General features: G+C 37.8%; 43 protein-coding genes and 1 pseudogene. 39 read left to right on the top strand and 5 right to left on the bottom strand.

The annotated features are described in order from the left end of the window. Nucleotides 1-383: 383 nt before the first annotated feature. The 6 genes from QME45_07145 (at nucleotide 384) to QME45_07170 (ending at nucleotide 6,715) form a co-directional block, all read left to right on the top strand. Nucleotides 384-734 carry an Asp23/Gls24 family envelope stress response protein gene (locus tag QME45_07145; GenBank protein ID MDI6618439.1) on the top strand — a complete coding sequence of 117 codons (351 nt, stop codon included), beginning with the start codon at nucleotides 384-386 and terminating at the stop codon, nucleotides 732-734. A 21-nt stretch (nucleotides 735-755) separates the two neighbouring features. Beyond that, entirely contained in the window at nucleotides 756-2,405 is a 1,650-nt protein-coding gene (locus QME45_07150) for a DAK2 domain-containing protein (GenBank protein ID MDI6618440.1), read from the top strand. A 351-nt stretch (nucleotides 2,406-2,756) separates the two neighbouring features. Continuing rightward, entirely contained in the window at nucleotides 2,757-4,808 is a 2,052-nt protein-coding gene (recG, locus tag QME45_07155) for an ATP-dependent DNA helicase RecG (GenBank protein ID MDI6618441.1), read from the top strand. A 292-nt stretch (nucleotides 4,809-5,100) separates the two neighbouring features. Further along, nucleotides 5,101-5,658 carry a 16S rRNA (guanine(966)-N(2))-methyltransferase RsmD gene (rsmD, locus tag QME45_07160; protein MDI6618442.1) on the top strand — a complete coding sequence of 186 codons (558 nt, stop codon included), beginning with the start codon at nucleotides 5,101-5,103 and terminating at the stop codon, nucleotides 5,656-5,658. Between the two features lie 2 nt (nucleotides 5,659-5,660). Further along, complete coding sequence (coaD, locus tag QME45_07165; GenBank protein ID MDI6618443.1) at nucleotides 5,661-6,152, top strand: pantetheine-phosphate adenylyltransferase; 492 nt, start codon at nucleotides 5,661-5,663, stop codon at nucleotides 6,150-6,152. Between the two features lie 5 nt (nucleotides 6,153-6,157). Further along, the gene (locus tag QME45_07170; GenBank protein ID MDI6618444.1) at nucleotides 6,158-6,715 is read left to right on the top strand and encodes an ATPase; all 558 of its coding nucleotides are present in this window, start codon (nucleotides 6,158-6,160) and stop codon (nucleotides 6,713-6,715) included. On the opposite strand, the gene ylbJ is transcribed toward QME45_07170, so the two are convergent. Continuing rightward, the gene (gene ylbJ, locus QME45_07175; GenBank protein ID MDI6618445.1) at nucleotides 6,712-7,998 is read right to left on the bottom strand and encodes a sporulation integral membrane protein YlbJ; all 1,287 of its coding nucleotides are present in this window, start codon (nucleotides 7,996-7,998) and stop codon (nucleotides 6,712-6,714) included. The genes QME45_07170 and ylbJ overlap by 4 nt on opposite strands. Nucleotides 7,999-8,076: 78 nt before the next feature. Then, nucleotides 8,077-9,315: a nucleotidyltransferase gene (locus QME45_07180; protein MDI6618446.1), complete on the bottom strand. Its 1,239-nt coding sequence runs from the start codon at nucleotides 9,313-9,315 to the stop codon at nucleotides 8,077-8,079. Between the two features lie 397 nt (nucleotides 9,316-9,712). On the opposite strand from QME45_07180, the gene pta reads away from it, so the two are divergent. From pta to rnc, 7 genes are all read left to right on the top strand, one after another. After that, nucleotides 9,713-10,711, top strand: coding sequence for a phosphate acetyltransferase (gene pta, locus QME45_07185; protein ID MDI6618447.1), 999 nt, complete (start codon nucleotides 9,713-9,715; stop codon nucleotides 10,709-10,711). A 19-nt stretch (nucleotides 10,712-10,730) separates the two neighbouring features. Further along, on the top strand, nucleotides 10,731-11,930 hold the full coding sequence (locus tag QME45_07190; GenBank protein ID MDI6618448.1) for an acetate kinase: 1,200 nt from the start codon (nucleotides 10,731-10,733) through the stop codon (nucleotides 11,928-11,930). Nucleotides 11,931-12,308: 378 nt separating this feature from the next. Next, complete coding sequence (locus tag QME45_07195) at nucleotides 12,309-12,812, top strand: DUF177 domain-containing protein (GenBank protein ID MDI6618449.1); 504 nt, start codon at nucleotides 12,309-12,311, stop codon at nucleotides 12,810-12,812. Nucleotides 12,813-12,824: 12 nt separating this feature from the next. Next, entirely contained in the window at nucleotides 12,825-13,010 is a 186-nt protein-coding gene (gene rpmF / locus QME45_07200) for a 50S ribosomal protein L32 (GenBank protein MDI6618450.1), read from the top strand. 194 nt (nucleotides 13,011-13,204) lie between these two features. Next, nucleotides 13,205-14,221: a phosphate acyltransferase PlsX gene (plsX, locus tag QME45_07205; protein MDI6618451.1), complete on the top strand. Its 1,017-nt coding sequence runs from the start codon at nucleotides 13,205-13,207 to the stop codon at nucleotides 14,219-14,221. A gap of 332 nt (nucleotides 14,222-14,553) precedes the next feature. Continuing rightward, the gene (gene acpP, locus QME45_07210; GenBank protein ID MDI6618452.1) at nucleotides 14,554-14,790 is read left to right on the top strand and encodes an acyl carrier protein; all 237 of its coding nucleotides are present in this window, start codon (nucleotides 14,554-14,556) and stop codon (nucleotides 14,788-14,790) included. 181 nt (nucleotides 14,791-14,971) lie between these two features. Continuing rightward, on the top strand, nucleotides 14,972-15,691 hold the full coding sequence (gene rnc / locus QME45_07215; GenBank protein MDI6618453.1) for a ribonuclease III: 720 nt from the start codon (nucleotides 14,972-14,974) through the stop codon (nucleotides 15,689-15,691). Nucleotides 15,692-15,787: 96 nt separating this feature from the next. Here rnc and QME45_07220 read toward each other — a convergent pair whose 3' ends face one another. Then, a complete protein-coding gene (locus QME45_07220) occupies nucleotides 15,788-15,997 on the bottom strand; it encodes a helix-turn-helix transcriptional regulator (protein ID MDI6618454.1) in 210 nt (69 codons plus the stop codon). Nucleotides 15,998-16,007: 10 nt separating this feature from the next. Next, entirely contained in the window at nucleotides 16,008-16,487 is a 480-nt protein-coding gene (locus QME45_07225; protein MDI6618455.1) for a DUF2975 domain-containing protein, read from the bottom strand. Nucleotides 16,488-16,722: 235 nt separating this feature from the next. On the opposite strand from QME45_07225, the gene QME45_07230 reads away from it, so the two are divergent. The 26 genes from QME45_07230 to QME45_07355 all read left to right on the top strand — a co-directional run bounded on the left by QME45_07230 (nucleotide 16,723) and on the right by QME45_07355 (nucleotide 44,471). Further along, nucleotides 16,723-17,406 carry a GntR family transcriptional regulator gene (locus tag QME45_07230; GenBank protein MDI6618456.1) on the top strand — a complete coding sequence of 228 codons (684 nt, stop codon included), beginning with the start codon at nucleotides 16,723-16,725 and terminating at the stop codon, nucleotides 17,404-17,406. A 691-nt stretch (nucleotides 17,407-18,097) separates the two neighbouring features. After that, complete coding sequence (locus QME45_07235) at nucleotides 18,098-19,711, top strand: mannitol dehydrogenase family protein (protein ID MDI6618457.1); 1,614 nt, start codon at nucleotides 18,098-18,100, stop codon at nucleotides 19,709-19,711. A gap of 30 nt (nucleotides 19,712-19,741) precedes the next feature. Beyond that, complete coding sequence (gene uxuA / locus QME45_07240; GenBank protein MDI6618458.1) at nucleotides 19,742-20,818, top strand: mannonate dehydratase; 1,077 nt, start codon at nucleotides 19,742-19,744, stop codon at nucleotides 20,816-20,818. Between the two features lie 54 nt (nucleotides 20,819-20,872). Next, the gene (locus QME45_07245) at nucleotides 20,873-22,027 is read left to right on the top strand and encodes a Gfo/Idh/MocA family oxidoreductase (protein ID MDI6618459.1); all 1,155 of its coding nucleotides are present in this window, start codon (nucleotides 20,873-20,875) and stop codon (nucleotides 22,025-22,027) included. 3 nt (nucleotides 22,028-22,030) lie between these two features. Further along, nucleotides 22,031-23,101, top strand: coding sequence for a Gfo/Idh/MocA family oxidoreductase (locus QME45_07250; GenBank protein ID MDI6618460.1), 1,071 nt, complete (start codon nucleotides 22,031-22,033; stop codon nucleotides 23,099-23,101). Between the two features lie 425 nt (nucleotides 23,102-23,526). Then, entirely contained in the window at nucleotides 23,527-27,096 is a 3,570-nt protein-coding gene (gene smc, locus QME45_07255) for a chromosome segregation protein SMC (GenBank protein MDI6618461.1), read from the top strand. Nucleotides 27,097-27,109: 13 nt separating this feature from the next. Continuing rightward, entirely contained in the window at nucleotides 27,110-28,033 is a 924-nt protein-coding gene (gene ftsY, locus QME45_07260; protein MDI6618462.1) for a signal recognition particle-docking protein FtsY, read from the top strand. 287 nt (nucleotides 28,034-28,320) lie between these two features. Then, a complete protein-coding gene (locus tag QME45_07265) occupies nucleotides 28,321-29,610 on the top strand; it encodes an ATP-binding cassette domain-containing protein (protein ID MDI6618463.1) in 1,290 nt (429 codons plus the stop codon). Then, nucleotides 29,607-29,918: a hypothetical protein gene (locus QME45_07270; protein ID MDI6618464.1), complete on the top strand. Its 312-nt coding sequence runs from the start codon at nucleotides 29,607-29,609 to the stop codon at nucleotides 29,916-29,918. The genes QME45_07265 and QME45_07270 overlap by 4 nt, the downstream gene beginning before the upstream one ends. 77 nt (nucleotides 29,919-29,995) lie before the next feature. Next, on the top strand, nucleotides 29,996-31,042 hold the full coding sequence (locus QME45_07275) for a hypothetical protein (protein MDI6618465.1): 1,047 nt from the start codon (nucleotides 29,996-29,998) through the stop codon (nucleotides 31,040-31,042). A gap of 135 nt (nucleotides 31,043-31,177) precedes the next feature. Beyond that, the gene (locus QME45_07280) at nucleotides 31,178-31,519 is read left to right on the top strand and encodes a putative DNA-binding protein (GenBank protein ID MDI6618466.1); all 342 of its coding nucleotides are present in this window, start codon (nucleotides 31,178-31,180) and stop codon (nucleotides 31,517-31,519) included. Nucleotides 31,520-31,531: 12 nt separating this feature from the next. Beyond that, complete coding sequence (gene ffh / locus QME45_07285) at nucleotides 31,532-32,869, top strand: signal recognition particle protein (GenBank protein MDI6618467.1); 1,338 nt, start codon at nucleotides 31,532-31,534, stop codon at nucleotides 32,867-32,869. A 29-nt stretch (nucleotides 32,870-32,898) separates the two neighbouring features. Next, complete coding sequence (rpsP, locus tag QME45_07290) at nucleotides 32,899-33,165, top strand: 30S ribosomal protein S16 (GenBank protein ID MDI6618468.1); 267 nt, start codon at nucleotides 32,899-32,901, stop codon at nucleotides 33,163-33,165. Nucleotides 33,166-33,189: 24 nt separating this feature from the next. After that, the gene (locus QME45_07295) at nucleotides 33,190-33,417 is read left to right on the top strand and encodes a KH domain-containing protein (protein MDI6618469.1); all 228 of its coding nucleotides are present in this window, start codon (nucleotides 33,190-33,192) and stop codon (nucleotides 33,415-33,417) included. 26 nt (nucleotides 33,418-33,443) lie between these two features. Further along, nucleotides 33,444-33,953, top strand: coding sequence for a ribosome maturation factor RimM (gene rimM / locus QME45_07300; protein MDI6618470.1), 510 nt, complete (start codon nucleotides 33,444-33,446; stop codon nucleotides 33,951-33,953). Between the two features lies 1 nt (nucleotide 33,954). Continuing rightward, on the top strand, nucleotides 33,955-34,692 hold the full coding sequence (gene trmD, locus QME45_07305) for a tRNA (guanosine(37)-N1)-methyltransferase TrmD (GenBank protein ID MDI6618471.1): 738 nt from the start codon (nucleotides 33,955-33,957) through the stop codon (nucleotides 34,690-34,692). Nucleotides 34,693-34,790: 98 nt separating this feature from the next. Continuing rightward, complete coding sequence (rplS, locus tag QME45_07310) at nucleotides 34,791-35,141, top strand: 50S ribosomal protein L19 (protein ID MDI6618472.1); 351 nt, start codon at nucleotides 34,791-34,793, stop codon at nucleotides 35,139-35,141. Between the two features lie 131 nt (nucleotides 35,142-35,272). Then, nucleotides 35,273-36,130 carry a ribosome biogenesis GTPase YlqF gene (ylqF, locus tag QME45_07315; GenBank protein MDI6618473.1) on the top strand — a complete coding sequence of 286 codons (858 nt, stop codon included), beginning with the start codon at nucleotides 35,273-35,275 and terminating at the stop codon, nucleotides 36,128-36,130. Beyond that, complete coding sequence (locus QME45_07320; protein ID MDI6618474.1) at nucleotides 36,131-36,907, top strand: ribonuclease HII; 777 nt, start codon at nucleotides 36,131-36,133, stop codon at nucleotides 36,905-36,907. A gap of 39 nt (nucleotides 36,908-36,946) precedes the next feature. Next, a complete protein-coding gene (locus QME45_07325; GenBank protein MDI6618475.1) occupies nucleotides 36,947-37,321 on the top strand; it encodes a YraN family protein in 375 nt (124 codons plus the stop codon). A gap of 56 nt (nucleotides 37,322-37,377) precedes the next feature. After that, entirely contained in the window at nucleotides 37,378-38,910 is a 1,533-nt protein-coding gene (locus QME45_07330; GenBank protein ID MDI6618476.1) for a YifB family Mg chelatase-like AAA ATPase, read from the top strand. 245 nt (nucleotides 38,911-39,155) lie between these two features. After that, a complete protein-coding gene (locus QME45_07335) occupies nucleotides 39,156-40,226 on the top strand; it encodes a Gfo/Idh/MocA family oxidoreductase (GenBank protein ID MDI6618477.1) in 1,071 nt (356 codons plus the stop codon). A gap of 61 nt (nucleotides 40,227-40,287) precedes the next feature. Beyond that, on the top strand, nucleotides 40,288-41,055 hold the full coding sequence (locus QME45_07340) for a glucosamine-6-phosphate deaminase (protein MDI6618478.1): 768 nt from the start codon (nucleotides 40,288-40,290) through the stop codon (nucleotides 41,053-41,055). 97 nt (nucleotides 41,056-41,152) lie between these two features. Further along, nucleotides 41,153-42,334, top strand: coding sequence for an N-acetylglucosamine-6-phosphate deacetylase (gene nagA, locus QME45_07345; GenBank protein ID MDI6618479.1), 1,182 nt, complete (start codon nucleotides 41,153-41,155; stop codon nucleotides 42,332-42,334). 134 nt (nucleotides 42,335-42,468) lie between these two features. Beyond that, entirely contained in the window at nucleotides 42,469-43,350 is an 882-nt protein-coding gene (locus tag QME45_07350; protein ID MDI6618480.1) for a sugar phosphate isomerase/epimerase, read from the top strand. Between the two features lie 41 nt (nucleotides 43,351-43,391). Continuing rightward, nucleotides 43,392-44,471: an AraC family transcriptional regulator gene (locus QME45_07355; protein ID MDI6618481.1), complete on the top strand. Its 1,080-nt coding sequence runs from the start codon at nucleotides 43,392-43,394 to the stop codon at nucleotides 44,469-44,471. 308 nt (nucleotides 44,472-44,779) lie between these two features. Here QME45_07355 and QME45_07360 read toward each other — a convergent pair. Next, nucleotides 44,780-45,793, bottom strand: a pseudogene (locus QME45_07360) (IS256 family transposase).

Consider the following 45,793-nt stretch of genomic DNA (forward strand, 5'->3'; position numbering starts at 1 on the left):
TGTTATGTCAGCTGTAAACTTGCGATTAGGTTTGGTGAGTTTTCGAGAAACTTTATTTGTAAAGTTTAGAATTTCTCGTTTCAAAGAATAGATTTTTGATGTAAAATAGGACATAGGGAATCCTCCTTTTTTTTGTTTAGTAGAATTTTGCTTCTCAACTTTATTTTACACCAAAAGAGAGGAAGATTCCTTATATTTTAAGCATTTTCTAAAATCTGTGGACAACTGTTCTCTCTTAAATCAGGTGGTGTGGATAAATATGCGGAAACTCAAGATATTTATATAATAATAATGATATAATAAATACATATCTTGAATAGTTTGTGCAAATTTGATAATATATTCTAATAGCCTATCAAATGCTCAAAAGGGGAGGTAAATTTATGGCGTGCAAGATAGTAACCAACCTTGGTAATATTGTATTCTCAGATGAAGTGATTGCTAATATTGCAGGCATTTCGACCATGGAATGCTATGGAGTTGTCGGTATGGCATCAAGAAGGGCTACAGACGGCCTTGTTGAACTTTTAAAAAGAGAGAATCTAAGCAAGGGTGTAAAAGTAAGCTGTGAAAACGATGAACTGACAATCGAGCTTTTCATTGTAGTCGAATACGGTACGAAAATATCTGTTATTGCCAGCAATATAATTCAAAAAGTGAAGTATACTCTTGAAAGCCTCACAGGGTTGAAAGTTAAAAAAGTGGTAGTAAACGTGCAAAGCATAAGAGTATAGCTATATAAGGGAGGTTAAAAATTGGAATTGTTGAAAATAGATGGGCAACTGTTGAAAAAAATGATTGTTTCAGCTGCAGGTTGCCTTCAGAATAATAAATCAGCAATCAATGCATTAAATGTTTTTCCTGTACCTGATGGTGATACTGGCACTAATATGTCCATGACGTTGAATTCAGCATTAAAGGAAGTGCAGGAAATAAAGATAGACACCGTTCCGAATGTTGCAAATGCTGCTGCAAACGGATCATTGATGGGTGCAAGAGGCAATTCCGGAGTTATATTATCGCAACTTCTGAGAGGTTTTGCAAGACAAGTAAGGGAAAAAGAATCGATAGATGCCAGGGATTTTTCAAATGCGTTAAAAGAAGGGGCTGATACGGCATATAAGGCTGTTATGAAGCCTACAGAAGGGACTATATTGACTGTTGCAAGAGAAACGGCCGATAAAGCCGTAGAACTGTCAAAGAGCATCAACGAGATAGATTTGTTGATGAATAATCTGGTGGAATATGCTCAATCTGTTCTTGATAAAACACCTGAAATGCTTCCGGTATTGAAAAAAGCCGGAGTAGTGGATTCGGGCGGAATGGGACTTATATATATTTATAAAGGCATACAGAGAGCATTAAGAGGCGAAGATGTAAAGATAAGCGATATTCAGCCGGAAGCACAAGAGGAACATGTCCAGGAAACTGGGGTGCAGCAGGAAATTAAATATGGATATTGCACGGAATTCATAATTAAAAATACCGATTATGATGTGCAGAAGTTCAGGCAGCATATGGTTCCATTCGGGGATTCACAGGTAATTGTAGGAGACTCGGGAATTATAAAAGTTCATATCCACACGAATGATCCGGGGAAGGTTTTGTCTGAAGCGATCAAATTAGGAGAGCTTACCAGGATAAAAATCGATAATATGAGAGAACAGCATAGAAGTATCATAGATTTTAATAATCAGGATGTAAAAGACGACCCAGTTCCATCGGAAGATGATGATACTTCGGATTCTTTAAAAGCAGGCGTCATAACAGTGGCGTCCGGCGAGGGAATCAAAAATATATTTAAGGATTTAGGGGCTTGTAACGTGATTGAAGGCGGACAAACTATGAACCCGAGCACCGAGGATATTTTAAACGCCATTAATGCCATAAAATCAGACGAGATTTATATATTGCCGAATAATGGCAACATAATAATGGCAGCCAAACAGGCGGCAACTTTATCCGATAAAAATGTTTATGTAATACCTTCAAAAACGATACCTCAGGGGATTTCTGCCCTTACGGTGTTCAATCCTGAAAATAAAAGCAAAGAGAATATAGAGATTATGACTTCGACCATGAACTATGTAAAGACCGGACAGGTAACTTATGCTGTAAGGAATACAATATTTGACGATAAGGAAATAAAACAGGGGGATATACTAGGGCTTTTAGATGGCAAGATAAGCTGTACCGGACGAAACATTCTTCAAGTAGCCGAAGACTTGATACAAAATATGGTATCGGATGATGACGAACTTATAACTATTCTTTATGGAAAAGACGCAAGCAAAGATGATGCGGAAAAATTAGCCGATACATTAAAGAATAAATATAAAAACTGTGAAATACAATCCTATAGCGGAGGTCAGCCATTATATTATTTTATAATATCTGTTGAATAAACCGGCATCATGCCGGTTTTTTAATGCACAAAACAATCTCGATAAAAGTGTGTATCAAAACTATTTGAAGAATATTATGGAAAGAGCAATTAGCGGAAAGTCTTTAGAGTCTGTTAACGCATGTTCAGGATTAGCAAAATCAATCTTTTGCGAAGCGAGTTTTGATTCTGCCCTGAACAAGTTTACAGACTCTTAAGGCTGTGAGCTTAGCGATTGAAATAATATTCTTCAAATATAAAATATACCATTATATGACTGCTATAATTTTAAACGCAATACTTTAGTTTAAAAAAAATTTTTTTGATATAGAATATAAGTGAACAAATGTTTGTATGTACGGAGGTATCTTAAATGCTGGAGTTAGAAAAACCTGTACAGACAATTAAAGGTATAGGGCCGAAAACATCGGAGATGATGAACAGGCTAGACATATTTTCTATAAAGGATTTGCTTATGCATTTTCCAAGGAAGTATGAGGACTGGAATTTCACAAAGCCTGTCAGCAGTTTGTCTGATGGGGATGAAACCGCTGTTAGAGGAAGAGTATATCTTATTGATAATAGCAAATATACGTCCGGTGGAAAGCATATTACAAGGGTAGTATTAAAGAACGATACAGGATTCATTTCCGGTGTATGGTTTAATCAAAAATATATAGGCAAAAATTTCAAACCCGGCGAAGAATACATATTTTACGGAAGAGTTTCATGCATATATGGGGATAAACAGATAATAAATCCTGAATATGAAAAAGTATGTCGCGATATGAAGAATAGAATAGTACCCGTTTATTCTTTGACAAAGAATCTATCGCAGAAATTAATAAGGAATGCAATTTTAAATATATTAAATTCAGATGAAAATATCATGGATGAAATAATGCCGTCGGATATACTGAAAAGGTATGGGCTTACGGGCATAAATCAGGCACTATCGAATATACATTTTCCCGGAAGTTTCCATGAATTAAATGAAGCCCAAAAAAGGCTGAAATTTGATGAACTCTTGATATTGCAGCTGGGTCTTATGATGGAAAGGAATAAAATAGAAGGGTACAAGGGTATAAGCTTCAAAATATCAAAGGAGCTTAAGAATTTCATATCGGCTCTCCCGTTTCAGCTTACGAATGCCCAGAAAAGAGTAGTGAATGAAATATTGAATGATATGAAAAGCGACAAGCAGATGAACAGGCTTGTACAGGGTGATGTAGGTTCGGGAAAGACAGTTGTTGCCCAAATAGCGCTTTTCAATGCCGTTAAAAACGGATATCAGGCGGCGTTTATGGCTCCCACCGAGATACTGGCAATGCAGCATTTTGAATCGCTGGTATCTCTCTTTGCGGGGTACGATATCTGCATAAAACTGTTGTCCGGCAGCCAAAGCAAGAATAAGAAAGATGAGATTAAATATGAATTAAAAGCAGGGAAAATAGATATTATAGTTGGGACACATGCTCTCATCGAAAATGATGTAGAATTTAGAAATTTAGGGTTAGTCATAACCGATGAACAGCATAGATTTGGAGTAAGGCAGAGGGCTCTTTTGAATCAGAAGGGTGATAAGCCTGATATATTGGTTATGACGGCTACTCCCATTCCAAGGACTATGGCGCTTTTTATCTATGGAGATCTCGATGTTTCAATCATAGATGAGCTTCCTCCAGGAAGGAAAAAGGTAGAAACCTATGTTGTAAGGCCTGCTATGAGAAGAAGGATTTATAATTTTGTAAAATCCGAAGTTCAAAAGGGCAGGCAGGCATATGTTGTATGCCCCATAATAGATGACTCTGATACATTAGATATAGAATCTGCAATAAATACTGCAGAAAAGCTCAAAAAGGATTATTTGAAGGGTATTAGGATCGGATTGGTACACGGCAGGCTTAAATCGGAGGATAAGGATGATATGCTGCTTAAGTTTAAAAATGGAGAAATAGACGTGCTGGTATCTACAACGGTTATTGAAGTTGGAATCGATGTACCTAATGCATCTGTTATTGTGGTTGAAAGTGCCGACAGATTTGGATTATCAGAGCTTCATCAATTAAGGGGAAGAGTCGGAAGAGGCCAGTATAAATCCTACTGCATACTGATCGCAGATATGGAAAACGAAATATCGAAAGAGAGAATGAAAATAATAAGTGAAACCAGTGACGGGTTTAAAATATCCGAAAAGGATTTACGTCTCAGGGGGACGGGAGAATTTTTCGGAGTAAGGCAACACGGGCTTCCAGAGTTAAAAATAGCAAATTTATTCGAAGATATAAACATCCTTAGAGAGACTAACAAACTGGCTCGTGAACTCGTAAAGTCCGGGAGAATATATTATGACGAAGAATACAGTATGCTTCGCAATATAACCGGTAACAAATTTGAAATCTGCGATAATAGCATCACATTATAAAAATTTACGAAAAAAGTGGGGGACAAAATTGCCGCCCCACATATTATACAGGATTTTAAATCCCGTATAGGAAGAGGAGAAATTGAAGGAAGAGCTCTATGGGGAATTTATTTAATACATTATTTATGATTAGCATATTCGCTTTTTTTATGCATCTGTTTTTAAATATTATCTTTATACACACTTTTATGATTAATATTTTGTAAGAATTAAATAAATATGCTAAAATATAAAATAATATATACTAGATGACAAAACAATCCAAATTTTTCCGGGCTTTGGAGGCAAAAAATTGAGAATTATAGCGGGTGATGCGCGAAGCAGGCGGATTATTTCTCCGAATGGATCTGATATCCGTCCGACTTCCGATAGAGTAAAGGAATCATTATTCGATATTATAGGTAATAAAGTCGTTGATGCAAAAGTGTTGGATCTGTTTGCAGGAACTGGCAATTTAGGGCTGGAAGCCGTAAGCAGAGGGGCTTCTCTTGCAGTATTTATAGATATAAGTAGGGAGAGCATAAAAATAGCAAATGAAAATATTAACCTCTTGAACTATCAGAAATATTGTGAAGTATATAATAACGATGCTTTAACTGCAATAGATATATTGAGCAGGAGAAAAGTTATATTTGACATAATTTTTATTGATCCTCCATATCGTAAGGATATTATCCCAGAAGTTTTGAAAAAGATAACAGAGGCTCAAATAATTAAATCCAACGGCATAGTCTGTGCAGAGCATGACGCAAAGGATATATTGCCGGACGAAGTTTCAAATATAAAAAGGTATAAATTTAATAAATATGGAGATACTATTTTATCTTTTTACAGAATCGCGGAGGAATAAAAATGCAAAAAATCGCAGTATATCCGGGAAGTTTTGATCCCGTAACAAATGGACATCTTGATATAATAGAAAGATCGGCACATATATTTGATAAAGTAATCGTGGCAGTGCTTGAAAATCCCCAGAAGAATCCCGTATTTTCAGTTGCAGAAAGAGTAGAAATGCTAAGGGAGGTAACAGTGGACATAAGCAATGTTGAAGTCGACAGCTTTTCAGGTTTGTTGATCCATTACATGAATGCAAAAAATGCAAAGGTTATAATTAAAGGATTGAGAGCCGTTTCGGATTTCGAATATGAGTTTCAGATGGCCTTATTGAATAATAAATTAAATTCTGAAGTAGAAACACTTTTTATGATGACAAATAATAAATACTCTTATTTAAGTTCAAGCGCGGTTAAGCAGATCGCTTTATTCGGGGGATGCATAAAGGGACTTGTCCCTGATAAAATAATCACAAAAGTCATAAAAAAAGTAAGAGAAAATGGGGAGTGATTTTGTTGGATATACTTGATTTGATAGACCAGCTGGAGGATATGATACAGGATTCGTCATCGATACCGCTCACAGGGAAGGTGATGCTCAATAAGAATGATTTGTTGGACATGCTTCAGGAGATAAGATTAAAGCTTCCCGATGAGTTCAAGCAGGCTAAGTGGATAACCGAAGAAAAGCAGAGGATATTGATAGAAGCACAAAAGCAGGCAGAGGCTATTTTAAAGGAGACAGACGCAAGGCTTAAAAGGGAAATAGAGCATCATGATATAACCGAGGAAGCAAACAGAAGGGCAGCCGAAATAATAAACAATGCCCAAAAAAAGGCGAAGGATATCAGGCTTGGGGCAAGGGAATATGCCAATCAGTTGCTTGAAGACCTGGAAAAAAATATCGATACGAGCGGAAAGGCTCTCTCTTTAAAAATGCAGAATGACACTGCCGAATTATTGAACAAAGTACAATCCGATGTAGTCGATATAATAAAATCCATTGAGGGCAATGTGAGTGAAAAAGCGACGGAGATCAAAGAAAATATCAAAGAATTAAAAAAGATAAATTAACTTTTGGACTCTCTCATCCAATGTCTGATTATGTTTATTGCTATTGAAAAAACCAGCAGCAATAATGTTATATTTAAAAATCTTCCGGTGTAAAAGATCAGGTTGTTTATCCAGAGACCGGAATCATACTGGTATTTATTCTGACCGAATACGCTTATTATATTGGATATATATGGCATATTCGTGTAATTAATAAGCAAAAGGGCATATATAGATGAAAAAATCGAATGAAGGAATTTACAGAATACATATACCTTCAGATTAAGATCGGTATTGCTTATCATGCCGGCAGTTTGTGCTATTATCGAAAGGCCGCTCCATGATATTATACCTGATATGGCGGCTATTTTTTGATATAAGATGGCATGGGATGAAGAGATAAGCTTTGACCCCACTGTGATCTCAAAAAATCCGCTGACGATCGGTGTGATTATTTGCCTGTTTATGCCTGTCGAGTGGAATATCGCATAAAGCCAGGAAGATAGCGCATCTGTAATATGGGATAATATGAGAAGCCTGATTATTACGGAAAAGATTATGATAAATCCGCCTACAGTCAAGATGGAGTTTACAGAATTTTTTACAGCATCGCTTAATAGGAATCCCACAGGACGCTTATCATCTGCATAATATTTCAAAAGTTTTTTTACCGCGTCTTTTATGCTCGTTTTATTGTTAGTTGCTTTTCCAGTATCTTTAGATTTGTAAAATCTGAATATTAAACCTACTGTAATCGCCCCCAAATAATGGGAGAGCGCAATTATTACGCCGTAATATTTGTTGTGAAGCATACCTATGCCAACGGCTCCTAGCATAAATAAAGGCCCTGATGTGCTGCAGAAGGATAAAAGCCTCTGCGCTTCAGTCTTGCTGCACAGCTTTTTATTGTATAATTCGGCCACGATTTTTGATCCTACAGGATAGCCTGATGTAATGCTCATCACAAATGGGAACGAACCGCATCCGGGAACATTAAAAAGGGGTCTCATTACAGGCTCCAGCAATGCGCCTATGAAGTTTACCATACCTGAATTCACCAGCAATTCTGCGCCTATAAAAAATGGCAAAAGCGACGGGCAAACTATATTAAACCATGTTTTAAGGCCATCCAGAGCAGATGCATATGATTCTTCCGGATTTAATACTATGGCGCCTGCAAATAATATTATGCACAGAGACAGTATCATTTTGCCTATTACAGACAAATCTGCCGTAAAATGCCTTACGTATACATATATAAGTATCAGTATTAAGATGATTATTCCGGATATTAAATAAATCATACAATGGTCCAGTTTATAAATATTAACATTATATTTATATTTCCAATGGTACCATATATGCCATTTTTAATTTATAAATTAAACCATTATAGGCCCCTTTAAAAAATCACAACCTCCTGTCCTGTCCTGTTCTTTAGAATATGCTGTAACATAGATATCTGTTGCAAGTATATCCATGGCGACCATTTTCTTGAATCGTTCATCCTTATATTCTTTATAGTCGGACATATTTGTAATGACGGGAAGGGCACAACTTTCTTTGATTTTATGGATCACCTGCCTGCCTTTTTCGGAAAAACCGAGCACTCTTATATACTCAGGAGGTGTAAGGCTGCTTTTAGTCATTCCCAGAAGAGAATGCAGCAGTATTCTTTTGATCCTTGTTTCAGTATAACGCTTTGATTTAATATTATGTATGAGTTCGCTTATGCTTCCACTTTGGGAGGCGGCTTTTTTAATCCTGTATTCAAGCCCTTCAGAGACGTCTATTATACTTGAAATTTCATGCAATGGCATCTGGCGAAGCTTACACAATATCGCCGATGTAAAATTATCTACAGTTACAGGAGCTTTTCCCGAATTGATGCATTGCCGCAAAATATCCATAGAAAATGGAGGCATATAATGAGAAAGTATTTTCCAATCATGATTCTTCGCAGTTTCTCTTAAGAAAAGAGCGCTTGCAAAATTTCCATCCTGAATATTTTGATCGTTATAATCCGGGCCGATGCGTTTTACAGATACCGGAATGATAGGGCTCTTTAACCTTATAAGCCATTTTAGATATTCCAATGCCAGTATATTATTTGAAGATTGAAGTATGGATTTAATATTATCGGCGTCACCATATGAAAAACCGCCTTTTATATATTTCATAAATGCATTCGCTCTGGATGACGCAAAGGAATTGCCCGCATCCATCTCCTGTCTTAAAATATTCCTATATTCTTCAGGTTCATTTGCAAACACGTATGCGATCTTTTTAAGGATGTCAATATCCTCGCATTCGCTTCCAAATGATAAATAATCGACAATATTTAAGCTGTTTAAAATAGACACTGCTCCATATGCAAAGATCTCTGCGCTTTGTGTACAATATATTACGGGAAGTTCCAAAACAAGGTCGAATCCCGCCTTCAACGCGGCAAGAGTTCTTGACCATTTATCGATGACCGCTGGTTCGCCTCTCTGTACAAAGTTGCCGCTCATTATGCAAATTGAATATTTAGCTTGAGTTATATCCAAAGAGGTATTAAAATGATATAAGTGGCCGTTATGCAGAGGATTATATTCTGCAATTATTCCAAGATACGACATATAAATCACTCCAGTATTTTTATTATATATTATTTTATATGATAAAGATAAATAATATATAAAACAAGAGTGTATATATATTATTCTTCAACTTGTAATTTGAAATCAGGCATAATGTTGTTTTGAGCGACAAATGAGTGCTCAAAACAACATTAGCTCATATTACGAATTGAATATAAAATTGGTGATATTTAATATTGCAATTTAAGGACTGTATAATTTTACACTATAACTATTGATATATTTGGCAATATGGTACAAAATAAAAAAAGACGTATTGGATAAATATTTAACTTGACTTCTGGATGCCGGTTCATGAACTTTTTCTTGAATTGGGAAAAATGTCTTATCCGGCACAATAAATAAAACTAATATTTTAGATGGGAAGGTGTTTTTTATGAATCTTATGGAACAAATATGGAACAAGGCCAAAGCTGATAAAAAGAGGATAGTTTTGGCAGAAGGAGAGGAGCCGAGGGTGCTTGAAGCAGCATCGAAGGTTGTTAAAGAAGGGCTCGCCGACATAGTGCTTTTAGGCGATGAATCAAAAATCACGAACACCGCATCGAAATTGCATTTAAGCATCGAGGGTGCAAAGATTATAAATCCCCTGAAATCTCCGAAATTTGAAGAGTATGCTGAGCGGTTTTATGAACTCAGGAAAAAGAAAGGCATGACTCTTGAAAACGCCAATAAGATAGTCAAGGATGTGCTCTATTTCGGTACGATGATGGTAAAGTCGGGCGATGCCGACGGAATGGTTGCAGGCTCCATACATTCAACAGGTGATCTTTTAAGGCCTGCACTTCAGGTTATAAAGACTGCTCCTGGAATATCGATTGTATCAAGTACATTTATTATGATAGTTCAGGATAAACATTATGGAGAAAATGGAATACTTCTTTTTGCCGATTGTGCCGTAAATCCTGATCCTGATGCGGAGCAGCTTGCATCGATTGCCGTAGCTACGGCTAAAACGGCGAAGACACTTGTGGGAATCGATCCTAGGGTGGCGCTGCTTTCGTTTTCAACAAAGGGAAGCGCTAAACATGATCTGGTAGATAAAGTAACCGAGGCCGTAAATATTGCTAAAAAAATCGCACCGGATCTTCAAATCGACGGGGAGCTGCAGGCGGATGCCGCTTTAGTTCCTAAGGTTGCCGAATTAAAGGCGCCGGGAAGTTTAATTGCCGGAAAGGCCAATGTTTTGATTTTCCCTGATCTTCAGTCTGGAAACATCGGATATAAATTGGTTCAGCGTCTCGGAGGTGCTGAAGCGATAGGTCCTGTATGCCAGGGATTTGCAAAACCTGTAAATGATCTCTCAAGGGGCTGCAGTTTTGAAGATATAGTAAATGTAGTTGCAATAACTGCCGTACAGGCGCAGAATTTATAATCATAAAGGAGAAAAACAGATGAAAATATTGGTAATTAATTGCGGCAGTTCTTCTCTGAAATATCAGCTTATCGATATGGATGGGGAAATAGTGCTTGCGAAAGGATTAGTAGAGAGGATCGGGATTAAGGGTTCAAAGTTGACTCATAAACCGACGGGAAAAGAAAAAGTTGAAATAGACATGTTTATACCGGATCACAAGACAGGAATAAAAATGGTGCTCGATGAGCTTGTTGATAAAAAACACGGCGTAATCGATTCGATGTCTGAAATATCCGCCGTGGGCCACAGGGTCCTGCATGGAGGAGATAAATATACAGAGTCGGTTTTAATAACCCCTGATGTCATGAATGCTGTCAAAGTTTGCGCTGCCCTTGCACCGCTGCACAATCCCGCAAGTATCACAGGCATAAATGCCTGCAAGGCTTTGATGCCTGATACGCCTATGACGATTGTATTTGATACGGCATTTCATCAGACAATGCCCGATTATGCTTATATGTATGCACTTCCTTATGAATTATATGAAAAGTACGCTATAAGGAGATACGGTTTCCACGGCACATCCCATAGATATGTGTCGCATGAGGCTGCAAAGATGCTGAACAGGCCCTATGATAAATTAAAGACGATAACATGCCATCTCGGGAACGGCTCAAGCGTTGCCGCAGTTTTGAACGGAAAATGTGTAGATACCAGTATGGGGCTGACTCCCCTTGAGGGGCTTGTAATGGGTACAAGATGCGGTGACGTGGACCCGGCCATAATCCCGTATCTCGTCATTAATCTTGGAATCAGCATAGAGGAAGTCAATAAGATTATTTATAAAAAATCAGGTTTTATAGGCCTTTCGGGTATAAGCAGCGATTCAAGGGATCTTGAGGCAGCTGCCGAAAAGGGAAATAAAAGGGCATTGCTTACATTGAATGTATTCTATTATGGAGTCAAAAAATATATCGGAGCATATGCCGCAGCAATGAACGGCTTCGATTGTTTGGTATTCACGGCGGGTATAGGTGAAAATTCACCTCGCGCAAGGGAACACATATGTGAAAATATGGATTATCTTGGAATAAAAATAGATAAAGAAAAGAATAGAATAAGGGGTAAGGCTGTCGACATAAGCTCAGCTGACTCAAAAGTAAAGGTCCTTGTGATTCCGACGAATGAAGAGCTTTTGATTGCAAGGGACACAAAAGAGATTGTTGAAAGATTATAGGAACTATTGTAATTTTGATTCGCAATTTGAAATCGGGCATAAATAGGATTATGTTATTTTGAACGACGAATGAGCATTATGAGAGTTTTGATAAGTTTTCGGCCTGCTGCCGCATAAGAATCCTTAGAGCTTTTGATTGTCTGAGTGAAACGAGTTTCAAAAGCTCTTGGATTCTTAAGGCTGCTGACCTTAGAACTTACAAAACTTGAATCTGCCGAATGAGTGTTCAAAATAACATAAGTTCATATTACGAATCGAAGGAACTATTGTAATTTAATACTTTCATAATGCTCATTTATGAAATATGCGGCAATTTTACTCCTTGACATTTATTAGCTCTGTTTATATAATTATCTATGTGCCGTTTGAGGTGAGCGTATGAAAATCAATGTTTCAAAAATATTAAAAAATCAAGATTCAAGCATGGAATTTGACGGAGAAGTACGCTTGAAAGATTTTGTTTATATGGGCAGCAATATTCATATCGGTTTACCTGTTAAAGTAAAGGCATTGATTACTAATTTAGAAGATCATCTTTATATGAAAGGCAATTTAAAGGCCGAATTGATGCCGGAATGTTCAAGATGTCTTCAAACATTTAAATATAAAATGGATGTTGACTTCGAAGAAGAATTGTCTAATAAAGATGCGGAAGAAGACAGGGACGATGTATTGTACTTTGAAGGTGATTTCGTAGACCTTACTGAAATAATAGAAAATAATATATTGTTATCGTTGCCTATGAAATTTTTGTGTAGAAAAGACTGTAAAGGTTTGTGCCCCCATTGCGGTGCCAATTTGAACCTGGGGAAGTGCAAATGTACTAATAAGGAAATAGATCCCAGGCTTTCTGTTTTGGGGGATTTTTTCAAAAGTAATTAAGGAGGTGTCATTATGGGTAATCCAAAGAGAGGGTTTTCAAAAGCAAGGACTGCATCAAGAAGGGCAAATTGGAAATTGAGTTTGCCGAACATAATTGAGTGTCCTCAATGTCATGAGCCTATGCTTTTGCATAGAGTATGCAAAAACTGCGGTTATTATAGGGGTAAAGCTGTAATAGAAGTAGAAGAAAATAAATAATATTATTGAAATAATTTAGATGTACCCGCTAAAAGAAAGTCAGTTGACTTTCTTTTTTTGTATGGGTTATGATATTATATAAAGCAGCGACAAATATTCCAAAGTAAGTTCATATTACGGTTGAAGGTGGATAAATTGGGCCACAGGCAACAATAAAATGCCCCAAACAGGCAATTAGGAAAGGAGGGACAACAATGAATATAGTAATTGATGGAATGGGAGGAGATAATGCGCCTTCTGCTATCGTCGAAGGATGTATTGATGCCGTCAGGGAATATGGCGTCAATATCATACTCGTAGGAGATAAAAGTGCAATAGAAAATGAGCTGTCGAAATATGAATATGATATTTCAAAAATACAGATTGTACATACTACCGAAGTTATAACAAATGATGAGGATCCTGCAATGGCTCCAAGAAGGAAAAAAGATTCTTCCCTATCCGTTGGAATGAAATTGGTGAAAGAAGGCAAGGGCGATGCTTTCATTTCAGCAGGCAGTACAGGCGCAATATTGTCTGGCGCAATCATGTATATAAAAAGAATAAAAGGTGTGAAAAGACCTGCATTAGCGCCTATTTTCCCTGGTAAAAACGGTTCATATATGATTTTAGACATAGGTGCAAATGTAGATTGTAAACCGGAATATTTAATGCAGTTTGCAATTATGGGTGCTATTTATTTTGAAAAAGTTTTAAAATTCAAGAATCCTAAAGTCGGACTTATAAATAACGGCGTTGAGGAAGAAAAGGGAAATGAACTTACAAAAGCCGTATACCAGCTGCTTAAAAAATCCGATCTCAATTTTATAGGAAATGTTGAACCGAGGGATATACCGAATGGTGATGTACAGGTCTTGGTATGCGACGGTTTTGTAGGCAATGCGATTTTGAAATTTTTCGAGGGTACCGCTTTCTTTATATTTGACAGTTTAAAAACCGAATTGATGAGTAATACTGTATCCAAATTTGCAGCGCTATTGTTAAAACCATCTTTTAAGAGGCTGAAGAAAAGATTTGACTTTACTGAAAGGGGTGGTGCTGCATTTCTGGGAGTCGATGGTGCTGTAATCAAGGCACATGGAAGCTCTAATGCAAAGGCGATCAAAAATGCCATAGGACAGGCAAAACTGTTTGTGGAAAATGACGTTACAGCACAAATAAAAGCCAGTATAAAGACAGACGATGATACCGGGCTTGACACTCAGATTTGATATCCAAAAGATGGAAGACCAGTGTTAACGGTGCTGCGGCATGGTTTGTCATGAAAATATGGCTTATAACCTCCCTGCCAAAATAAAAAATGAATATATGGATAAAATACCTTTGAAAAGCATGGATGTATATATTCTTCAAATATAAAATATACACCCGAAAAGCATTGGGACATTGAAAGATATCGCAAATTGTGCTACCATTTTAAGCCGTAAAGACTTAAATTATAAACCGGGCAGGTAATAAATATTGACGGCAGCATAGTTATGTAATATTATCATTATATAAAATTTCTTCCGAAAGATAAAGATTATGAAGGGAGGTGAATTTTATGGTATTTGATAAAGTAAAGGAGATAATTGTTGAACAATTAGGGGTAGATCCTGAAGATGTTACGACGGAATCATCATTTGTAGATGATTTAGGAGCTGACTCCCTTGATATAGTTGAACTTATTATGGCTTTAGAAGAGGAATTTGATATTGAAATACCTGATGAAGAGGCAGAAAAGTTCCCGACTGTCGGTAAAGTGGTTGATTATATCAAAGAACATACGGACAATGAATAAAATAATAAAGTCCCGGATAAAGTTTATTCGGGACTTTATTATTTGAAAACCATAGCAGTTGAAGCTTGCGGTATATTTTGAAATAAAAGGAGGCTATTGCATGTGCATTTTAGAGATTTGACGGATAGTTACGTGATACCGGCAAATAATATTCGCCAAATAATCTGGATACACAAATCACATGTTTAAAATATTGAATCCTAGAAAGATTGAATTTGAAGAATTTGAAAAGAAAATAGGATATGTTTTCAATAAAAAATATATATTAAATAGGGCATTGACCCACAGTTCTTATGCAAATCAAGCAGGCCTCAGCTACATAGAGCATAATGAAAGGCTCGAGTTTTTGGGAGATTCTGTATTAAGCCTTATTACAAGCGAATTTATATTTAATAAATATAAAAGAAAACCCGAAGGTAAACTGTCAAAAATCAGAGCTTGTATAGTTTGCGAGACCTCGTTATATGAAAGCGCCCAGAAAATAAACATCGGCAGGTATTTGCTCATGAGCAAGGGAGAGGAATTAACAGGGGGAAGAGATAGGACATCGATTCTTGCTGATGCATTTGAAGCCTTAATTGCCGCCATTTATTTGGATGGCGGTATTGAAAGCGCACGAAAGTTTATTTTTTTGCATCATCTTGATAATATAAAAGATATACGCAAAAACAAGAGGATAAAAGATTACAAGACTATTCTTCAGGAATACGTTCAGAAAGAAACCGATTCGAAAATTAGATACGAGCTGATAGATGAAATGGGTCCCGACCATGATAAGACTTTTTATGTGCAGGTGAGCATAAACGGCAATATTTCAGGCAAGGGAAATGGGAAGAGCAAGAAAGAGGCAGAGCAGGAAGCCGCAAAGGATGCATTAAAGCGTGTTCCTGCCAAAAAATGATTACCCGAAAGACAACTTTTAACCGGGTAAAAACAATGCTCAAATAATTCGGGTTAATCCTTATAGCTGCCATGTGGCAGGTTTTTAATCATGTTATTATTTTTTCCTGGAGAATTCCAGAATATCGCCGGGTTGGCAATCAAGTACATCGCATATTTTATCCAGCGTAGAAAAGCGAATGGCTTTTGCCTTCCCGTTTTTTAAAATAGACAAATTTGACATCGTAATTCCAACCTTTTCAGATAACTCCGTAACGCTCATTTTTCTGATTGCCAGCATAACATCGAGATTAACTATAATTGCCATATTCACCACCTCATATCGTCAGATCGTTTTCTTGCTTTAAGGCGCTTGCCTTTTCAACAAGATGTGAAAGTGCAGCGGACGTGACAGAAATCGAAATACTGATAAAGATGATAAGAACCGCAATCAGTAAAATGCCGGGATGAAGCATATTCAACGCCATAAGTGTTATTATAGCCGCCAGGTAAAATATACATTCGCATAATGCTAATTTGCTGATGGACTTAAGCCTTTTAGCATTTTGATCGCAGAAGGAATTATCGTTTGAAATATCACATGATATAAGCCATGATTCCCAGAGTGCCATATATAAAGGAACAGCGGTAATCCAGATAAAAATTAAAGAAGGCCATAACATAAATTTAAGTTCCGGGTTTGCTGATGCCGCATCGCTGCCTAGCAAAGGCGCAATCAGCCCACATAAGAACAAACCGATAAAAGCAGAGATAATTATGATGCATTTAAGCCACTTTGCCAATTCCGATTGTTTCATATTATCTATCATCTCCCTACGGGAAATATTATATGCCGATTACTAATAAAACTCAATATAAATTTATTGATATTCAATAAATTTATATTGAACTCAGAAGAGTATTCTTTAAATATAAAATATTCACAAATTTATTTCTATAATACTTGACAAGACGTTATCAGTATGCTAGTATACAAGATGGATGTTAAATTAATAGATACTAAATTATTTTATTTCAAAGGAAAAATTACAAATGAATGTAGAATTATTAGAAAAAAATTCATCAGAGTCGATAGGAGATTATACCTACAGAACTGTAAGAAAAAACATTATTGACCTTAATCTTAAACCCGGAGAAGCCATTACTGAAAATGAGATCGTAAATATACTCAATATAAGCAGAACTCCGATCAGAGAAACTTTTGCTAAACTTGTCAGAGAAGAATTGGTGGAAATATACCCTCAAAAGGGAACATTTGTGTCGCTTATAGATTTAGAACGTGTTGAGGAAGCAAAATTCATGAGATTAAATTTGGAAAGAGCCGCTATGAAATTAGCATGTAAATATTTTCCCGACGATGTATTATTCGATCTAGAATCAAATTTTAATCAGCAGGAATTCTGCTTGAGCAAAAAAAATTATATACTGATATTTGATCTGGATAATGAAATGCACAGGCTTATTTTCAAAGGCTGCAGCAAAGAAAGGGTTTGGTCCTCGATACATTATTTAAATGGCGATTTCGATCGATTGAGAGTGCTCAGGCTTTCATCCAACCTTGACTGGAATAAAATCATCAACCATCACAGGAATATAATAAAGGCAATAAAGGAAAAGAATTGCGAGCTGGGTATAAAAACAATGGAAGAACATTTAACACTGGTTGATTCGGATAAAAAAGAACTAAAAGGTAAATATCCTGAATATTTTAGATAATATTCAGGTAAAAAGGTTGCCGCGAAATTCAAAAAAGCTATTTTTTTAATATATTATGAGCCATACTATTATTCAATACCAAATTCTGCAGATGCAAAATACAACGCGGCGCTTACTAGTTTATCAACCCAAATGCTTGCAAAGTTGATTACAGCTAAACCATCTGATGTAGACAGCTTGTATAAAAAATTGGTTTCACAGTATATGACACAGGGTGGACAGGCGGTTTATGATGAGTATGTAAAAAATTATAAGACTCAGAATAATAAATAATTAATTAACTGATAGTATAGAAATTGCCTTATTATACTGACGGCTTGTTGAACCGATATGAATTAATTGTGATTAATCTTTGCAAAAATGCAAGAGGGGCATGCCTGTCATGGGCATGTCCCTCTTGTGCTTATTTAGTATTAGTTTAAGTATAGTTCAGTAATTTTTCCTATTAAACCGTACTCTTTGTCAGGTCCCCTTTATTTAACTAACGATTATTTTTTTTGATTTTTAAACGACTGTTAATTTTGCAGCGAATTTATTTTTTATATTGGATGGAATAATATTCTTCAAATAATCTTAATGCACTCTGCAACTTTTTTCATATCACTTGACAAGATATTACAAGTATGCTAGTATACAAGACAGATAATGGATTATATTACTCTCCGGCATTTATGAAAGGAAGAAGTGTTTCATGCTAAGCTTAAATAGGAAAGAATTAAAAAATGTGAATTTGTGGAAGCAGGCAGGTATAGAATTGCCTGAATTCGACTATGGGAAGATGGTGGACAAAACATTTAAAAATCCTGCGTGGGTGCATTTTGGCGCAGGCAACATATTCAGAGGCTTTCCTGCCATGCTGCAGCAGATGCTCCTCGATTCGGGCAAAACAGATACCGGCGTTGTCGCTGCGGAAGCGTACGATTATGAGATTATAGACAGGATATACAGGCCTTATGATAATTTAAGCCTTCTGGTAACTATGAATCCTGACGGAACGCTGGATAAAAATGTTGTAGGAAGCATAAATGAAAGCCTTGTATGCGATACATCAAGGGAAAGCGATTGGAAGCGATTGATGGATATATTTACAAATCCTTCACTGCAGATGGTAAGTTTCACGATAACGGAAAAGGGATACAATCTGAAAAAAATTTCCGGAGATTATTCTGACGATGTAATGGAAGATACGTCAAAGGGGCCAAACCATCCTAAAAGTGTAATGGCAAAGGTTGCATCCCTTGCTTATGCCAGGTTTAAGAAGGAAAGGCTTCCAATTGCTTTTGTAAGTATGGACAATTTCTCTCATAATGGGGAAAAGCTATACAGTTCCATAAATACAATTGCAAAGATGTGGGTTGAAAACGGATTGGTAGAGGGTGGATTCCTTGATTACATAAATAATCCCGATAAAGTATCTTTTCCATGGAGCATGATAGATAAAATAACTCCAAGACCCTCTGCGGACGTTAAAAGGAAACTGAACATGGATGGCTTTGGAAGCACCGATATTATATGCACATCAAAAAATACGTATATAGCTCCATTTGTAAATACGGAAAAACCGCAGTACCTGGTGATAGAGGACAAGTTCCCCAACGGCCGCATGCCGCTGGAAATGGCAGGAGTATATTTTACCGACAGGGAAACGGTAGAAAAGGTTGAAATGATGAAGGTTTGTACATGCCTAAACCCTCTCCATACGGCTCTTGCGATTTTTGGATGCCTGCTCGGCTATAAATCCATAGCTGATGAAATGAAGGATGATTGCTTGAAAAAGCTTGTTAAAAAAATAGGTTATGAAGAGGGAATGCCTGTTGTTGTAAATCCGGGGATACTGAATCCTAGAGATTTTATAAAGGAAGTGATTGAAGTCAGGCTGCCAAACCCTTATATACCTGATACACCTCAAAGAATCGCATCCGACACGTCGCAGAAGATCGGCATAAGGTTTGGAGAAACAATAAAGGCATATTGCGAAAGGTCTGATTTAGATGCAGGAAGACTTCAATATATCCCCCTTACTATAGCAGGGTGGTGCAGGTATCTTATGGGTATAGACGACAATGGAAATAAAATGGCATTAAGCCCGGATCCTCTTTTACCTACATTAAAGAAGTTATTTTACAGGATAAAAATAGGTGATGTAGTTTTAAAAGGCAGCTTAAGACCGTTGCTATCAAACAAATCGATATTTGGAATAAATCTCTATGATGCCGGATTGGGTGAAAAGGTGGAGGGATACTTTAAAGAGTTGGTTTCAGGAAAAGGGGCCGTAAGATTTACATTGCAGAAATATTTAAATTAAAAGCAAATATATTAAAGAGAGATGATTAGCTTGAAGATGACATTTAGGTGGTTTGGTGAAAAAGATGACAGTGTTTCTCTGGAGCAAATAAGGCAGATACCTGGAGTTACCGGAGTCGTAGGTGCATTATATGACGTTCCGATTGGGGATGTTTGGCCCCTTGAAAAAATACTGAAATTAAAAAAGACCGTTGAATCATCCGGCCTCAAGTTGGAAGTAATAGAGAGTGTCAATGTACATGAGGATATAAAACTTGGTCTTCCATCCCGGGATAGATACATTGAAAACTATAAAGAGAGCATTAAAAATCTTGGCAAAGCCGGCATCAAAGTATTATGTTATAACTTCATGCCTGTTTTTGACTGGCTCAGGACGGATTTGGCGGAAAAGCTTCCTGACGGTTCCAGAGTACTTTCTTATGATGACAAAAAGGTAAAAAATACAGATCCAGTCAAACTTATCGAAGATATGGAGAAAGGTTCAAATGGGTTTGTGCTCCCCGGCTGGGAGCCGTACAGATTAAAGGAACTTAAAAAGGTGCTTGAACTATACAAGAATGTCGATGAAGAGAAATTATTTATGAATTTAAAATATTTTCTTGAAAGGATTATACCGGTATGTGAAGAATATGATGTGAAGATGGCTGTTCATCCGGATGATCCGGCATGGTCCGTTTTTGATCTGCCGAGGATTGTCACGAATAAAAGGAATATCGAAAGGCTCCTGAAACTTGTGGATAGCCCGTATAATGGTTTGACACTTTGCAGTGGTTCCTTAGGATGCAATCCGGAAAATAACATACCGGAGCTTATAAGGTATTTTGGCAGTATGGGCAGGATATATTTTGCGCATGTCAGAAATATAAAATTCATTGCAAAAAGGATTTTCAGGGAATCATCCCATCTTTCAAGTGATGGATCCTTTGACATGTTTGAAATAATGAAAGCATATTATGACATAGGATTTGATGGTTATATGCGTCCTGATCATGGCAGGATGATATGGAATGAAAAGGCGAGGCCGGGATATGGATTGTATGACAGGGCACTTGGAGCAACTTACTTGAACGGTCTGTGGGAAGCCATCAATAAAATGAGCAAATGCTGAAGCTAGCAGATATTTATATTTTATTAGTTTGCCTGTATGGAGGGTGATTTACAAATGGTAAATGTAGCTATAGTCGGAACAGGAAATATATCTCAAGCACATATAAAGTCGTATTTGCAGTTTAAAGACAGATGCAAGATTGTCGCTTTGGTAGATATTTATCCTGAAAAGGCGGAAGAGAAGAAAAAGAGATTCGGCCTTGTGGATGCAGATGTTTACGACGACCACAAAAAAATACTGGGAAGAGGCGATATCGATCTGGTGGACATATGCACTCCGCCATATGTACATGCTGAAATCGCAATAAACAGCTTAAATGCAGGGAAGAATGTGCTATGCGAAAAACCCATGGGAGCATCTCTTGGAGAATGCGATGCTATGATTGAAGCCTCCAAAAGAAATAACAAGCTCTTATCCATAATAGCCCAAAACCGTTATAGGACAGCTTTTATGAAATTAAAAAAAGTACTTGATTCGGGCATTGCCGGAGATGTCGTACATGTTCAGGTAGATTCACTATGGTGGAGGGGCCATAACTATTATGATCTATGGTGGAGAGGCACATGGGAAAAGGAAGGCGGAGGATGTACATTAAACCATGCTGTACACCATATAGACATGGTAGCATGGATGATGGGAATGCCTGAAGAGGTACAGGCTGTTATGAGCAACACATCCCATGACAATGCGGAAGTTGAAGATATATCGATCGCCATATTGAAATATAAAAGTGGGGCGCTGGGGCAGATAACAAGTTCTGTTGTACATCATGGGGAAGAACAGCAAGTCATATTTCAGTGCAAAAATGCAAGAATATCGGCTCCATGGAAAGTGTATGCTTCAACACAAAAATCAAATGGTTTCCCTGAAAGGAACGAAAAGCTTGAAAGGGAAATACAAGAATTATATGATAGCCTTCCGGAGGCAAAATATATCGGGCATGCAGCTCAGATAGATGATGTGCTGAACTATTTTGAAACCGGCAAAAAAGTTTTGGTATCTGCACAGGATGGCAAGAATGCCTTGGAGCTTATAACGGCCATATATAAATCCGCATCCGAAAGAAAACCTGTGAAACTTCCGCTGTTAAAGGACGATCCATTCTATACGGTTGGAGGAATACAGGCCAATGCACCACATTTCTATGAGAAGTCAAAAAGCATTAAAAATTTTGATAATGAAAATATAACATTGGGAAGAGAGGTATGATTTATGTCTAAAGAGAGCGGAATGAACTATGCACCAAAGGGAAAAACAAACAAAGTATGCAAGGAAGGGGAATTCGTTTTTGCTGCCATAGGATTGGACCACGGCCATATTTATGGCATGAGCAACGGCCTTGTGGAAGCAGGAGCCCAGTTAAAATGGGTTTATGACAAGGATCCTGCAAAAGTTGAAGCTTTTTGCAAAACTTATCCTGGAGTTAAAGCCGCCTGCTGTGAAGAGCAGATACTGGACGACAGATCCGTAAACTTGGTTGCAAGCGCTGCAATACCTTCAGACCGATGTGATGTAGGCCTTAGGGCAATGGATGCGGGAAAGGATTACTTTGCCGACAAACCTCCGATGACCACCTTTGAGCAGCTTGAAGCGGCAAAGGCAAAAGTCAAGGAAACAGGAAGAAAATATGGCGTGTACTTTGGAGAAAGACTCCATAACGAGAGCTCTGTATTTGCCGGACAATTAATTGAAAAGGGAGCAATAGGAAGGGTTATACAGGTTACCGGAATGGGACCGCACCGGATTGGAAAGGGAAGGCCCGACTGGTTCTATGAAAAGGACAAATTCGGGGGGATACTCTGCGATATAGGAAGCCATCAGCTTGAGCAATTTCTGTTTTATACAGGAGCAAAAGATGCTGCTGTACAGTTTTCAAGGGTTGCCAATTATAACCACAAAGACCATGAAAACTTCGAAGATTATGGAGATGTTTCATTAATCGGCGATAATGGCGCCACAGGGTATTTCAGGCTGGACTGGTTCACTCCCGACGGACTTGGTACCTGGGGCGACGGGCGTCTTTTTATACTGGGAACCGACGGCTACATAGAACTTCGTAAATATATCGATGTAGCCAGAAGCACATCGACAGATAATGTATACATGGTGGACAGAAAGGGAGAACATTTTTTTGAAGTGGCAGGCAAAGTTGGATTCCCATTCTTCGGAAAATTCATACTTGATTGCCTTAACAGAACGGAAAACGCCATGACGCAGGAACATGCATTTAAGGCTGTTGAGCTATGCCTGACAGCTCAAAAGAAGGCAATCAAAGTAGAATGATCAATCTCTATCGCAAATCTACAAAAGTTAATATACGATAAAATCGTAAGTTTTTATACAAGCCGGCATCTTTTTTCATATGGTGCCGGCTTTATTTTTAACAGACTCTATATACTTCGAGCTTAGCGATTGAAATAATATTCTTCAAATATAAAAACATGCGCTCTCATAAGACTCGAAAATTTTTTAATTTGACAATGCAATTATTAAAAATTAAAATTATATAATAACCGGTAAATATATAATTTATAACAGCCACGAATATTTTAAGGCTCGGGAGGTAGTATCATGAAGCGAAAGCACAGGGTATTGTTTACAAGAATCGTAAGCGTAATTCTGCTTATTATGCTGCTTGCTTCGATATTCGAATTGGGACTTCTTATGAGAAGATAGAGGGATTATAGCAATAGAGGGGTGCGGAGAATTTGTACTTAAAGAGGATAGAGATAAAAGGTTTCAAATCATTTGCGGACAAAATCGATATTGAACTCAATAAAGGCATAACAGGCATAATCGGCCCTAACGGAAGCGGAAAAAGCAACATATCGGATGCTGTAAAATGGGTGCTTGGGGAACAGAGCGCTAAAAATTTAAGAGGTATGAAGATGGAGGACGTAATATTTGCGGGAACTTCCACCAGAAAGCCCCTTGGTTTTGCTGAGGTTTCAATCACTGTTGACAATTCCGACGGATTGATACCCGTTGAGTATACGGAAATTACTGCAACCAGAAGGATGTATCGCTCAGGGGATAGCGAATACTTTATAAATGGTACAAGCTGCAGGTTAAAGGATATATCGGATGTTTTCATGGATACCGGAATAGGCAGGGATGGCTATTCCATAATAGGCCAGGGGAGGATAGACGAGATAATAAATGCCAGGGCTGATGAGAGAAGAGAGATATTTGAAGAAGCAGCCGGCATAGTTAAGTACAAAGTAAGAAAACAGGAAGCAGAAAGAAAACTTGAGAGCACAGAGCAGAATATAAACAGGATAAGAGACATCATAAACGAGCTTGAAAATCAGATAGAGCCGTTAAAGGTGCAATCCCACAAAGCCAAGGAATATCTTAACCTTAAAGAAAGCCTGAAGACTCTGGAACTTAATATATTTATAAGAAATGCAGACAGACTGAAGGATAAAATAAACAGTACCGCGGTACAGTCATCCCATATTGAGGATGAACTCCTGGAGAATAACCGAAATAATGCAAGACTCGAAGGGGATTACACGGACATCAGGCTGCACATGGAAGAGAATAGAAAAAATATTGAAAGTCTGCAAAATCAGATATATTCTTTCGGAAATGAGATTGAAAAGCTTTCCGGTCAAGCAGATGTATTGAATGAAAAATTGAAAAACAGCGGAAAAAATATATCCAGAATCGATTCGGAAATAGAATCGTTGAATACTGATATTGATAATATGAATATTCAGCTGGATGAAGTAAGCAAAAAAAAGAGTGCAATAGAAAGTGACCTTCAAAAAGAGCGGGACTTGCTCTTAAATAAAAACAGTGAATTTGAGAAGATAAGCAGTTCCATAAATGAAAAAGAAGAAAAGACTGAAAGCATCAAAACAGAAATAATAGAAATATTGAACCGACTATCTGATGTAAAAGGGTCAATCAATAGCCTGACTGCATTAAAAGATAACATAAAAAAAAGAAAGAGCCAGATATTGACGGAGAAAAGCAAGAAGCTTTCGATAAAAAATGAGACGGAAAACAGCTTGAAGGCTATAAATAATGAAGTAAAGCTGCATACTCTTGAAATAAACAAATTAAACGATGAAATCATACTCCTTGATAAAGAAAGATCGGATATATTAAATAAAAGAAAAATAATTGATAAAAATATATATGAGTTAAACAGCAGGATTCAATCCTGCAGGGCCAAGTATAACGTTTTAAAAAGCATGGAAAACGAATTTGAAGGGTACTCAAAGAGCGTAAAGGAAATAATGCGGCTAAAAAGTCACGATAAATCGTTAAACGCTGGCATTTGCGGAACTGTAGCAGAGCTTGTAGACGTGCAGAAAGAATATGAGATTGCCATCGAAGTATCGATAGGAGCATCTCTTCAAAATATAGTAACTGAAAATGAATATATCGCAAAGCATTGTATAGAATTTCTCAAAAAAAATAAATTCGGCAGGGCCACTTTTTTGCCTCTAACGACAGTGCAGGCAAGGAAAAGATATTCAAATTCTGAAAATATCAGACGCAGTGCGGGATTTATCGGTTTTGCAGATGAACTTATAAGATATAAAGACAGGTATAAAAATATTTTTTCAAGCCTCCTCGGCAGGGTAATCATTATGGATAATATCGACAAAGGGATAACCCTGGCTAAAAGAATCAATTATTCAACAAAAATAGTTACATTAGAGGGGGATATCATAAGCGCGGGAGGAGCATTCACAGGCGGGAGCACCAGATCTAAAACCGGAGGGATATTAAGCAGAAAAAGGGAAATAGATGAGCTAAAAAAGGATTTAAAAGAGCTTGAGGATTCCCTAGTGATATTAAACAGCCAGAGGGAATACTTAGATAAAAAGCAGCAGAGCAATGAAAAGAGCATTGAAGAAAAAGAGAGCGCCAAGCATTCTGAAAGTATTCTCCTTTCAACTGCATCGGGAAAAATAAAACTTCAAAACGCCGAACTCGAAAGGAACAAGCAGGACTATAACGATTTATGCATTGAGCTTTCACAGAACGAGGGCGAAAGCAAAGAGATTGAATCCAAAATAACCGAAGAAAAATTAAAATATCAGGAGCTTGATGATAGAAGCAGGTCACTATCTGAGAAAGCCCGAGCGGAACAGGCGCATATAAAGGATATATCGAGCGCAAGGGAAAAGATAATATCTGAAAATACATCCATTAAAATAAGGATAGCCCAGTTGGAGCAGACTCTTTCTTCATTCAATGAAAAAAGAGATGAAATAAAAAATAAGATCGATAAGTGTGAAAGCTCTGCATCAGCTAAAAGGAACGAAAAGGAAGAGGAAATAAAGCAAATAGAAAATATTAAATCTGAAATCGAAAAAACAGGTAAGACAATAGAAGATCTTACTAAGAGAAAGTCGCAGGATAATAAAAAACTGGAGTCTTTAAACAATGATAAGCAAAAAAATGCACTCATACTGCAGGAATCGGAAAAGAAGAAAAAAGAGTATGATGAGCTGTCAAAAACACTCCAGTCGGAAATTCATAAGATAGAAATGCAAAAGGCAAAATATGAAATGGAACTTGAAAATGCCCAGAATAAGATATGGGATGAATATGAACTGAGCTATGCCTCTGCAATGGAATATAAAACGGAGATGGCAGATTACGCCGGGAGTTTAAAGGATGCTCAGGCACTTAGGGAAAGGATAAAGGGCCTAGGAGAAGTAAATGTAGGCGCAATCGATGAATATATAAAAATTAAAGAGAGATACGAGTTTTTAAAAAAGCAGGAAGAGGACTTGATGGAAGCCAAAGAAGCCTTAAATGTATTGATATCGGAAATGACTGAAAAAATGAAGACTCAGTTTGTAAGCAACCTTAAAATAATAAATGAGAATTTCAATACTACATTTAAAAGTTTGTTCGGAGGCGGAAGAGCTGAAATTGTTTTAAGCGATAAGGATGAAATATTGTCAAGCGGAGTGGATATTATCGCCGAGCCTCCCGGCAAAAAGCTCCAGAGCTTGTCCCTTCTCTCAGGAGGAGAAAAAGCTCTTACGGCAATTGCGCTGCTGTTTGCAATATTGAAGATGAAACCATCGCCGTTTTGCATATTAGATGAGATCGAAGCGGCCCTGGATGATGCAAATGTAGCAAGATATGCCGAATTTTTAAGGGAATATTCAAAGAATACGCAGTTTATCATAGTTACTCATAGAAAAGGGACTATGGAGATATCTGATATGCTTTACGGCGTCACCATGGAGGAAAAGGGTGTCTCTAAATTGATTTCTATCAAATTGCCGGAGATGGCAGGTTAACGGGGTGGTATTAATGGACAAAAACGAAGGCTTTTTCAGAAAGCTTATATCAGGGCTTTCAAAGACAAGAGATTCGATCAGCAGCAGGATAGGGCAGGTTCTGAATTTGAGCGGGTCCATAAGCGATGATCTATATGATGAAATAGAAGAAATATTGATAACATCCGACATAGGAATAAAATCTACTGAGGAAATAACAAGCAGGCTAAGGGAAAAGGTGAGAACCGATAAAATAAAGGATCCTGCCGAGATAAAAAATGCGCTTAAGGAGATACTGACCGATATGCTTCAGGAAAACGATAGAGATGACAGAAATTTAAAGCTTCCGATGGTGGTGCTGGTAGTAGGAGTAAACGGTGTCGGCAAAACCACGACTATCGGAAAACTTGCAAAAAAGTATAAGGATGCGGGCATGTCGGTGCTTATCGCTGCAGCAGACACATTCAGGGCCGCCGCTATCGACCAGATATGCATATGGGGCAGCAGGGTGGGAGCGGATGTTATAAGGCAGCATGAAGGCTCGGATCCCGCTGCGGTAGTCTATGATGCCGTGCAATCCGCAAAGGCAAGGAAGACCGATGTATTGATATGCGATACGGCAGGGAGGCTTCACAATAAAAAGAACCTCATGGATGAATTGAAGAAGATAAACAGAGTAATAGACAGGGAATATGCTGATTCTTATAAAGAAACATTGCTTGTTTTAGATGCTACGACAGGCCAAAACGCAGTTATACAGGCAAGGGAATTTAAAGATGCCTGCGATGTTTCAGGCATTGCCTTAACTAAACTCGATGGTACTGCAAAGGGCGGCATAATAATCGCGATTAAAAATGAACTTGGCATCCCCGTAAAATATATAGGAGTCGGTGAAGGGATAGATGATTTGCAGGAGTTTGACAGCAGGAATTTTGTGAATGCACTTTTTGGGGATTGAATTTAATATATCGATGATTTATAAAATGGAAACCAGTAAATAGGGAAAATGGTTTCCATTTTATTTAAATGATTCCGATTCTGATTAAACATACCGGAGCATCAGAAGATACTGACCAGCTTGTAACAGTAATAACTGAATAAGCATTACAAAAGGTCCTGAAAAAATATTCAGGGCCTTTTGGAGGTGATGATATATGATAAAGCTTGAGGATATCAAGAAGATATACAATATGGGGAACAGCTTGATTACGGCGCTTGATATAAAGAAATTCGAGATAGCAAAGGGTGACTATATATCCGTCACGGGGCCGTCCGGCTCGGGAAAAACACCTTCCGTCTCAGCTTTCAGGCGGCGAACAGCAGAGGGTTGCAATTGCAAGGGCGCTCATAAACGATCCGCTGATACTGCTTATTTTTATGGAGTCCGACGAGGAATCTTACAGGGAATTGAATATAAGACTCTTTGGGGAAAAGAAGTACGAAGGTGAAATGGCAAAGACAAACATTTACAAGGAGAGGCTAAATGATATACCATTAATGTCATCAACTGAAAACACAATAAATATTGCTCAAATGGTAAAACCATTTTCACAGACATTGTTAAAGCTTACAAGCCAGGGTAGAAATATAGTGAAATATACAGGTGGTTCCACCAATGCAAGGGACGGCATATATTATCAGGCATCGGCGATAAAATATGAGGGGGACTTAAGCAGCCTGAAGGCCGTACCTGTTGGGATGAAGGGCGGCGTACCCGTGTTCAGGACAATGGAGAAAAAAGGGTATGAGCTTGAGGAAATAATACCAGATGATAACAAGGATAAAAAGGGGATAGCCTTTGGCATCATAGGCCATGTGAAGTTCAAGGATGCCGATGCGAAAAGGCTTACAGGCACTCCTCTTGGAATATACGGAGATTCCTATGTATATCAGGAAGAGGATGAAAACGGAACAAAAACAGGTAGAAAAGTCGACCCTACCATATACCCCGGAAGCTTTGTGCCTTCTGCACCTCATGCCTATACGACACTGGAGGCTGCTTCGCTTTTAAAGGGGAATAAGCCGATAGATGCCATAAGGGTTAAAGTGTCGGGGATTTCGAAATACGATGAAAATGCGGTGCGCAGGATAAAAAGGGCTGCAAAGGATATAAATGAAAGGACGGGGCTTCATGTTGATATAGTGGCAGGCTCTTCTACAAGAAATATATTGGTTACAATACCGGGATACAAAGAAGCAAAGGGAATAGGCAAAGTGCTCGAAAGGTGGACGACCCTTGGAACCGCCGCACAGGTTATGGGTATATGGAATACGGCAGGTGCCGTATTGATCGTGCTGTTTATCGCCGGGAGATTTTTATTTATTGTAAATCGGATAAGCTGCTCGCTTATAGCCAGAAAAAGGGAAATAGGAATAGTAATGGCCGTAGGATGGGATGATGGAAAGATAAGCATTGTATTATCGGCCGTATTGATTCCGTCAGGCGTTTTGCTTTCATGCATGGACTTTTTGTCAGTGCGAAAAACGAGCAAAAGAGCATCAAAATGGTACATATACAATCGGAAGGCGTTTTGAGAAAAAGTACAATCAAAAATTCATCGATGCCGAAAATGATAATAAACAATGTAATGTCGTACATGAAAAGGGCATGCCTTCTCGTCTTCCAGATAGCTCTTTCGGGAAGCCTTGCCATATTTACATGGCTGTCGATACAGGCTACTAGAAAATCGGTGGATTTCACGGCCCTTGGACATCATATCAATTTGAACTCTAAGGGGATGAGCCGTCTTATAATATTGGGCTCAGTGATACTTGTGGTGTTTTCCGTAATGGACAGGTTTGTTTCCATAGTCCTGGAGAGGAAAAAGGAAGAGGGATATTAAAGACAGTCGGATGGAGGGATATCGACGTCGCAAAGCTCATACTCGGTGAAGTTTTTATACTCAGCCTGTTAGGGACAGTGCTTGCATCCATATTTTCTATCGGGGCATACAGAGCCATATATGAATCATTTCCCGTAAGCGGTATAAAAATAATTTTAGTATTCATATCCCTTATATGCATCTGCCTTTTATCTGTGATGTATCCGCTGTATATAACCGTAAGGATATCGCCTGTGGAGGCTATAATGGACAGGGATATAAAGCAGTCACTAAAGGAGATATTCAATATCAAATGGATAGCTGCAGGTGTTTTGAGCGCTGCCATACTGGCTGCAGTCATAGCAGGTTCGGGTTACTATATACAAACCATCAGGGAATCTAAAGAGGCAAAAGCAGATACACTTTCAGTGGCCGGGGGAATAATTCAAAAAATCGATGAAGAAAGGATGATGGAAGATATAAAAGTCCTGACTTCAAATGGCAAGAGGATAGGAACCGGTCAGGATAAAGCAGGCGATTATATAGTATCGCGCCTTAAGGATGCTGGATATTCACCGGAAATAGATGAATTTTCATGCGGTGATGAGATAGGCATATCCGACGGGGATGGTATCAGGATTGAAGCTGGAGATAAGGAGTATGAGGCAAGAAGCATATCGATGGATTCAAAGCTTATCAAAGAGGACCAAAATGTGATAGAAGCTGATGCCACAGTATTCGGCAGGTCAGACATGAATGACTTTAAAGATAAAAGTTCCAATAAAGAAGCCCTTCAGCTCAGCGAATATGTAAGTATCGATAAGATCATGAAAAACATCGGATTTTTAGACAGGGATGTCCCTTATAATAACCTCGAGGCTTTAAACAAGGCAATGGTGACACCTGATGAAATGATGAAACTCGGGTTGGCTTTATCCCAAAAGCTCAAGCTTCCGTTTACGGTTGCAGGAAGGGACAATTACAGCGGATTTGCCTGCATCGATAATGAAACGAATTATTCGTATATATCTTCGTGGAACGAAAAAAGCGGGACAAACGACGATAAAATAGGCATAATCGATAAAAACCTGCTTAAAAAGCATACCGCCTTAATCTATGCCATTGCCGAAAAGTACAGGCATTAACAAGTTTAAAGATTGGAATAATATTCTTGAGATAAAATTCCCGCTGTTAAGTAAAAATACTTGACAGCGGGAATTTTATCTGATAATATCTATATATTGAATTTCAATAAGTTTATCTATATTTTCGGAGCCGATATGGTTGAAAAATTTTTTGAAGTAAATATGTTATATGATTTTTATGGCCAGTTGCTTACAGACAAGCAAAAAAATATTATTGAGCTGTATTATAACAACAACCTGTCGCTCGGTGAGATATCGGAAATCATAAATATATCGAGGCAGGGAGTATTTGATTTATTGAAGCGCAGCGAGAAGCAGCTTTATTATTATGAAAGCAAATTAAAGCTTGTGAAAAAATTCATGGACTATAGAAAAAAATTAAGCAAAGTTTATTCTTTGATGGATAATAAGAAAAATGATGCCGATATTGATAAAGCGAAAGCGTTATTAAATGAAATAATCAAAAATGATTTGTAGGAGGATTAGATTATGGCCTTTGAAAGTCTGACTGAAAAACTTCAGCAAACATTCAAAAAGTTAAAGGGAAAGGGAAAACTTAACGAAAAAGATGTAAAAGATGCCATGAGGGAAGTTAAGCTTGCCCTTCTGGAGGCAGATGTCAATTATAAGGTTGTCAGGGACCTCATAAATAATATAAGCAAAAGGGCCGTAGGCTCCGAAGTCATGGAAAGCTTGACGCCGGGACAGCAGGTAATTAAAATCGTCAATGATGAACTTGTTGCTCTTTTAGGATCAGACGAGAGCCATATTGATTTTTCTGAAACTCCTCCGACAAAGATAATGCTGGTTGGACTTCAGGGAGCGGGAAAAACAACAGTTGCAGGAAAGCTTGGTCAATATCTTGCAAAACATGGTAAAAATCCATTGCTTGTTGCCTGTGACATATATAGGCCGGCGGCAATAAAGCAGCTGCAGGTGGTCGGCTCGAAGGCAAATGTGCCTGTATTTGCGATGGGTGACAAAAGCAATCCTGCGGATATTGCAAAGGCATCGCTGAGTTTTGCAGAAAAAAACAAGAACGATACCGTCATTATAGACACTGCCGGAAGGCTGCATATTGATGATGAGATGATGTCCGAATTAATAGATATAAAGGCCAGGATAAAACCGGATGAAATATTGCTTGCAATCGATTCCATGACAGGGCAGGATGCAGTCAATGTAGCTGAGAGTTTTGACTCAAAGCTTAATATAACAGGTATTATACTGACAAAGCTCGATGGAGACAGCCGTGGCGGTGCTGCACTGTCCGTAAGGGCCGTAACCGGAAAACCCATCAAATTTGCGTCGGTTGGAGAAAAGCTTACGGATATCGAAGCATTTCATCCCGACAGGATGGCGTCAAGGGTACTTGGCATGGGCGATGTGTTAAGCCTGATAGAAAAAGCACAGGAATCGATAGATGAAAAAACTGCACAGGAGCTTTCAAATAAAATGATGAAACGCGGATTCACGTTTGATGATTTCCTGAGCCAGATGCAGCAGATAAAGAAGATGGGCTCCATTAATGATCTCGTATCATTGATACCCGGTATAGATAAATCGGCCATGAAGAATGTTAAGATAGATGAAAAGGATATGGCCCATGTCGAGGCGATAATAAAGTCTATGACAAAAGAGGAGAGAGGCAATCCTTCGCTTTTAAAAAGCGGCAGCAGGAGGAAGCGGATTGCCAGGGGGAGCGGTACTAAAATCCAAGACGTCAATAAAGTCATAAAGCAGTTTGAAGAAGGTCAAAAAATGATGAAGCAGATGTCTTCGATTATAAAGAATCCTAAAAGAGGGAAGTTTAAGCTTCCGTTTTAAAGGCTATATTTTAAAAGGAGGTGATGTAGATGTCGGTAAAAATAAGGCTTAAAAGGTTAGGAGCCAGGAAGGCCCCTTTCTATAGAATCGTAGTTGCAGATTCCAGGTCACCGAGAGATGGAAGGTTTATTGAAGAAATAGGATATTATAATCCGATTTCAGAACCAACCGTAGTGAATATAAATGAAGAAAAAGCTCTTAAGTGGCTGAATACAGGAGCACAGCCGTCAGATGCCGTAAAGACTTTATTTAACAAAGCAGGAATAATGGATAAATTCAGTGCTAAGAATAAATAATGCTTGGACTTGGGGGTGTAAAAATTGAGAGAATTAGTTATGATAATTGCAAAAGCTCTTGTTGACGATCCTGATGCGGTTCAGGTAAATGAAATATCTGGAGAACAATCCGTTATACTTGAACTTAAGGTTGCTCCTGAAGATATGGGCAAAGTTATCGGAAAACAAGGAAGGATTGCAAGAGCTATCAGAACTGTCGTCAAAGCCGCCGCAACCAAGGAAAACAAGAGAGTCGTCGTAGAAATTATTTGATTAAAACCCTATAGGATGGGTGGATTATGGAAGTTAAATATTTAAGGATTGGTAAAATAATAAATACTCATGGAATAAAGGGGGAACTCAAGGTATTGCCCCTAACCGACAATATTAAGAGATTCAGCGACCTTTCATATGTGCTTTTGGATGATGAAAAGCTCTATAGATATGAAGTTGAATATGTTAATTATTTTAAGGGCACAGTACTATTAAAACTCAAAGGCATAGATAATGTCGATGATGCGTTGAAGATAAAAGGATATTATATACTTATTGAAAGGAAAGATGCTATAAAACTTCCTGAAGGAAGCTATTTTATATGCGATATAATAGGTCTGGATGTGCAGGACATAAACAAGGGTTATATGGGTAAGATTTCAGATGTCATAAGCACCGGAAGCAACGATGTATATGTGATAAAACAGTATAAAACCAATAAAGAAATACTTATACCTGCTCTTAAAAGCGTGGTAAAGGATATAGATATTAAAAGCGGTAAAATGGTTATCGACATGCCGGAGGGGATATTGTAACATGAAAATAGATGTACTTACCCTTTTCCCGGAAATGTTTTCTCCGCTAGATTTCAGCATCATAAAAAGGGCGAGAGATAAGGGAATAATATCAATAAATCTATACAATATCCGTGACTTTTCCAAGGATATCCATAGAAGAGTCGATGATTATCCATATGGAGGCGGCTCAGGAATGGTAATGGCTGCAGACCCTATTTATAATGCCGTCGGCTATCTTAAGGATAATTCGGACTTAAAGCCAAGAGTCATACTTATGAGTCCGGAGGGAAGAAAGTATAACCAGGAGGCGGCTAAAGAGCTTTCAAAGGAAGAATACTTGATCTTGATATGCGGGCACTATGAGGGAATAGATGAAAGGATAAAGCCATTGCTGAGTGATGAAATATCCGTCGGAGATTATGTATTGACCGGCGGGGAAATTGCCGCGATGGCCGTAATAGATTCCACATGCCGTCTTGTTCCGGGAGTATTAAGTTCTAAAGACAGTTATGAAGAAGAATCGTTTTACAATGGTCTTCTTGAGTATCCCCAGTATACCAGACCTGAGGAGTATAACGGCATGAAGGTTCCTGAAGTGTTATTAAGCGGATACCATGAGAAGATAAGGTTATGGAGAAGATGCCAGTCCCTAAAAAAAACATTATTATTAAGGCCTGATATTATTGATTTTGAAAAATTATCGGATGAAGATAAGAAGATATTGAAGTCGATAGAATCAGGAAATGAAAAGATTTGAACAATATTATATGACATGATATAATTACTGGGAGTTATCAAGGACGGCCGTCTTTGGTAAAGACTGGTAATAACGCCTTATAGAAGGGAGGAACACACATGGATATATTAAGGTCGATTGAAGCAGAGCAGATGAAAAAGGATATACCCGATTTCAAGATCGGTGATACTTTGAGGGTAAACATCAGGATAAAGGAAGGAAACAGAGAAAGAACGCAGGCCTTTGAAGGCACGGCTATAAAGAGGCAAAATGGCGGACTCAGGGAAACATTTACTGTAAGAAGGATTTCTTACGGCGTAGGAGTCGAAAAAACTTTCCCTCTCCATTCTCCGGTTATAGAATCCATAGAAGTTATCAGAAAAGGCAAAGCAAGAAGGGCTAAACTCTATTACCTGAGAAAAAGAGTAGGAAAGGCTGCCAAAGTCAAAGAAAAAGCTATAACAGAATAAGCGATGGGGGACTGTAAATGCAGTCCCTTTTATTTTAGAATGCCATTTTGAAGCATGCAGAAGTTTAGTGCGGCGGAAAATTCTACGTAAGTCATATAAAATTATTCCAAAGCTATTAGAGAGGTGATAATTTGAAGATAAACTGGTATCCCGGGCATATGGCAAAAGCAAAACGTGAAATAACAGAATCGTTAAAACTGGTGGATATAGTTATAGAATTGCTGGATGCAAGGATTCCTGAAAGCAGCAGAAATCCCGACGTAGATGCCTTGTGCAAAGGCAAACCCCGGATTATTGTCCTTAACAAAAGCGATCTTGCGGATGAAAAAATTAATAGGCTATGGATTGATTTTTTTGAAGCCGGAAATGAGAAATGCGTTGAGATAGATTCTATAACAGGAAAAGGGATTAAAAACTTATTATCCGCAATTCGTAAGCAGAGCATGGAAAAAAATAAAAAGCTTAAAGAAAAGGGTATGTTATCAAAGCCTGTAAGGGCTATGATAATCGGAATACCAAATGTCGGAAAGTCGTCGCTGATAAACAGGATATCGGGCAGAGGCGCCGCCAGAACAGGCGATAAGCCTGGTGTTACAAAAGGCAGACAGTGGATAAAGACGGGGAATGATATCGATTTGTTGGATACACCGGGTATATTGTGGCCGAAGCTTGGAGATGAGGAAACGGGTTTAAATCTATCGCTTACAGGGGCGATAAACGATGAAATCATCGACATTCAGGAGCTGACATATAGATTAATAGATAAAATAAAACATATGTCTTCCAATACGCTTAAACAAAGGTTTGGAATAGAAAATACCGATGAGGACAGCAAAATTATAATAGAAGAGATCGCAAAAGGCAGGGGATGTATGATGCGCGGAGGGGAACCCGATATAGGCAGGGTATCGAAATTGATACTGAATGAGTTCAGATCCGGCAAGCTTGGGAGGATATCATTAGAAAGTCCGCACGATGGGGGAATGTAAATGGATTTTTCAAATATGACTGTAAAAGATATAGATAAATTGATACGCAAAGCAAATTGGGAAGATAAGAAAAAGATAATCGAGGGATGCAAAAGCGACGAGCGGTCAGGAATAAAAAAAGTAATATCAAGGGCGTCATCGGAAATGGAAAAGCATGATATGGAAGTTCAAAGGATAATATCCATGAAAAGGTATGAATATGAATACTTTAAAAGAGGCGCTAAATATATTGCAGGTATAGATGAAGTTGGAAGGGGTCCTCTAGCAGGTGCTGTTTATGCATCATGCGTTATGCTTCCTAAAGACTGCATAATAGAATATGTTAATGATTCTAAAAAATTGACACCTGAAAAAAGAGAAGAGCTCAGCAAAATAATAAAAAAAGAGGCTATATCCTATGGCATCGGTTTTTGTGATGAAAAAATGATAGATAAAATAAATATTTTAAATGCTACATACGAAGCCATGAAGATGGCAATATCGAAACTTTCCGTAAGACCGCAGGTCATTTTAGTGGATGCCTTAAGAATACCCGGCATTGACATATTTCAGGTGCCAATAATAAAGGGCGATTCCCTTTCATTTTCTATTGCAGCAGCATCGATAGTCGCAAAGGTTGAAAGGGACAGTTACATGAGGATGCTTCACGATAAATATCCTGTATATAATTTCGCCTCCAACAAAGGTTACGGTACGAAAGAGCATATAGAAGCCATAAAAAAATACGGACCTTCTCCCGTACATAGAAAGTCTTTTATCAAGGGATTTTTCAAGTAGAATCGATGTAATAACATTAAATTTGTGAGGCGTTTGTTTATGGATTCCAGCAAGGATAAAGGAGATTTAGGCGAACAGGCGGCCGTTGAATACCTTATTAAAAACGGATACAGCATATTGCAGAGAAATTTCAGGACAAGATATGGCGAAATAGATATAATAGGCAGGGACGAAGATTATATCGCATTTATCGAAGTGAAAACGAGAAAAAATAATGAATTTGGTCTGCCATGCGAGGCCGTAACTAAAAACAAACAAAATAAAATTATCAGGATGGCTATGATGTATATCAGCCAAAAAAGACTGTACGGGCTTAATTTCAGGTTTGATGTTGTCGAGACAATAATTTCAAACGATGAAATAAGATATTTAAGGCTTATAAAAAATGCATTTGATGCCGATTCCATCATATGATTTTGGGTTAAAAAATCTTTATTTGGCCATAATTGTGAGCATGGGGGTATAGAATTATGATAAGTAAAGTATACACCTGTGCTGTAACAGGTATAAATGGTCTCATCATCGAAGTCGAAACCGATATTTCAAATGGCCTTCCCGGATTTACGATAGTCGGTCTTCCAGATGCGGCCATCAGGGAATCTAAAGAAAGGGTAAGGGCATCCATTAAAAACTCCAATTATGATTATCCTTTAAAAAAGATCACCGTAAATCTTGCGCCTGCCGATATAAAAAAGGAAGGGCCGTGCTATGACCTGCCTATAGCCGTAAGCATATTGCATGCAAGCGGGCAGATAATTTCCGATGATATCGATGAATATCTTATACTTGGCGAGCTTTCCCTGGACGGAAGGGTTAAACCCGTGAACGGCGTACTCTGCATGGTCGCAGACGGAGTCAAAAATGGATACAGGAAGATAATCGTACCGTTTAAAAATGCGAATGAAGCAGCCATTATAAAGGATGCCGAAGTATATCCCGTGTCTTCGCTGAAGGAAACTATTGATGTCCTTGAAAGAAATAACGATATAGAACCATATGAATTGATGGAAGATGATATAAATAAGATAAGCCGTGAGTATGACGATTTTATAGATATCAAGGGGCAGGAAAATGCGAAGCGTGCCTTTGAGATAGCCGCTGCGGGTGGACATAACATCCTGATGATCGGACCTCCTGGGTCTGGAAAAACCATGCTTGCCAGGAGGCTTCCCGGAATACTGCCTGATTTGACTTTTGACGAGGCGATAGAGATAACTAAAATATACAGCATAACCGGCAAATTGGGAATGTCCGGAAGTATTATAAATACGCGGCCTTTTAGATCGCCTCATCATACGATATCGAAGATTTCGCTGGTTGGAGGCGGAAGAATACCCCATCCGGGTGAAGTATCGCTGTCTCATTACGGCGTTCTTTTTTTGGATGAGCTTCCGGAATTTCAAAGGGATGCCCTGGAGGTTTTAAGACAGCCGATGGAAGATGGCGTTGTAAGCATATCGAGGGTAAATGGCGCAGTCACTTTCCCGTGCTCTTTTATGCTTGTCGCATCCATGAACCCATGTCCATGTGGATTTTTTAATGATCCGGTTAAAGAATGCACGTGCACGCCAACAGCGATAAAAAAATATTTGAGCAAAATATCGGGTCCCCTTCTCGACAGGATCGATATCCATATAGAAGTATCGCCTGTAAAATATGATGAACTCGAAAAAGAATCGAAGGGTGAAAGCTCCAGTCAGATCAAGGAGAGAGTGAACAAGGCAAGAAAATTGCAGCTAAAAAGGTATGAAAGGAGCAATATATTATGTAATGCCCAACTTACTGCAGGAATGATTAAAAAATATTGCCATATAGATGAAAGCGGCAGGAAGATATTGAAGGCAGCATTTGAAAAATTAGGTTTAAGCGCAAGAGCTTACAACAAGATATTAAAAATTTCAAGGACGATTGCCGATTTGAATGGCGAAGAGAATATAAGCGCAGAAAATATAGGCGAAGCAGTTCAATACAGGAGCATGGACAGGAAATACTGGGAAAGATGACAAATCACAATGAAATAAACATATCCAAAATATCATTTTTAATGAGCAAAAATTATATTGCCCTAAAGTCAGGTCACTTTATTGTTTACGAAGATAGCAAACCTTTAATATGGGAAACTATAATAATTTTTACAAAATAACTGTTTTTATATACAATTCTCAGATACATTTTTAAAAATCTGATCTAAAATAATATATAGTTTAGTTATATTTAATTTAAATAGATAGAAAAGAGTTGAATATTTTTGAAACAGATAAGAGTCGCAATCATAGGACAAGGTCGCTGTGGCCGTAACATTCATGGCACATATCTTATAACGGATAACCGTTTTAAAATAGTTGCGGCGGTTGATCTGCTTAAAGATAGGCGACAAAGGGCAGAGCAAGAATATGGATGTGAGACTTTTAGTGATTACAGGGAGCTTTTTGGCAGAAAAGATATTGACATTGTCATCAATTCCACTCCCAGCCATCTACATTATCCAATAACAGTAGACCTTTTAAATCATGGTTTCAATGTCATGTGTGATAAACCAATGGCCGGTAAAGTTTCAGAAGTGGATGATATGATTGAAGCGGCGCGAAAATCAGAGAAGCTGCTTGCAATTTTCCAACAGTCTCGTTATGCGCCGTATTTCCAGCAGGTCAAAAAAGTTATAAATTCAAGGGTCTTGGGAAGAATCGTACAGATAAGCATTGCGTTTAATGGTTTCGCTAGAAGATGGGATTGGCAGTGTATGCAAGAGTATAACGGAGGAAATTTATATAATACCGGACCGCATCCGCTTGATCAGGCTCTTCAGTTACTGAATACCAAAGAAATGCCTTCTGTTACATGTTTTATGGATAGAGCCAACACATTTGGAGATGCCGAAGATTATGTCAAATTAATACTTAAAGCTGCTGGCAGGCCGGTAATAGATCTTGAAATATCATCATGCTGTGCTTATCCATGTTTTACATATAATGTACAGGGTACATGCGGGGGACTCAAAGGTTCTATGGAACATATAGATTGGAAATATTTTAAACCTTCAGAAGCGCCAAAACAGCATCTTGTAAGGACTCCTTTGATGCATGAAGACGGAACACCCGCATACTGCAGTGAAAAGCTTAAATGGTATGAAGAAAGCTGGGACGTGCCTATAGAAAAAAAGAACCTCTTTAGTACAATTTCCGGGGAATTTTATAATATGCTTTATAAAGTCATGACAAAAGGGGCGCCTCTCGAGATTACACCAGAACAAATAAGGCAGCAAATTGCAGTTATTGAAGAAGCTCACAGGCAAAATCCCCTTTCTCTTATGTCAATTTGAAGTGAATCAATTTTACTTTTATATTTAAATTTTATAAGCCAGCGGTGTTGAAGGGTGATGGATGATTATGGATGGATTAATCCGAAATTATAGCTTAAGTGTTAAAATATTTGAAAATAGAGATCTGTTAGGTAAATCTGCAGCCGAAGATGCCGGACTGTATATAAGAAAACTCCTAAATAAACAAGAAGAAGTCAACTTAATATTTGCTGCTGCACCTTCGCAAAATGAATTTTTAAAATATTTAAAACTACAGGATGTGAACTGGAATAGGATAAACGCTTTTCATATGGATGAATATATGGGATTAGAAAAAGGCGATAGTAGATTATTTTCTTCATTTCTAAAAATGAGTATTTTTGACAAGGTACCTTTCAAGAAGGTGCACTACATAGAAAATGGGGAAGAATCGGTGGATAGTAAAATTCGCAGGTATCAGGAACTACTGTCCCAGTATCCGGTTGATATAACGTTCATGGGTATTGGGGAAAATGGTCATATAGCTTTCAATGATCCTCATGTTGCGGATTTTAATGATAGTCAGATGATTAAAGTCGTTGACCTTGATGAAAAATGCAGATTGCAGCAGGTGCATGACGGCTGCTTTAAATGCATCGATGAAGTACCGAAGTTTGCTATTACTCTTACAATTCCGGCTTTGATGAAAGCTAAAAAAGTATTTTGCATGGTACCTTCTATTACTAAAGCTGAAGCTGTTAAAAAGACAATATTTGGTGATATTTCCGAGACTTGTCCAGCTACTATAATTAGAAGGCACCGTGATTCAGTACTCTATCTTGATAAGGATTCAGGGAAATATCTTCTATAATATGTTAGCTAAGGTTATAAAAATATAATGTGTTTGCCTTGATTAAAGACAGGAACTTATAACCATAAGTGAATAAATAAAGGAAGTGAGTTTTTGTATGATAACTTTTATAAACGGTAGGATTATACTGCCCGATAGGTTATTGAACGGATTCTGTATCAGTGTTGAAGACGACACTATAAAAAAGATTTTCAGGGATACCGGTCATTACAATGGAACTGTAATAGATGTAAAGGGAAATTACATTTCCCCGGGATTTATAGATATACATGTGCATGGAGGCGGTGAAGGAGACTTCCTTGACATTGATATAGAATCGGTAAGAAATATAATCAGTACACATACAGCTCACGGGACCACTGGTATTTATCCTACGACTCTTGCCTGTTCCGATTATGAAGTATTTGGTGCTATTGATACTTTGAATAAATATATATCTTCATCTAATCATGGCGCAGAAATACTTGGTGTTCACCTTGAAGGACCATATCTTAACATGTCTCAAAGAGGTGCTCAGGATCCTAAGTATATAAAAGTTCCTATGAGAGAAGATTATATGAAATTATTCGATTATAGCAACCTTATAAAAAGAGTTACGTTTGCACCTGAGATAAAGAATGGAATGGATCTCGCCAAAGAGCTAAAGAGTCGAGGTATTGTTGCTTCAATAGGGCATTCCAATGCAGAATATGAAGATGTCATACGAGCCTTCAATATTGGAGTAAGACATGTCACCCACATTTATTCAGGTATGCAGGGTATCCACCGAGTAAAAGGCTTTAGAAAGCTTGGAATTGTGGAGAGTGCATTTTTAATTGATGATATGACTGTAGAAATTATAGCCGACGGTTGTCATCTTCCATTTGAATTGCTTAAGCTTATTTATAAAATAAAAGGTCCACGCAAAATCGCCCTAATAACAGATGCAATGAGGGCTGCCGGCAGAACAGAAGGCGAATCCATACTTGGGAGCAGGAAGAATGGCCAAAAGGTAATATTAAAAGATGGAGTTGCATTTATGCCTGACTTTGAAGCTTTTGCAGGTAGCATTGCGACTGCTGATAGGCTTGTGAGAAATATGTATAAAGGGGTTGGCGTAGAAATATTTAATGCAGTAAGGATGGCTTCACTAACGCCGGCGGAGATTATGGGATGCAGTTGCAGGAAAGGTAGCATACAAGAAGGTAAGGATGCGGACATACTTGTATTTGATGATGATATTAAAATAAAATATGTGATGACGAAGGGATATGAATATCTAAACTATCTTACTGATTAGTATTATAAATTAAGAAAATAAAAAGTACATCATATGCGATATATTTTTTACTTATGTCATAGTAAGTATAGACAGGAATCTATACTTACAAATTTAACATTATTTTTACAAATATTGAATGGGGGATTAATAAAATGAAAGTATCGCTATTTACACTAGTCTTTAGAGATAGGAGCATTGATGAATCAATAAGACTTGCCAAAGAAATAGGTTATGATGGAGTTGAATTGTGGGGGAGGGAACCGCATATCTCTGCTGGGACAACAAAAGAAAGAGCAAGGGAAATAAGGCGTATGCTCGATGAATATGGACTTAAGATTCCGTCCATAGGTTCGTATATTGGAGGTTTTTCTACAATGTCTGACGAAGAATGTAAAAAAACATATGAAGATCTTAAAAAATATTTGAATATTATGGGAGTGTTGAAATGTAACCTTATAAGGGTGGGTTGCGGAGGCCCTAATGCATTCTTAGCTCAGAACTATCATTATGAAAAAGCATCATACTGGATTGATAAATGTGCTGATCTAGCAGCTCAGTATAAATGTAGAATTGCTATGGAAATACATAACGGTAGCCTAATAGAAACAGTAGAAGCTGCCGACAGTTTTATAAAAAAGGTTAAAAGAGATAATGTTGGTTTTATACTTGATCCAGGTAATATGTATATTACAGGCACTGATTATGGAGCCAAATCAGTAGATATCCTTGGAAACAAGATTTTCCATGTGCATGTAAAGGATGAACTGAGGGTAAAGGACGATAGCATGCCAGGGACATTTCATGACAGAACAAAAGATGGTGATGAAATATTTCAACAAAAAATGCTTGGAGAAGGTGCAGTAGATCACTTACCATTATTTAAAGCATTAATAAAAAGTGGATATAATGGATTTCTGTCCAATGAATGTCATGCTGCTGTACCGGATATTGAAAGAGCAAAGCATGATCTTATAGAGATAAAAAATCAGTTAAAAATTGCCGGGAAGGATGCTGAAGCAGATAAACATGCTTAAGTATTAGTATAAAGTTAATAGCTGAGGGGATGAGTATAATCATGTTACCTGATAATAATGTTTTATCTACAGAAAAAGGTGAGCAGACGAAGGATATATCAGATAAGATTAATTCAGTAAATCTTAGGGGGAATACTAGTGTAGGAAACATAAAGCAGGCGACTGAACCTTTTAGGTACCTTAAAAATTTAAAGCATATAGCTAAAAGTAAAAATATAATCTTTTTCGATGCAGATGCTATGCTTAATAAATCGATACCCATAAAAATATATGAGATGAAAGGACATATTCAAACAATACCGGATCATACCCATGATTATATACAATTATGGTATGTGGCACGTGGCGAATTTCTGCATAAGTTTAATAATATAGAGTATAAGATGACCAGAGGGGACATGTTTGTACTCCCTCCATTCGCAGTTCATAAAGTGATGCCATGTAAAGGAGAAGAAGTGAGAATTATCGGATGCGAATTTTTACCTCAATTTATAAATGAACAATTCAAAAATTTATATGAGGATACTGATTTTTTTGATTTCGCATATCTTAGACCTTTCTTGGTTTCAGAAGATAAGGTAAGGCTAAAGATAAATCTTACCGGAGATTCTCTATTGAAATCTGAAGAAATACTTGAGGAAATGCTCTATGAGTATAAAGTCAAGGACAGATATTATGAAATGTTGCTTAAAGGTGATTTATTAAAACTTCTTACTATTGTTATCAGAGAGTATTATAAGGATTCGAAAATCAGTGAAGAAAAAGAGATTTTACGAAAATATAAAGATGCGATTATAGATTCTATGTTATATATACACTCGAAATATAATGAAAAAATACATCTTGAGGATGCTTGCAAACATTCTATGATGTCAAAAACCTACTTTTGTTACATATTTAAGTCTCTTACGGGAAAAACATTTAACGAATATCTTAGCAATTTAAGGATAACTAAGGCTATGGAATTATTGTTAAATACAAATATGTCAATAATGGAAGTGTGCTTTGAAGTTGGTTTTAATGATGAAACTTACTTTTGCAAGACATTTAAAAAATTAGTGGGAGTATCACCAAAACAATATAAAAAATTACAACTAGTAGAGAATACTGTCCAAAGGTAGAGGAGATACACAAAGATATTTACACTCCTTACAATCGGCAAATTTTTTGATTATCAGTTTAGGAATCCAATGGGTTTGAAGTTTTTTTCAGGGAATGAATATTATTTAGTGTAAATGGTATAACCGTCCAAATTATTGTAAATAATTTTAATGCAGCATAAATAGTGCTACGCTGGGGAGCGACCCAACGCTTGTTGCGACTTATACGGTGAAACGGCTGACCATTAAAGTTGGACGCTTTCTATTTCACCGGCAAGTCCCCAGCGGATAAACCCCGGGAGTTTGAGGGCAGAGCCTTCATCATATCTTTATGACATAACCCTATCCTCAAAATAAATCATCACCTGGCTGTAAACCAGCCCCCAGTTACGTACCGGGAGTGACCACTTCTTGCTTATCTCCTTTACCGAAAGATATACCACCTTCCGTATGGAATCGTCTGTGGGGAATATCGCTTTGGATTTCGTAAATTTTCTCACCATCCTGTGGTATCCCTCAACAGCATTAGTTGTGTATATTAGTTTGCAAATTTCTTCAGGATATTGGAAAAATGTTGATAGTTCCGCCCAGTTTGCGTCCTACGAACGCATTATCGATGGGTACTTCTTATCCCATTTTTCCCTGAATTCCTCTTTCGCATACTCGGCATCATCAATATTTACTGCACCGTAGATCCTCTTTAGGTCTGCACATACTGCTTTCCTGTCCTTGTACGGCACAAATTTCGATGAATTACGCACCTGGTGTACAATACAGAGCTGCTGCTTCGTCTTCGGAAATACAGCGTTTATTGCATCCCCGAGCCCTTTGAGGTTATCATGGCAGGCGATGAATATATCCGCCACACCACGCCTCTTTATGTCTGAACATATGCTCGCATAGAAGGATGCACTCTCGTTTTCGCTTATCCATGTCCCTAAAATATCTTTCTGCCCCTCCATATTGATTCCCAATACCGTATATACGCACTTGTTTATTATCTGGTTATCCTTGCGGCTTTTGAATACGATGCCATCAAAATAAATCACCGGATAAATGCTCTCAAGAGGGCGATTCTGCCATTCGTTAACCTCCGGCAATATCTTATCTGTAATCTTGGAGATTAGAGTCTGGGAGATCTCGGCCCCATATAGATCGTGCAGACTATCCTCAATATCCCTTTGGCTCATGCCCTTGGCATACATCGCCATGATCTTTTGCTCAATCTCATTAGTCCGGGTTTGCCACTTCTCAAGCACTTTAGGCTCAAATTCACCGTTTCGGTCACGGGGTATTGCAATTTCTGTCTCACCGTAATCGCTGATTATATTCTTATGGTTGTA

This window comes from Clostridiales bacterium (genome assembly GCA_030016385.1).
Taxonomy (GTDB): Bacteria; Bacillota; Clostridia; order Clostridiales; family Oxobacteraceae; genus JASEJN01.

Excerpts from the sequence above, each read along its gene's own strand:
- QME45_07145 (MDI6618439.1), top strand. The coding sequence starts at position 384 with ATGGCGTGCAAGATAGTAACCAACCTTGGTAATATTGTATTCTCAGAT.
- recG (MDI6618441.1), top strand. The coding sequence starts at position 2,757 with ATGCTGGAGTTAGAAAAACCTGTACAGACAATTAAAGGTATAGGGCCG.
- coaD (MDI6618443.1), top strand. The coding sequence starts at position 5,661 with ATGCAAAAAATCGCAGTATATCCGGGAAGTTTTGATCCCGTAACAAAT.
- ylbJ (MDI6618445.1), bottom strand. The coding sequence starts at position 7,998 with ATGATTTATTTAATATCCGGAATAATCATCTTAATACTGATACTTATA.
- QME45_07180 (MDI6618446.1), bottom strand. The coding sequence starts at position 9,315 with ATGTCGTATCTTGGAATAATTGCAGAATATAATCCTCTGCATAACGGC.
- pta (MDI6618447.1), top strand. The coding sequence starts at position 9,713 with ATGAATCTTATGGAACAAATATGGAACAAGGCCAAAGCTGATAAAAAG.
- QME45_07190 (MDI6618448.1), top strand. The coding sequence starts at position 10,731 with ATGAAAATATTGGTAATTAATTGCGGCAGTTCTTCTCTGAAATATCAG.
- QME45_07195 (MDI6618449.1), top strand. The coding sequence starts at position 12,309 with ATGAAAATCAATGTTTCAAAAATATTAAAAAATCAAGATTCAAGCATG.
- rpmF (MDI6618450.1), top strand. The coding sequence starts at position 12,825 with ATGGGTAATCCAAAGAGAGGGTTTTCAAAAGCAAGGACTGCATCAAGA.
- plsX (MDI6618451.1), top strand. The coding sequence starts at position 13,205 with ATGAATATAGTAATTGATGGAATGGGAGGAGATAATGCGCCTTCTGCT.
- acpP (MDI6618452.1), top strand. The coding sequence starts at position 14,554 with ATGGTATTTGATAAAGTAAAGGAGATAATTGTTGAACAATTAGGGGTA.
- rnc (MDI6618453.1), top strand. The coding sequence starts at position 14,972 with ATGTTTAAAATATTGAATCCTAGAAAGATTGAATTTGAAGAATTTGAA.
- QME45_07220 (MDI6618454.1), bottom strand. The coding sequence starts at position 15,997 with ATGGCAATTATAGTTAATCTCGATGTTATGCTGGCAATCAGAAAAATG.
- QME45_07225 (MDI6618455.1), bottom strand. The coding sequence starts at position 16,487 with ATGAAACAATCGGAATTGGCAAAGTGGCTTAAATGCATCATAATTATC.
- QME45_07230 (MDI6618456.1), top strand. The coding sequence starts at position 16,723 with ATGAATGTAGAATTATTAGAAAAAAATTCATCAGAGTCGATAGGAGAT.
- QME45_07235 (MDI6618457.1), top strand. The coding sequence starts at position 18,098 with ATGCTAAGCTTAAATAGGAAAGAATTAAAAAATGTGAATTTGTGGAAG.
- QME45_07245 (MDI6618459.1), top strand. The coding sequence starts at position 20,873 with ATGGTAAATGTAGCTATAGTCGGAACAGGAAATATATCTCAAGCACAT.
- QME45_07250 (MDI6618460.1), top strand. The coding sequence starts at position 22,031 with ATGTCTAAAGAGAGCGGAATGAACTATGCACCAAAGGGAAAAACAAAC.
- ftsY (MDI6618462.1), top strand. The coding sequence starts at position 27,110 with ATGGACAAAAACGAAGGCTTTTTCAGAAAGCTTATATCAGGGCTTTCA.
- QME45_07280 (MDI6618466.1), top strand. The coding sequence starts at position 31,178 with ATGGTTGAAAAATTTTTTGAAGTAAATATGTTATATGATTTTTATGGC.
- ffh (MDI6618467.1), top strand. The coding sequence starts at position 31,532 with ATGGCCTTTGAAAGTCTGACTGAAAAACTTCAGCAAACATTCAAAAAG.
- rpsP (MDI6618468.1), top strand. The coding sequence starts at position 32,899 with ATGTCGGTAAAAATAAGGCTTAAAAGGTTAGGAGCCAGGAAGGCCCCT.
- rimM (MDI6618470.1), top strand. The coding sequence starts at position 33,444 with ATGGAAGTTAAATATTTAAGGATTGGTAAAATAATAAATACTCATGGA.
- trmD (MDI6618471.1), top strand. The coding sequence starts at position 33,955 with ATGAAAATAGATGTACTTACCCTTTTCCCGGAAATGTTTTCTCCGCTA.
- rplS (MDI6618472.1), top strand. The coding sequence starts at position 34,791 with ATGGATATATTAAGGTCGATTGAAGCAGAGCAGATGAAAAAGGATATA.
- QME45_07320 (MDI6618474.1), top strand. The coding sequence starts at position 36,131 with ATGGATTTTTCAAATATGACTGTAAAAGATATAGATAAATTGATACGC.
- QME45_07325 (MDI6618475.1), top strand. The coding sequence starts at position 36,947 with ATGGATTCCAGCAAGGATAAAGGAGATTTAGGCGAACAGGCGGCCGTT.
- QME45_07330 (MDI6618476.1), top strand. The coding sequence starts at position 37,378 with ATGATAAGTAAAGTATACACCTGTGCTGTAACAGGTATAAATGGTCTC.
- QME45_07340 (MDI6618478.1), top strand. The coding sequence starts at position 40,288 with ATGATTATGGATGGATTAATCCGAAATTATAGCTTAAGTGTTAAAATA.
- nagA (MDI6618479.1), top strand. The coding sequence starts at position 41,153 with ATGATAACTTTTATAAACGGTAGGATTATACTGCCCGATAGGTTATTG.
- QME45_07350 (MDI6618480.1), top strand. The coding sequence starts at position 42,469 with ATGAAAGTATCGCTATTTACACTAGTCTTTAGAGATAGGAGCATTGAT.
- QME45_07355 (MDI6618481.1), top strand. The coding sequence starts at position 43,392 with ATGTTACCTGATAATAATGTTTTATCTACAGAAAAAGGTGAGCAGACG.